Annotated in this window: 47 protein-coding genes (1 of these 47 only partly in view); 26 read left to right on the top strand and 21 right to left on the bottom strand. The window is 63.3% G+C overall.

Annotated elements, in window-relative coordinates; genetic code table 11:
* A protein-coding gene (locus AAIL67_RS11600; RefSeq protein WP_343484072.1) for a siderophore ABC transporter substrate-binding protein crosses the window boundary here: on the top strand, positions 1-461 show its final stretch. Its footprint begins 508 nt before the window's first position; only the last 461 of its 969 coding nucleotides appear in the window; the start codon falls outside the window, past its left edge; the stop codon is at positions 459-461.
* A gap of 112 nt (positions 462-573) precedes the next feature.
* Here AAIL67_RS11600 and AAIL67_RS11595 read toward each other — a convergent pair whose 3' ends face one another.
* From AAIL67_RS11595 to AAIL67_RS11585, 3 genes are all read right to left on the bottom strand, one after another.
* Positions 574-1,005 carry a hypothetical protein gene (locus tag AAIL67_RS11595; protein WP_343484071.1) on the bottom strand — a complete coding sequence of 144 codons (432 nt, stop codon included), beginning with the start codon at positions 1,003-1,005 and terminating at the stop codon, positions 574-576.
* 101 nt (positions 1,006-1,106) lie between these two features.
* Positions 1,107-1,511, bottom strand: a complete 405-nt coding sequence (locus tag AAIL67_RS11590) for a hypothetical protein (RefSeq protein WP_343484070.1) — start codon at positions 1,509-1,511, stop codon at positions 1,107-1,109.
* Between the two features lie 99 nt (positions 1,512-1,610).
* On the bottom strand, positions 1,611-3,032 hold the full coding sequence (locus AAIL67_RS11585) for a heavy metal sensor histidine kinase (RefSeq protein ID WP_343484069.1): 1,422 nt from the start codon (positions 3,030-3,032) through the stop codon (positions 1,611-1,613).
* Positions 3,033-3,091: 59 nt separating this feature from the next.
* On the opposite strand from AAIL67_RS11585, the gene AAIL67_RS11580 reads away from it, so the two are divergent.
* Positions 3,092-3,433 carry a DUF5713 family protein gene (locus AAIL67_RS11580; protein WP_063663633.1) on the top strand — a complete coding sequence of 114 codons (342 nt, stop codon included), beginning with the start codon at positions 3,092-3,094 and terminating at the stop codon, positions 3,431-3,433.
* A gap of 10 nt (positions 3,434-3,443) precedes the next feature.
* Here AAIL67_RS11580 and AAIL67_RS11575 read toward each other — a convergent pair whose 3' ends face one another.
* Positions 3,444-4,133: a heavy metal response regulator transcription factor gene (locus AAIL67_RS11575; RefSeq protein ID WP_003068520.1), complete on the bottom strand. Its 690-nt coding sequence runs from the start codon at positions 4,131-4,133 to the stop codon at positions 3,444-3,446.
* Positions 4,134-4,280: 147 nt separating this feature from the next.
* Between AAIL67_RS11575 and AAIL67_RS11570 the strand changes: the two genes are divergently transcribed.
* The 6 genes from AAIL67_RS11570 (at position 4,281) to AAIL67_RS11545 (ending at position 14,241) form a co-directional block, all read left to right on the top strand.
* Positions 4,281-5,543 carry a TolC family protein gene (locus AAIL67_RS11570; protein ID WP_343484068.1) on the top strand — a complete coding sequence of 421 codons (1,263 nt, stop codon included), beginning with the start codon at positions 4,281-4,283 and terminating at the stop codon, positions 5,541-5,543.
* Positions 5,544-5,558: 15 nt separating this feature from the next.
* The gene (locus AAIL67_RS11565) at positions 5,559-6,887 is read left to right on the top strand and encodes an efflux RND transporter periplasmic adaptor subunit (protein WP_343484067.1); all 1,329 of its coding nucleotides are present in this window, start codon (positions 5,559-5,561) and stop codon (positions 6,885-6,887) included.
* Positions 6,888-7,049: 162 nt separating this feature from the next.
* Positions 7,050-10,172 (top strand): CusA/CzcA family heavy metal efflux RND transporter, encoded by a 3,123-nt coding sequence (locus AAIL67_RS11560; RefSeq protein WP_343484066.1) that lies wholly within the window; start codon positions 7,050-7,052, stop codon positions 10,170-10,172.
* A gap of 228 nt (positions 10,173-10,400) precedes the next feature.
* Positions 10,401-10,574: a hypothetical protein gene (locus tag AAIL67_RS11555; RefSeq protein WP_165570867.1), complete on the top strand. Its 174-nt coding sequence runs from the start codon at positions 10,401-10,403 to the stop codon at positions 10,572-10,574.
* 25 nt (positions 10,575-10,599) lie between these two features.
* Positions 10,600-12,834 (top strand): phospholipase C, phosphocholine-specific, encoded by a 2,235-nt coding sequence (locus AAIL67_RS11550; RefSeq protein WP_343484065.1) that lies wholly within the window; start codon positions 10,600-10,602, stop codon positions 12,832-12,834.
* Positions 12,835-12,909: 75 nt separating this feature from the next.
* The gene (locus AAIL67_RS11545; protein ID WP_082877361.1) at positions 12,910-14,241 is read left to right on the top strand and encodes a D-serine ammonia-lyase; all 1,332 of its coding nucleotides are present in this window, start codon (positions 12,910-12,912) and stop codon (positions 14,239-14,241) included.
* A 13-nt stretch (positions 14,242-14,254) separates the two neighbouring features.
* Here AAIL67_RS11545 and AAIL67_RS11540 read toward each other — a convergent pair whose 3' ends face one another.
* From AAIL67_RS11540 to purU, 6 genes are all read right to left on the bottom strand, one after another.
* Positions 14,255-15,517 carry a PQQ-dependent sugar dehydrogenase gene (locus tag AAIL67_RS11540; protein WP_224649081.1) on the bottom strand — a complete coding sequence of 421 codons (1,263 nt, stop codon included), beginning with the start codon at positions 15,515-15,517 and terminating at the stop codon, positions 14,255-14,257.
* 14 nt (positions 15,518-15,531) lie between these two features.
* Positions 15,532-17,079, bottom strand: coding sequence for an FAD-linked oxidase C-terminal domain-containing protein (locus AAIL67_RS11535; protein WP_224649079.1), 1,548 nt, complete (start codon positions 17,077-17,079; stop codon positions 15,532-15,534).
* Between the two features lie 138 nt (positions 17,080-17,217).
* Positions 17,218-18,339, bottom strand: a complete 1,122-nt coding sequence (locus AAIL67_RS11530) for an ABC transporter substrate-binding protein (protein ID WP_063663646.1) — start codon at positions 18,337-18,339, stop codon at positions 17,218-17,220.
* Between the two features lie 156 nt (positions 18,340-18,495).
* Positions 18,496-20,415 (bottom strand): UvrD-helicase domain-containing protein, encoded by a 1,920-nt coding sequence (locus tag AAIL67_RS11525; protein WP_224649077.1) that lies wholly within the window; start codon positions 20,413-20,415, stop codon positions 18,496-18,498.
* A 112-nt stretch (positions 20,416-20,527) separates the two neighbouring features.
* Positions 20,528-21,430, bottom strand: coding sequence for a LysR substrate-binding domain-containing protein (locus AAIL67_RS11520; protein ID WP_012840040.1), 903 nt, complete (start codon positions 21,428-21,430; stop codon positions 20,528-20,530).
* A gap of 24 nt (positions 21,431-21,454) precedes the next feature.
* The gene (gene purU / locus AAIL67_RS11515; RefSeq protein ID WP_003068559.1) at positions 21,455-22,303 is read right to left on the bottom strand and encodes a formyltetrahydrofolate deformylase; all 849 of its coding nucleotides are present in this window, start codon (positions 22,301-22,303) and stop codon (positions 21,455-21,457) included.
* Between the two features lie 51 nt (positions 22,304-22,354).
* Between purU and AAIL67_RS11510 the strand changes: the two genes are divergently transcribed.
* Entirely contained in the window at positions 22,355-25,057 is a 2,703-nt protein-coding gene (locus AAIL67_RS11510; protein WP_253232621.1) for an EAL domain-containing protein, read from the top strand.
* Between the two features lie 25 nt (positions 25,058-25,082).
* Here AAIL67_RS11510 and AAIL67_RS11505 read toward each other — a convergent pair whose 3' ends face one another.
* Positions 25,083-25,988: a ChaN family lipoprotein gene (locus AAIL67_RS11505; RefSeq protein WP_224649074.1), complete on the bottom strand. Its 906-nt coding sequence runs from the start codon at positions 25,986-25,988 to the stop codon at positions 25,083-25,085.
* A 147-nt stretch (positions 25,989-26,135) separates the two neighbouring features.
* On the opposite strand from AAIL67_RS11505, the gene AAIL67_RS11500 reads away from it, so the two are divergent.
* Together AAIL67_RS11500 and AAIL67_RS11495 are read left to right on the top strand one after the other, a co-directional pair.
* A complete protein-coding gene (locus tag AAIL67_RS11500; RefSeq protein WP_224649072.1) occupies positions 26,136-27,236 on the top strand; it encodes an AbrB family transcriptional regulator in 1,101 nt (366 codons plus the stop codon).
* Positions 27,233-27,478, top strand: coding sequence for a hypothetical protein (locus AAIL67_RS11495; RefSeq protein ID WP_224649070.1), 246 nt, complete (start codon positions 27,233-27,235; stop codon positions 27,476-27,478). Before AAIL67_RS11500 ends, AAIL67_RS11495 begins: the two co-directional genes overlap by 4 nt.
* An 84-nt stretch (positions 27,479-27,562) precedes the next feature.
* Here AAIL67_RS11495 and AAIL67_RS11490 read toward each other — a convergent pair whose 3' ends face one another.
* From AAIL67_RS11490 to AAIL67_RS11480, 3 genes are all read right to left on the bottom strand, one after another.
* The gene (locus AAIL67_RS11490) at positions 27,563-27,862 is read right to left on the bottom strand and encodes a DUF3567 domain-containing protein (RefSeq protein WP_003073714.1); all 300 of its coding nucleotides are present in this window, start codon (positions 27,860-27,862) and stop codon (positions 27,563-27,565) included.
* A gap of 283 nt (positions 27,863-28,145) precedes the next feature.
* The gene (locus tag AAIL67_RS11485) at positions 28,146-29,288 is read right to left on the bottom strand and encodes a DUF3108 domain-containing protein (protein ID WP_224649068.1); all 1,143 of its coding nucleotides are present in this window, start codon (positions 29,286-29,288) and stop codon (positions 28,146-28,148) included.
* A gap of 25 nt (positions 29,289-29,313) precedes the next feature.
* Positions 29,314-30,105 (bottom strand): IclR family transcriptional regulator, encoded by a 792-nt coding sequence (locus tag AAIL67_RS11480; RefSeq protein WP_063663654.1) that lies wholly within the window; start codon positions 30,103-30,105, stop codon positions 29,314-29,316.
* 109 nt (positions 30,106-30,214) lie between these two features.
* Here AAIL67_RS11480 and AAIL67_RS11475 point away from each other — a divergent pair, with 109 nt between their 5' ends.
* The 3 genes from AAIL67_RS11475 (at position 30,215) to AAIL67_RS11465 (ending at position 33,417) form a co-directional block, all read left to right on the top strand.
* Positions 30,215-31,285, top strand: coding sequence for a fumarylacetoacetate hydrolase family protein (locus AAIL67_RS11475; protein WP_045838792.1), 1,071 nt, complete (start codon positions 30,215-30,217; stop codon positions 31,283-31,285).
* A gap of 24 nt (positions 31,286-31,309) precedes the next feature.
* On the top strand, positions 31,310-32,344 hold the full coding sequence (locus AAIL67_RS11470) for a TraB/GumN family protein (RefSeq protein ID WP_253232620.1): 1,035 nt from the start codon (positions 31,310-31,312) through the stop codon (positions 32,342-32,344).
* 98 nt (positions 32,345-32,442) lie between these two features.
* A complete protein-coding gene (locus AAIL67_RS11465; RefSeq protein ID WP_003068579.1) occupies positions 32,443-33,417 on the top strand; it encodes a tripartite tricarboxylate transporter substrate binding protein in 975 nt (324 codons plus the stop codon).
* 110 nt (positions 33,418-33,527) lie between these two features.
* On the opposite strand, the gene AAIL67_RS11460 is transcribed toward AAIL67_RS11465, so the two are convergent.
* On the bottom strand, positions 33,528-34,430 hold the full coding sequence (locus AAIL67_RS11460; protein ID WP_034354888.1) for a LysR family transcriptional regulator: 903 nt from the start codon (positions 34,428-34,430) through the stop codon (positions 33,528-33,530).
* A 178-nt stretch (positions 34,431-34,608) separates the two neighbouring features.
* On the opposite strand from AAIL67_RS11460, the gene AAIL67_RS11455 reads away from it, so the two are divergent.
* The 5 genes from AAIL67_RS11455 (at position 34,609) to AAIL67_RS11435 (ending at position 40,149) form a co-directional block, all read left to right on the top strand.
* Positions 34,609-35,328, top strand: a complete 720-nt coding sequence (locus AAIL67_RS11455; RefSeq protein WP_045838791.1) for a pirin family protein — start codon at positions 34,609-34,611, stop codon at positions 35,326-35,328.
* Positions 35,329-35,399: 71 nt separating this feature from the next.
* The gene (locus AAIL67_RS11450; protein WP_224649066.1) at positions 35,400-36,077 is read left to right on the top strand and encodes an isochorismatase family protein; all 678 of its coding nucleotides are present in this window, start codon (positions 35,400-35,402) and stop codon (positions 36,075-36,077) included.
* A 155-nt stretch (positions 36,078-36,232) separates the two neighbouring features.
* Positions 36,233-38,122, top strand: coding sequence for an amidohydrolase (locus AAIL67_RS11445; RefSeq protein WP_224649065.1), 1,890 nt, complete (start codon positions 36,233-36,235; stop codon positions 38,120-38,122).
* Position 38,123: 1 nt separating this feature from the next.
* Positions 38,124-38,534, top strand: coding sequence for a DoxX family protein (locus tag AAIL67_RS11440; RefSeq protein WP_063663663.1), 411 nt, complete (start codon positions 38,124-38,126; stop codon positions 38,532-38,534).
* Positions 38,524-40,149: an MFS transporter gene (locus AAIL67_RS11435; protein ID WP_224649064.1), complete on the top strand. Its 1,626-nt coding sequence runs from the start codon at positions 38,524-38,526 to the stop codon at positions 40,147-40,149. The genes AAIL67_RS11440 and AAIL67_RS11435 overlap by 11 nt, the downstream gene beginning before the upstream one ends.
* 95 nt (positions 40,150-40,244) lie before the next feature.
* On the opposite strand, the gene AAIL67_RS11430 is transcribed toward AAIL67_RS11435, so the two are convergent.
* From AAIL67_RS11430 to AAIL67_RS11410, 5 genes are all read right to left on the bottom strand, one after another.
* Positions 40,245-40,790, bottom strand: coding sequence for a RidA family protein (locus AAIL67_RS11430; protein WP_082877363.1), 546 nt, complete (start codon positions 40,788-40,790; stop codon positions 40,245-40,247).
* 18 nt (positions 40,791-40,808) lie between these two features.
* The gene (locus AAIL67_RS11425; protein ID WP_034354874.1) at positions 40,809-41,306 is read right to left on the bottom strand and encodes a c-type cytochrome; all 498 of its coding nucleotides are present in this window, start codon (positions 41,304-41,306) and stop codon (positions 40,809-40,811) included.
* Between the two features lie 30 nt (positions 41,307-41,336).
* Positions 41,337-42,932 carry a flavin monoamine oxidase family protein gene (locus AAIL67_RS11420; protein ID WP_063663667.1) on the bottom strand — a complete coding sequence of 532 codons (1,596 nt, stop codon included), beginning with the start codon at positions 42,930-42,932 and terminating at the stop codon, positions 41,337-41,339.
* A gap of 304 nt (positions 42,933-43,236) precedes the next feature.
* Positions 43,237-44,796 (bottom strand): sensor domain-containing diguanylate cyclase, encoded by a 1,560-nt coding sequence (locus tag AAIL67_RS11415; protein ID WP_253232619.1) that lies wholly within the window; start codon positions 44,794-44,796, stop codon positions 43,237-43,239.
* A gap of 195 nt (positions 44,797-44,991) precedes the next feature.
* Positions 44,992-47,055: a molybdopterin oxidoreductase family protein gene (locus AAIL67_RS11410; RefSeq protein ID WP_224649061.1), complete on the bottom strand. Its 2,064-nt coding sequence runs from the start codon at positions 47,053-47,055 to the stop codon at positions 44,992-44,994.
* A 159-nt stretch (positions 47,056-47,214) separates the two neighbouring features.
* Here AAIL67_RS11410 and AAIL67_RS11405 point away from each other — a divergent pair, with 159 nt between their 5' ends.
* Positions 47,215-48,375: an ABC transporter substrate-binding protein gene (locus tag AAIL67_RS11405; protein ID WP_063663672.1), complete on the top strand. Its 1,161-nt coding sequence runs from the start codon at positions 47,215-47,217 to the stop codon at positions 48,373-48,375.
* 84 nt (positions 48,376-48,459) lie between these two features.
* On the top strand, positions 48,460-49,671 hold the full coding sequence (locus tag AAIL67_RS11400; RefSeq protein WP_063663674.1) for a M20 aminoacylase family protein: 1,212 nt from the start codon (positions 48,460-48,462) through the stop codon (positions 49,669-49,671).
* Here the strand turns inward: AAIL67_RS11400 and AAIL67_RS11395 are convergent.
* Positions 49,658-50,692: an AraC family transcriptional regulator gene (locus AAIL67_RS11395; protein WP_343484064.1), complete on the bottom strand. Its 1,035-nt coding sequence runs from the start codon at positions 50,690-50,692 to the stop codon at positions 49,658-49,660. The two genes, AAIL67_RS11400 and AAIL67_RS11395, sit on opposite strands and share 14 nt — an antisense overlap.
* A 157-nt stretch (positions 50,693-50,849) precedes the next feature.
* Between AAIL67_RS11395 and AAIL67_RS11390 the strand changes: the two genes are divergently transcribed.
* From AAIL67_RS11390 to AAIL67_RS11370, 5 genes are all read left to right on the top strand, one after another.
* Complete coding sequence (locus tag AAIL67_RS11390; RefSeq protein ID WP_063663677.1) at positions 50,850-51,698, top strand: TauD/TfdA family dioxygenase; 849 nt, start codon at positions 50,850-50,852, stop codon at positions 51,696-51,698.
* 195 nt (positions 51,699-51,893) lie between these two features.
* A complete protein-coding gene (locus tag AAIL67_RS11385; RefSeq protein WP_063663679.1) occupies positions 51,894-52,952 on the top strand; it encodes a 3-keto-5-aminohexanoate cleavage protein in 1,059 nt (352 codons plus the stop codon).
* A 17-nt stretch (positions 52,953-52,969) separates the two neighbouring features.
* Entirely contained in the window at positions 52,970-53,938 is a 969-nt protein-coding gene (locus AAIL67_RS11380; protein WP_063663681.1) for a tripartite tricarboxylate transporter substrate binding protein, read from the top strand.
* A 98-nt stretch (positions 53,939-54,036) separates the two neighbouring features.
* Positions 54,037-55,008 (top strand): quinone oxidoreductase, encoded by a 972-nt coding sequence (locus AAIL67_RS11375; protein WP_003068616.1) that lies wholly within the window; start codon positions 54,037-54,039, stop codon positions 55,006-55,008.
* A 250-nt stretch (positions 55,009-55,258) separates the two neighbouring features.
* On the top strand, positions 55,259-56,464 hold the full coding sequence (locus tag AAIL67_RS11370; protein WP_063663683.1) for a porin: 1,206 nt from the start codon (positions 55,259-55,261) through the stop codon (positions 56,462-56,464).
* Positions 56,465-56,588 lie beyond the last annotated feature (124 nt).

Here is a 56,588-nt window from a genome sequence, read left to right as displayed (position 1 = left end):
TGCAGCAGGTGCGCAGCGACGTGGAAGCCACCCGCGCTGCCGCGGCCAAGGCCGCGCCAGGCCTGCTGGTGCTGGCCGTCAACAAAAACATGAGCGCCCAGACGCCGGGCTCGCGCTTCGGTCTGCTGCATGACGTGCTGGGCATCAAGCCCGCCCTGCCCGCAGATCCGGCGCAGGCGCGGGGCATTGCGCTGAAGATGGACGATATCGCCAGGATTGACCCCGAATGGCTGTTCGTGATCGACCGCAATGCGGGCACGGGCAGCACCAGGGACAAGGATGGCAAGCCGGTCGTTCCTTCCCAGGTGCTGTTCGACAACGACACCATCAGGAACACCCGTGCGGGCCGCAAGCAGCAACTGGTGTTCGTTGATCCGCAGCTCTGGTATTTGCTGGGTAGCAGCGGCCCCCAGGCCATGCGGGCCAATGCGCAGCAGATTCGCGCTGCACTCGATCGCTAGGCTACGCGGGAGGTGGCAAATTTAATAGCTGCTTTCGCCAATGAATAAAGGGTTTTAATGCATAAAAGCATTGAAACCCTTTATTTTCATGCGCAGCAAGCTATCAAAAGTATCAGGCATCGGGTGCGGAAGGCTCGGGCGGCAGCAACTGCTTGCCAATCAGCTGCCAGGCCTTGGCGGCATCGGCCTGGCCGGCGAACAGATGGCAGCTGGCGGCCGTCATGGCGATGCGGCCGTTCTCGGGCTCCAGGTCGAAGGCCAGCTCGCATTGCGCTGCGGCGTTGGCCCACATCAGCAATGCGTTGCGGTTTTCTTCCTTCTGCAAGGCATGGGCCTCGGCCATCCAGGCCTGTGCCAGACGAAAGGCGGCTTCCGGTTCGTTCATATCGGCCTTGTGCGCCAGATAGAACTCCTTGCCGGCTGCCTGCCAGAAGGCGCGGGCCTGCTCGAAGTCCTGCGTGGCAATCTTCTGGGCCTGCTGCACCAGCGCGTTGCCGGCCTGCAGATGGGCCTGATAGGTGGATGCGTCTTGATCTTGGGACATGGCGCTTATTGTCCTCATTGCCTGGCCTCGCGGAGCGCGACCGCGCGCATCTCCCCTGGACGGCCCCGGGGCATTGCCGGCGCCTGCGGGTAGGCTTGCCGCTAGTAGCGGAAGTCCAGCTGATGCGGGCCCTTGCCGATCTCTGCCGTTTGGGTCTTGCTTACGCCCTCCCTGGTGGTGGCGGTGATCTTGTAGCTGCCGGCAGGCAGCTGGATCAGGCAGACCGGGCCGTTGGCCGTGAAGCGGCTGCTGTCCTTGCCGGAGCTGACCTCGACCACCACATTGGCCAGATAGGCGCCGTCCTTTTGCGCAAACAGCAGCGACAGCGGGTAGTCCTTCATCGCGGCGCGCATGAGCGTGGACTCGTCCTCGCCTATGCCGCCGCAGCTGTAGCGCAGCGCGCCGGCCTGCTGCATATCGGGAATCCGGCCTTGAGCCAGAGCGGGCAGGCCGAGAGCTGCACTGGCGGCCAGAACCAGGCAGGCAGCGTTTCTCAAGCAATGCATGGTGTTTCCTTTCAGCGATGCACGGCCGGCCATCTTGCGGCCTGACCGCGCAGCGCCATGTCATCCCTGCTCGGTGCTGCGTGTGGGCCTCATCGGCTTTTACGCCCGGTTGCCGGATGAAACAGGCGCCCGTGCTTGTGCATCCTGGCCCGCAGGCAGACTCAGCCCGATGCTGGTGACAGACAGGCCGGAGCGTGCAAACGCCTGTCCGCCATGCATGCGCGCGATCGCGGCCACGATGGACAGGCCCAGGCCGTGGTTGCGATCGGCCTGGCTGCGGGCTGCGTCCGAGCGGTAGAAGCGGTCAAACAGCCTGGGCAGGTGTTCTGCGGCAATGGCCTGACCCTGGTTCTGCACCGCCAGCGTGACCTGGCCGGCCTGCGGCGTGCTGATCTGTATCTCTATGCAGCTTCCCGGCGTGGCATAGCGGGTGGCATTGCCCAGCAGATTGGACAGCGCCCGGCGCAGCAATCGCGCATCGACCTGGGCCTGCGCATCGCCCTGCACCCGCACCTGCAGATTAGCCTCCTGCAGCGCGGCCTCGTGATACTCCACCACTTCGTCCGCTAGACCAGCCAGGCTGGCCACCTGAATGCGGTGCGCGCTTTCGCCGCGATCAGCGTGAGAGAGAAAAAGCATGTCCGCCACGATGCCGGCCATGCGCTGCAGATCCTCCAGATTGGAAGCCAGGATATCGCGCAGCTCCCCTGCATCGCGGGGCTTGCGCAGAGCCAGCTCGCAGCTGCTGATGAGCGTGGTCAGAGGGGTGTTGAGCTCATGGGCGACATCGGCGTTGAAGGCCTCCATCTGGCGGTAGGCCACGGCCAGCCGCTCCAGCAGCGCGTTGAACTGGGCAATCAGCGGACGCAGCTCCTGGGGCTGGTTGCTGTCGTCAAGCCTGGTCTGCCAGTCGTGCGTGAGATCCTTGGCGCCCAGTTGCCGGGTCTGCTCCACCAGCGAATGCAAAGGCGCCAGCCCGCAGCGCACCAGCCAGGCGCTGAACAGCGACACCAGCAGAGCACCGCTGACGGCAGCAAGGCCCAGAATCCAGGCCAGCTGGCGCAGCAGGGCATCGTCGGGGCGGCGGTCCAGCATCAGCAGCACCTGTACGAGCTGCTGCTCCTGCGGATCCACATGGGCTGGCAGCACGACGCTGAAGCTGCGCCGTGCGCTGTGAACATCGTCGAGGGGCTGGTGCAGTTTCTCGAACAGCAGCGCGCCGCTGGCATAGCTGACGCGGATCGACATATCCTCGTGGCCCGTGAGAAAGTCGGACAACATGTGCTGCATGCTGGACGCGGAGCGGTTGGCACGCGCCTGTTGCAGAAGATGCGTCACCGTGACCTGCTTTTGCTCCAGGCTTTCCTGCTGGCGCTGGGCCAGTGCCAGCCAGCTGCCCCAGTACACGGCCACGCAGACCAGGCCCAGGCCCAGCATGGTCTGCAGGGCCAGCGAGCGCGACAGCCGGCGGCTCAGGTTCGGGATCTGAGGAGTGCTTGGAGAGACGTGATCAGCGGTCATGAGTGGCTGCTATGCTGGAAGATTCATTGTTTGCGGTTTGCTGGAAAAAGGAACGGACCATGAGTCTTGGTAACGCCATCATGAACAACTACGCCTTCTTGCTGGAGATGTACGAGGACAGCTATTTCCCTGAAGAACTGGTTCGCAAGGGCGAGGATATTCTGAGAGAACTCTGCCTGCAGATAGAGCAGCAAAAGCCGCAGAATCTGGAGCAGCTGTATCGATTGACCCACGCTGCGACCGAGCGTTTCAACGATCTGCAGCAGGAGTTCGAAGAGCAGGGCAGCGAGATGGAGACGGCGGCACGTGAATGCATTGCGGCTGACTTCGAGGCCATTGCCAAGGCTTATGGTTTTGAAGAGGCGGATGTGGAGGAACTGATCGCTCTACGCGAATGGTAAGCACCGGCTATCAGGCATCAAGGCGAAGCTCCAGCACATAGCCCATGCCGCGCACCGTGTGCAGCAGGGGCAACTCGAACGGCGCGTCGAGCTTGAGGCGCAGGCGGCGCACGGCGACCTCGACGACATTGGTTTCGCTGTCGAAGTTCATGTCCCAGACCTGGGAGGCCAGCTCGGTGCGCGACAGCACTTCGCCCTGGCGCCGCAGCAGCAGACTCAGCAGATTGAACTCCTTGGCCGTCAGGTCCAGTCGCTGGCCGGCACGCGTGGCGCGGTGACGCAGCAGATCCAGCTCCAGATCGGCCATGCGCAGCACAGTGGCTTCGGGCGTGGCCTGGGCCTGCAGGCCGCGGCGCAGCAGTGCATGAATGCGGGCCACCAGTTCTGAAAATGCAAAAGGCTTGACCAGATAGTCATCGGCGCCGGCCTGCAGTCCTTTGACGCGGTCCTCCACCTGGGCGCGGGCCGTGAGCATGAGCACTGGCGTCTGGCGGGACTGGCGCAGAGCCGCCAGCACGGCCAGGCCGTCTATGCCGGGCAGCATGCCGTCCAGAATGATGAGGTCGTAGGGCTGCTCGGTGGCCAGATGCAGGCCGTCAATGCCGTTGTGCGCGGCATCGACCACAAAGCCTTCCTCGCCCAGGCCTTTTTGCAGGTATTCGGCGAGTTTGGTTTCGTCCTCGATGACTAGAAGCTTCATGCGCAGATTGTCGAGCAAGTCGGTCGTTTGCGAAGATGACAAATTTGTCATCTTGAGGTCAGAACCCTGTGGGGGCCGCGAGGCTAGATTTGCTCCGCTTGCACAAGACTGCCAATGGAAGGGCAGGCATGCCGGCGGAGCATCACCATGACATTCATCACCAAGGCGGCCGCTGTGTTGCTGGGCAGCGGTTTGGGCCTTTTCGTGCCTTGTGCCTGGGCGCAACAAACTGCGCCCGCAACAGCAGCGGCAGCCGCCCCCATCAGCCTGCAGGCCGCACTGGCGCTGGCCATGGAGCACAACCCCGGTCTGCGAGCGGCAGCGCAGGCCCTGGCGGCCAGCGAGGGGGCGCTGATCCAGAGTCGCGCCAGACCCAACCCCGAGCTGGCCTATTCGCAGGAAGACACGCGCCGCGAAACCAGGTCCATGACTCTGCAATGGAACCAGTCCATAGAGATCGGCGGCAAGCGCGAGGCTCGCATGAAGGCGGCCGGGCATGGTCGCGAACTGGTCAGGACCGAGCTGGAGGCCGCGCAGGCCGGTCTGCGTGCCGATGTGCGCACGGCATTTGCCAATGTGCTGGCCGGCCAGCAACGCGTGCAACTGCACCAGAGGACGCTGGAGATTGCCGCCAGTGCCCGCGATGCCGCGGCCAAGCGCGTGCTGGCAGGCAAGGTGGCTCCTCTGGAGGAAACCAAGGCCCGCGTGGCCGAGAGCAGTGCCGAGCTGGCGCTGGCGCAAGCGCGCTCCGGTCTGCGTGTGGCACGTCAGCAGCTGGCGGCGCTGTGGGGAGCGCAGCCAGCGGCATTTGGCAGCGCGGTGGGGGAGCTGGCGCAACTGCCTGTGCTGCCCGATGAGGGCCTGATGCTGGAAAAGCTGGAGCATTCACCGCAGATGCTGCGCGCGCAGCAGGCCGTTTTTCAAGCCAGGTCCGTCGCCGAGCTCGAGCGTGCCAAGCGCCTGCCTGACCCCAGCGTGAGTCTGGGCATGAAGCGTGCGCAGGAAGTGGGACGCAATCAGCTGGTGGTGGGTATCTCGGTGCCGCTGCCGATTCTGGACAGCAACCGCGGCAATCAGCTGCAGGCGCTGCGTCTGGCCGACAAGGCCGAGGATGAGCTGCTGGCCACGCGCCAGCAAATGTACGCACAGCTGCAGCAGCAACGCGAGCAGCTGCAGACCAGCCGGGCCCAGGCCGAGCAACTGGCGCAGCAGGTCCTGCCGGCGGCCGAGTCCGCTTACGAAGTCGCAGCCAAGGGCTTTGCCCTGGGCAAGTTCAGCTATCTGGAAGTGCTGGATGCCCAGCGCACGCTGGCCGAGGCACGCAGCCTCTATCTGGAGCAACTGGTGGCAACCCATCAGGCGGCTGCGGACATCACCCGCCAACTGGGCGATGTGCCCGGTCTTGAGTAAGAACAAGCACGTATCATGAATTCCACATCCCCTAAGCCCCGCCGCACGGCGATTGCCATCGCCATCATTCTGGCGCTCGGTGCGGCCGCTGCTGCAGCCATTGTCTACGGTACGCAGCCGGCGGCTGTAAGCGCCGAAGGCCACGGTCACGGTGCTGCAGAGAAGAGTCATGCCCATGAAGAAAAGAGCGGGCATGAGCATGACGAAAAAGAGGGGCATGACCATGGCAGCGAGCCTGGGCATGAACAGGCAGCAAGCACCGGAAAACCCGCAGCCAAGCCTGAATCCGCTCATGCCGATGATGAGGATGAAGGTCTGCTCAAACTCGATGCCGCGCGTGCCAGGGCTGCGGGCGTGGCGCTGGCCGAGGCTGGCCCTGCATTGATCGCCAGCATGCTGCAGTTGCCGGGCGAGATTCGCTTCAACGAGGACAGGACGGCTCATGTGGTGCCGCGGGTGGCGGGCGTGGCGGAGAGCGTAGCGGCCAATTTGGGGCAGGTGGTAAAGAAGGGCCAGTTGCTGGCCACCCTGACCAGCCCTGCGGTATCCGAGCAGCGCAGCGAGCTGATGGCCGCGCAAAAGCGTCTCGCACTGGCGCGCACCACCTATCAGCGCGAAAAGCAGCTGTGGCAGGAAAAGATCTCTGCCGAGCAGGACTATCTGCAGGCCCAGCAGGCACTGCGCGAGGCCGAGATCGCGTCCGCCAATGCGCAGCAAAAGCTGGCTGCGATCGGTGCCGGCTCAGGCTCTGCCGGGGCGCTGAACCGATTCGAGCTGCGCGCGCCCTTCGATGGGGTGGTGGTGGAAAAGCATCTTTCCGTGGGCGAGGCCGTGCAGGACAGCACGGCCGTGTTCACCATCTCCGATCTACGTTCGGTCTGGGCCGAAATGAAGGTGGCCGCCAGCGACCTGCCCTTTGTGCGCGTGGGCGAAAAGGCCACTGTGCATGCGACGGCCTTTGAATCGAAAGCCACGGGGACGGTGGCCTATGTGGGCGCCTTGATAGGGCAGGAAACCCGCACGGCACCGGCACGCATCACCTTGGACAACCCGGATGGCATCTGGCGTCCGGGCCTCTTCGTGAATGTGGATCTGACGGCATCCAGCCAGAAGGCGGCGGTGACGGTGGCCAGTGTGGCCATCCAGAAGATCGACGGCGACAAGCCCGTGGTGTTTGTTCCGGTGGACGGCGGCTTCAGGGCGCAGGCCCTGAAGCTGGGCAAGACCGATGGCCAGAACACCGAAGTGCTGCAGGGCCTGAGCACGGGCCAGCGCTATGTGAAGGACGGCAGCTTCGTCCTGAAGTCCGAGCTTGGCAAGGCAACGGCCGAGCATGTGCACTGATTAGCCACCCCCTGAGGCGCGGCGCGCCTTCCCGTTGCACGGCGCCCCCAAGGGGGACGACACCCTCGCCTGGGCGGCCCCGCCGCGAGGCGGCTCTTGCTCGGTGTCTCTGGTTTGGATTGCGCCAGTGTGACAGGGCAGATGAAGATATTTGGAGTTTGAATGTTTGAGCGCATCATCCGCTTTGCGATTGCCCAGCGCTGGCTGGTCATGCTGGCCACGCTTGCCCTGGTGGGCCTGGGTATCTACAACTACCAGCGTCTGCCCATCGATGCCGTGCCCGACATCACCAATGTGCAGGTGCAGATCAATACCTCCGCTCCCGGCTATTCGCCGCTGGAGACCGAGCAGCGCGTCACCTTCCCCATAGAGACCGTGATGGCCGGCCTGCCGGGGCTGGAGCAGACCCGCTCGCTGTCGCGCTATGGCCTGTCCCAGGTGACGGTGGTATTCAAGGACGGCACGGACATCTACTTTGCACGCCAGTTGGTTAACGAGCGCATGCAACAGGCGCGCGATGCCCTGCCGGCGGGCGTCGCGCCTGCGCTGGGGCCTATCTCCACGGGGCTGGGCGAGATCTATCTGTGGACCGTGGAGGCCGATGAGGGCGCCACCAGACCCGACGGCTCACCCTATACACCCATGGATCTGCGCGAGATCCAGGACTGGGTCATCAAGCCCCAGCTGCGCAATGTGGCGGGAGTGACCGAGATCAATTCCATCGGCGGCTTCGCCAAGGAATATCTGGTGGCGCCCCAGCCGCAAAAGCTGGCGGCCTATGGCTTCACGCTGGCCGATATCGTCGCAGCGCTGGAGCGCAACAACGCCAATGTGGGTGCCGGCTATATCGAACGCCAGGGCGAGCAGTATCTGATCCGCGCACCGGGACAGGTGGGGGGTATTGCCGATATTCGCGAAGTCATCGTGGGGTCGGCACAAGGCCAGCCGATTCGCGTGCGCGATCTGGCCGATGTGGGCCTGGGTCGCGAGCTGCGTACGGGGGCTGCCACGGACAACGGTCGCGAAGTGGTGCTGGGTACGGTGTTCATGCTGATTGGCGAGAACAGCCGCGCAGTGGCGCGGGCGGTGCATGAGCGCATGCAGGTGATCAACAAAAGCCTGCCGCCCGGCGTGAAGGCCGTGACGGTGTACGACCGCACCAATCTGGTGGACAAGGCCATTGCCACGGTCAAGAAGAACCTGATCGAAGGGGCGGCGCTTGTCGTGGCGATCCTGTTCCTGTTTCTGGGCAATCTGCGGGCAGCGCTGATCACTGCGCTGATCATTCCGCTGTCCATGCTGTTCACCTTCACGGGCATGGTGCAGATGCGCGTCAGCGCCAATCTGATGAGCCTTGGGGCGCTGGACTTCGGCATCATCATTGACGGCGCGGTGGTTATCGTGGAGAACTGCGTGCGCCGTCTGGCCCATGCCCAGGCAGCAGCAGGCCGATCGTTGACCCGCAGCGAACGTTTTGAGGAGGTGTTTGCGGCAGCCAGGGAGGCAAGGCGTCCGTTGTTGTTCGGTCAGCTCATCATCATGGTGGTCTATCTGCCCATTTTTGCGCTCACCGGTGTGGAAGGAAAGATGTTCCACCCCATGGCGCTGACGGTGGTGATCGCGCTGCTGGGTGCCATGCTGCTGTCTATCACCTTCATCCCTGCCGCGATTGCGCTGTTCATGGGCGACAAGGTGGCAGAGAAGGAAAACCGTTTGATGGAGTGGGCGCGCCGTGCCTATGCGCCGGTGCTGGACAAGGTCATGCATGCACCAGCAGTGGTGTTGACGGCGGCCAGCGTCATCGTTGCCCTGAGCCTGCTGCTGGCCACGCGCATGGGCAGCGAGTTTGCACCCAATCTCAATGAGGGCGACTTTGCGATTCAGGCCTTGCGCATACCGGGCACCAGCCTTACGCAGTCGGTGCAGATGCAGATGCAGATCGAGAGCGAGCTCAAAAAGCAGTTCCCTGAAATCGAGCGTGTGTTTGCGCGCACCGGAACGGCCGAGATCGCGTCGGACCCGATGCCGCCCAATATCTCGGACGGCTACATCATGCTCAAGCCGCGTGAGCAATGGCCCGATCCGGCGCGCTCGCGTGACGATCTGCTGGCTGCCGTACAAGAGGCTGTGGAAAGGATTCCGGGCAGCAACTACGAGTTCTCGCAGCCGATTCAGCTGCGCTTCAATGAGCTGATCTCGGGCGTGCGCAGCGATGTGGCCGTCAAGATCTTCGGCGACGACATGGCTCAGCTGGAAAAGTCCGCGCAGGCCGTGGCCGCCATGCTGCAGAAGATTCCTGGCGCCTCCGAGGTCAAGGTCGAGCAGACCACGGGCCTGCCCATGCTCACGGTGCAGATCGACCGCGAAAAAGCCTCGCGCTACGGTTTGAACATGGGCGATGTGCAAGATGCCATCAGCACGGCATTCGGCGGGCGTGAAGCCGGCACGGTGTTCGAGGGAGATCGACGTTTTGCCATCCAGGTTCGCCTGCCCGAGGCCATGCGCAGCGATGTGGACAGCATAGGCCGCCTGCCGATTGCGCTGCCGCGCGGCGGCGACGGGCGTCTGGGCTTTGTGCCGCTGTCATCGGTGGCGACGGTGGAGCTGGCACCGGGGCCCAACCAGGTCAGCCGCGAGGATGGCAAGCGCCGTATCGTTGTCAGCGCCAATGTGCGCGGGCGAGACATCGGCTCCTTTGTGGCACAGGCTCAGCAGGAACTCGAAGGTGTTGCGTTGCCTGCAGGGTACTGGACACGCTGGGGCGGAACCTTCGAGAACCTGGAGTCGGCCCGCCAGCGCCTGATGGTCGTGGTGCCCGTGGCGCTGGCGCTGGTGTTCACGCTGCTGTTTGCCATGTTCGGCAACGTGCGCGACGGTCTCATCGTCTTCACTGGTATTCCGTTTGCGTTGACGGGCGGGATTGCGGCGCTGTGGCTGCGCGGAATTCCGCTGTCCATTTCGGCGGCCATCGGCTTTATCGCACTCTGCGGCGTGGCCGTGCTCAACGGCCTGGTGATGATTGCCTATATCCGTTCGCTGCGCGAGCAGGGCATGGGCGTTGAACAGGCCGTCACCGAAGGGGCGCTCACGCGTCTGCGTCCCGTGTTGATGACGGCCCTGGTGGCATCGCTGGGCTTTGTGCCCATGGCGATTGCCACGGGAACGGGGGCCGAGGTGCAAAGGCCGCTGGCCACGGTGGTGATTGGAGGCATTCTTTCGTCCACGGTGCTGACGCTGTTGGTGCTGCCGCTGCTGTACAGACTTGGTTATCAGAAGCGCCAGTAGCCGTGCAAGCGCCAGCGTTCTGACTGGCATTTTGATGTTCTCTGCACAGGGCCGATGCGAATGCATCGGCCCTTTTTGCATGGCGCTTCGTGCCGGGCAAGGCTTGCGAATCTTGAGCGCTGGCCCGATGCGAAGAAACGTACTGAAACACGGACGTCATCGGGATGACACGAGCTTTTCCTAGATTCTTGCCGGTCGAAACCTGTCGACATCAAAGCGAAAGACTCCATGCAAAACAAGCGTTTGATCAAGGCGCTGGCGCTCGCCTGTCTGACGGCCGCCACGCTGGCCGCCTGTGGTGGCAGCGATGACAGCCCGCCTGCTCCCACAAACCCGACCAATCCCACGACCCCCACGAACCCCACCGAGCCGGCCAAGCCGGAGATGCGCTGTGCTCCCTGAGCGCGGTGACAGACAAGGCTTCACCATGATTTCGCGACGCAACCTTCTGCAGGCCGGCAAGAACGCCGCCTTTTCCGCTGCCGCACTGGCGGCCTTTCCGCCCAGCATCCGCCGTGCGCTGGCCATTCCGGCCAACAATGTCACGGGCACGCTCATGGACGTACAGCATGTGGTGATCCTGATGCAGGAAAACCGCTCCTTCGATCAGTACTTCGGCACCCTCAAGGGGGTGCGCGGCTTTGGCGACCGGATGACGATTCCCGTGCCCAACGGCCGCAAGGTCTGGCAGCAGGAGCGTGCCAACGGTACGGTCATCACGCCCTACCATCTGGACGGAACGGCCAACAACGCGCAACGCGTTTCCGGAACCCCTCATTCCTGGCTGGACAGTCAGCAGGCCTGGGACAACGGCCGCATGTCGCGCTGGCCCGTGGCCAAGACGGACACCTCCATGGGCTATTTCAAGGAGCAGGAGCTCCCCTACCAGTTCGCGCTGGCCAATGCCTTCACGATCTGCGATGCCTACCACTGCGCCATGCACACTGGCACCGACGCCAACCGGTCATTCCACATGACAGGTACCAACGGTGCCATACCGCAGAACGTGGCCTTCGTGAATAACGAGTGGGATGCCATCAACGGCGTGCCCAGCGACGCCAACACCGGCTACACATGGAAGACTTATGCCGAGCGGCTGCAGGAAGCCGGGGTGAGCTGGATCAGCTACCAGAACATGCCCGACGAGTGGGGCGACAACATGCTGGGGGCGTTCCAGAACTTCCGCAGAGCGAATCTGGCCTCCGGCTTTCCGGTCTCCAGCGGCGGTGCGCCCAATGCGCCGTATACCAACACCGGCCAGGCCTTGCCCTATCACGCCTATGATGTGGCCAGCGACAACGCGGCCAACCCGCTGTACAAAGGCGTTGCCAACACCTTGCCTGGCAACAAGCCCGAGGAATACCTGGACGCCTTCAAGCGCGATATTCGCGAAGGCAGGCTGCCCCAGGTGTCCTGGGTCAATGCACCGTCCATCTATTGCGAACACCCCGGCCCATCCAGCCCGGTGCAGGGCGCCTGGTTTCTGCAGGAGGTGCTGGACGCGCTGACGGCCAATCCCGAGGTCTGGAGCAAGACCGTGCTGCTGGTCAACTTCGACGAGAACGACGGCTACTTCGACCATATGCCTTCGCCCTCGGCGCCATCGCAGAACGCCGACAAGACCTATGCAGGCAAGACCACGCTGCCGGAGGCCGATCTGCAGGCCGAGTACTTCACGCATGGCGCGCCGGTCGGCAGCCGCAGCCAGCCCGCCCCCGATGGCCGTGTCTACGGTCCCGGGCCGCGCGTTCCGCTGTATGTGATCTCGCCCTGGAGTCGTGGCGGCTGGGTCAACTCGCAGGTATTCGACCATACGTCGGTGCTGCGTTTTCTGGAGGCACGCTTTGGCGTGAAGGAACCCAATATCAGCCCGTTCCGTCGTGCGGTATGTGGAGATCTTCTGAGTACCTTCAACTTCAAGACGCCGAACAACGAGACCCTGCCCGTGCTGGCTGGACGATCCACACGCGATGTCGCCGACCAGCTGCGTGCCGATCAGCAAAAGTTGCCCGCCGTGCCGGTGCCGCGCGATATGCAACTGCCTTTGCAGGCGGTCGGTACGCGTCCGTCGCGGGCCTTGCCCTACGAGCTGCACACCAGTGCGCGCTGTCAGGCCAACAGCAAGGTGGAGCTGGTGTTTGCCAACACCGGTACACAGGCGGCCGTCTTCCATGTCTATGACCGCTACAAGCTGGATCGCACGCCGCGCCGCTATATGGTGGAAGCGGGCAAGACGCTGGCCGATACCTGGGATGCCGTGCGCGACAATTTCGGCAAGTACGACCTCTGGGTGCTGGGCCCCAACGGTTTTCACCGCCACTTCAAGGGCGACCTGAATCGCCTGGGCAGTACACAGGCTGCCCCCGAGGTGCGTGTCTGCTACGACATCGCCAATGGCAATGTCTACGTGGATCTGATGAACAAGGGCGCTCAGGCTGCGGTGTTCACCATCACACCCATGGCCTACCTGAGCGACGGTCCATGGACGGTTAGCGTTGCCGCTGCCGCCAGCGCCGAGAGGCATTGGGAGCTGAAGGCCAGCGGTCAATGGTATGACTTTGCCGTAACCTGCAACAGCGATCCGGCGTACTACCGGCGCTTTGCCGGCCGCGTGGAAACCGGTCAGCACACGATCAGCGACCCGGCCATGGGCGAGGTATAGCGACCATGCGGCGCCTTTGCTGACCTGTCTGGCATGCTCCATTGGCCCTAATATGGCGGTCTTGTATGACGATGGATGCCTGCCATGACTTTCCCTGCACTGCGCAACCTTGTTGAAGACCTGCGTCATGCCCGGCCCGCGCTATGGGCCGGGCGCAGCGAAGGTGCTCGGTCCACGCACTCTATAGACGCAGCTCAGGTTCAGCAGGCTGTACAGCGTTTTGAACGTTTTGCACCCTTGCTGGCGCAGCTGTTTCCAGAGTTGCAGGTGTCTGGCGGACGTATTGAGTCGGCACTGCTGCACGTGCCGCAGATGCAGCAGGCTTTGCAACTGCCCGAGCAACTGGGTCGGCTCTGGCTCAAGGCCGATCACAGCCTGCCAGTAGCGGGCTCCATCAAGGCACGCGGTGGCGTGCATGAGGTGCTGGAGTATGCGGAGCAGATCGCTTTGCAGCATGGCCTGCTGGCCCATGGCGACTATCTGCAACTGGCCTCCGATGCTGCGCGTGCGGTGTTCGCCCGGTACCAGGTGGCGGTAGGCTCCACGGGCAATCTGGGCCTGTCGATTGGCGTCATGGCTTCGGGCCTTGGCTTCAAGGCAACGGTCCATATGTCTGCCGATGCCAAGGAGTGGAAAAAGCAGCGCCTGCGAGCCCGTGGTGTGCAGGTGGTGGAGCATGCCGGCGACTATGCCCAGGCCGTGGCCGCAGGCCGCGCGCTGGCCGACCAGGATCCGCACTGTCACTTTGTGGATGACGAGCATTCGCTTTCGCTGCTGCTTGGCTATGCGGCGGCGGCTCCGCACTTGGTCGCGCAACTTGCACAGAACGGGATTGCCGTGGATGAAATGCATCCTTTGTTTGTCTATATTCCCTGCGGCGTGGGGGGCGCACCCGGCGGCGTGGCGCTGGGTCTGCAGCAGGCATTCGGGCCGCATGTGCATTGTTTTTTTGCCGAGCCCGTGCAGTCGCCCTGCTTCATGGTGGAGATGCTCGCCGGTGCTGCAGCGCTGCCTGGTCTGGAAGCCCATCCTTCGGTCTATGAGCTGGGCTTGAACAACCAGACCGAGGCCGATGGCCTGGCAGTGCCGCGTGCATCGGAGCTGGCTGCCGACGTGGTGCGTGGTTTTCTCGGCGGAGTTTTCACGGTGGAGGACGAAACCCTGTTTCGCCATCTGTGCCTGTTGAAGGATAGAGAGGGGCTGCAGATCGAGCCATCGGCCGCAGCGGGCTTTAGCGGTCCGCGCGCCCTTTTGGAGAGTGTTGCGGGTCAGGATTATCTGCAGCGCCAGAAGCTGTTGCCGCACATGGCAAACGCCACACATATTGTCTGGACCACGGGCGGCCTGTTTGTCCCCGACGAGGAGTACGCGAGGTTTCTGGCACGTGGACGCGATCTGCTGAACTGAGCACCTTACCTGGTTACCTGGGTCTTGGCGCCGTGCCCGCTTCACTCATCAGCATCAGCAGGCTGCGGTTGAAGTCCTCCACCACCAGCAGGCGGCCCGCATGATCGAGGCCGATGCCCGTGGGGCGCCCGCCGGGGCGCAGACCGGGCCTGGCGTCCCAGTTGCTCAGCCATTGAATGGGTTTGCCAGAGGGCCGGCCCTTGTCGTCGCGCGCAAAGCCCACGAGGCGTTGACCGTCTGCGCGCTGGCCGTGCCAGGCCACCAGCAATTGCCCGCCAAATGCGCTGCCCACAGGCGTGGCCAGCATTTGCAGCGGAGCCACGTGGGCGGGCCAAAGCATATGCGGTGCCTCGGTCTTGCTGCAGTCAAAGCGCTTTTCATAACCCTGTGCGTTCTGGCGTGCGCCTATGCAGTAAGGCCAACCGTAGTCGGCACCCGCGCGCAGCAGGTTGAGCTCCTCCGGCGGTTGCCTGGGGTCGCGGTAGTCGATATTGTTTTCGCCTTGCCAGACGGTACCTGCCGCAGGGCCGTCGGGCATCACGGCCAGCGCCATGGAGTTGCGCAGGCCGCTGGCAAAGGGGTTGAACTCCTTGACGGGCTGCTTGCCGGCCTGCAGCACCATGCGCCAGACGGCAGCGCGCGGCATGGCCGCGCTGCGCTCGGGGCAGGGCACGGCTTGCTTCTGGTCTTCACCCCGGCAGGCATCGGTAGCCGATCCCATATTGACGTAGAGGCTGCCGTCCGGCGCAAACGCCAGCTCCTTGAGCAGGTGCGCACCGTCGGCCGGCAGGCCGCTGGCCAGCAACTCGGGCTGAGGTGTCTGTCCGAGTGAAGGCACTGCAGCGCGCCATATCTTGTCGGCCTCGCCGATATAGATTTTTCCGTCCGGACCGCGCGCCATACCCGAAGGGTAGTTGAGCTTGCTCAGCAACACTCTTGCTTCGACGGCCCTGGCCGTGGTGTTGGCATTGGCGGGAGTCGCCGCGTCTGGCGGCAGGCGCAGTTCGATCAGCTGGCCCACCTGGGGCATCCAGTTGCCCATGTCCAGCACCCAGATACGGCCCGGCTCAATCTCCAATACGCGGCGCGGAAAGCGCAGCCCATGGGCATCGTCGGCTATCAACCCTACGCAGGTGCCCGAGGGACTGGTGATGGCCAGGCGTGGATAGATACCACATTTGCCGGTGGAGGCATAGCCGCGTGCATGCACACCTGGGCTGGCAGCCATGAGCAGCAGCGCAGACAGTCTCAGAATCAACCTGTATTTGCGCTGCATGGCTCTCCTGGCGGTTAAAAGCGCGGCAGATCGGGGTGGGCAATCTGTCCGCCGCGCACCAGCATCTTGCCGTACTCGGCGCAGCGGTTGAGCGTGGGAATCACCTTGCCGGGGTTGAGCAGCGATTGCGGATCAAACGCCGCTTTGAGCGCGAACATCTGGGCGTTCTCGGCCGTTGTGAACTGGGTGCACATGCTGTTGAGCTTTTCCACGCCCACACCATGCTCACCCGTCACCGTGCCGCCCATGGCGACGCTGGTTTCCAGAATGTCGGCGCCGAACAGCTCGCAGCGGTGCAATTCGTCGGGGTTGTTGGCATCGAACAGGATCAAGGGGTGCAGATTGCCGTCTCCTGCATGGAACACGTTGGCGCAGCGCAGCTGGTATTTCTTCTCCATCTCCTGAATCGCCAGCAGGATGTCGGCCAGACGCTTGCGCGGAATGGTGGAGTCCATGCACATGTAATCGGGGCTGATGCGGCCGCTGGCGGGGAAGGCGTTCTTGCGCCCGCTCCAGAAGCGCAGACGTTCTTCCTCGCTTTCGCTGACGGTGATGGCCGTGGCACCAGCGTGGCGCAGAACTTCGCTCATGCGGGCGATCTCTTCCTCGACCTCCTCGGGCGTGCCGTCGCTCTCGCAAAGCAAAATGGCTTCTGCAGTGAGATCGTAGCCGGCGCGCACAAAGTCCTCCACGGCGGCCGTCATGGGCTTGTCCATCATTTCCAGTCCGGCGGGAATGATGCCGGCCGCGATCACCGCAGCCACTGCGTCGCCCGCTTTGCGCACATCGTCGAAGCTGGCCATGATGCAGCGCGCCAGCTGGGGCTTGGGCACGAGTTTGACCGTGACCTCGGTCACCACGGCCAGCATGCCTTCGCTGCCTATCATGACGGCCAGCAGGTCCAGACCGGGGGTGTCGAGTGCATCCGAGCCGAACTCGACGGGCTCACCTTCGATGCTGAAGCCTTTGACCTTGAGCACGTTGTGCACCGTGAGCCCATACTTGAGGCAGTGCACGCCGCCCGAGTTCTCGGCCACATTGCCGCCGATGGTGCAGGCGATCTGGCTGCTGGGGTCGGGCGCATAGTACAGGCCGTAGGGGGCAGCGGCTTCGCTGATGGCGAGGTTGCGCACGCCGCACTGCACCAGGGCTGTACGGCTGTAGGCATCGACCTTGAGGATTTTGTTGAATTTGGCCAGCGACAGCGTCACGCCCATGGGGTGAGGCATGGCGCCGCCCGAAAGCCCCGTCCCCGCGCCACGTGCAATGACGGGTGCTCCTATGGCGTAGCAGGCCTTGAGCACGGCCTGCACCTGAGCATAAGTCTCGGGCAGGCAGACCAGCAGAGGGCGCTGGCGGTAGGCCGTCAGTCCGTCGCACTCATAGGGCGTGGTGTCTTCGCTCTGATAGAGCAGGGCATGCGCCGGCACATGGGGGCGCAGTGCCTCCACCACCTCGGCCTGGCGCCGGGCACGCTCGGACTGCTCGGGCGGGTGGTGCGCGGCGTTGGCCGCTGCGCTGGAGGTGGCGACGAGATCGGTAAAAGTGCTGGCGAACGTCATGCCTGCAAATGTAGGGGATGCGCCCGCGCATTGGTGTGAGCTTTATTGCAAAGCTGCTTGAAATGCTTTGCGACGATGATGATATTTGCTCTTTAAATAATAGCTATTGACGATTGATGAATAAGACTTGGAATTGATTTATTCCCTGAAATGGCCGCTCGCATCAATCATGGTCAACCCCACATAGCTGGAGCCGGTGCGCGGCGGTGTGAAGCGCAGATGCATGGCGCCGTAGCGAATCTCGCCCATGGCGTCGAGGGCGGCCAGCAAGCCCGCTCGATTGCTTGTGGGTGCAGCTTTACGCAGCGCGTCCAGCAGGGTTCGGGTGTTGAGAAAGACTTCCAGGCCCAGATAGGAGGCAGGCGGCATGCCGCCGTGGTCGAGGAGCTGCTGGTAGTCCTTGATGGCCGGAACCGCGCCCTTCCAGGGGCTGGGTACCAGGGTGGTGAAGGCAATGCCGCGTGTATAAGGGCCCAGCCCTTGCACCACCGCACGGTTGGCCTGGGCGGCCAGGTTGTAGAAAGGCGCCGTGACATGAGCCTGTCTGGCCATGGTGATCAGACCTATAGTGGCAGGGGTGCCCGCCAGCACGATGACGCCTTGGAGATCGGGCAGGGCGGCTAGCTGTCTGGCCAGGTCCGGGGTGTTGCTGCCCGATGCCTCCACGGCCAGAGTTGCCGCGGCCTTGAGATCATTGGCTGCAAAGGCGTTCAGGGCGATCTGCAGGCTGTTTTTGCCGAAGCCGTCGTTCTGGTGAACGATGGCGATCCGCCGCAGACCTATGGTCTGCATCTGCTGCAGCATGGCCGCGACTTCTGCCTGGGTGCTGGCGCGCAGCGGATAGATGAAACGGCCCGGCTGCTGGCGCATGCTGCCGGCTCCGGCAATCACGCCCACCAGGGCCGTCTGGCCTTGCTGTACCTCGGGTTGCATGGCTGTGCAACTGGCCGTTCCCCAGCAGTTGAGCAGGGCCAGGGCTCCTTCCTGGATCAGTTGGCGTGCATTGCTGGCGGCGCGCTGTGGCTCGTAGCCATCGTCCAGCACCTTGAGTGTCAAAGCTTTGCCGCCCAGGCCTCCCTGCTTGTTGAATGCCTCCACCTGCGCCTGCATGATGCTCATCCCTTCCTTGCCGGCCTCGGCCTGCGAGCCTGACAGTGGCAAGCTGGCGCCTATGGTGAGCTTGTTCTCCTGCGCATGCAGGGTCAGGCTGGTTGTGATGCTGGCGGCCAGTAGCCAGGCGCAGCGCGATGGGGTTTGCATGGGTCTCCTCCTCGTTGTTGTGAGCCCATGGTGGGAGGATTGCAACAAGGGGGGGAGAGGGCAACTGTGGCCATGTCGGCTGGGGGCGACGTTATGGTGTTTTGACCCGCTTGTGAGATACGGGCTTGATCTGCATCGCCCCATGGCCTTGCGTCGTCATCTGCTCTCCAGTATCCACAGGCGCTTGCTGGCGCGGGTCATGGCGACGTAGAGCATGTTGCGCTGTGGGTCGCTCGCATTGGGCGAGAAGTGTCTGGAATTGACAAAGGGCACGGCCACATACTCGTATTCATGGCCTTTGCTGCGTTCTACCGTGAGCAGTTGCAAGCTGGGTTTTTCATGGCGCTGATGCTGCGCGATGCTCGACTGGACCATGAGGCTGAGGCGACCCAGGAATTCATCGACGGAAAGCCCGGCGCAGATGCGCGACAGCGCTTGCAGGCTGGCCAGGCACTGGCGCAGTTCGTCCTGGCTGATGGGGGCCTGGGCGAAGAACTGTCGCAACAGAGGGTGCTGAAGCAACTGCCCCGCATCGGCGCACTGGTCGGTGGTCAAGGCCAGCAACCGGGCACAGGGGGAGTCTGGTGCGATGTAGGCGGCGAGGAAGCGGCGCATGGCGGCTTGCTGTCCCATGAGTTCGGCGGCAATGCGCAGCGTGTCGGACTCCGGCGGGGCGTCGCCCAGTGCAGTCATGTCGAACAGGCCGTTGGCCAGCAGATCCCGGTCGGGCGGGCTGGCATGGCGCACATAGCGCATCAGACCTTCGGCAGCGCTGCTCAGAATGCCTTGCGAGAGCAGCGCACCGCCGCTGCAGCCCTGCATGGCCCACAGCATGGCCAGCACCAGGGCGATTTCGCGGCGCTGGTAGAAGCGCTGCATGCCTTTGCAGGCATAGTGCACGCCCTCGTGGGCGAACAGCCATTCGAGCAGTACCGAATCTTCGGGCGAATGCAGGATGACACGCAGCACGGCCGGCGGGTCCTGCGGTTTGCGGGGCTGGCGGGCCACTGCGGCATGAATATCCAGCAATTGCCGGGCGCAGTCCTCGTCATCGCCACGGCGATGTTCGAACCAGGCCGAGGCATTGCGGTAATGGGCGTCGAATTCCACGCCGAAGAGCTGGTTCAGTTCCTGGCAGATGACGGGGCCGAAGCGATAGGTCGTGTTGAGCGTGGCCTGGCCGGTGCCCGCAGGCAGCTCCTGCAGGATGCGCTGGGCGCTGTCGCCAAAGATGGAGGAGGCGCCCGGCAGTATGTGCTGGTTGAAGTCACCGACACCGATAAAGCGCCCATTACCGCGCGCCAGATGGCGCAGCACCAGCAGTGCGGCTTCGTCAAGGTCCTGCAGTTCGTCGAACAGCACGGCTTCGAAGCGACCCTGCAGCAGCGGGAAGCCGGCATCGAAGTCCAGTGCTGCCAGCTGGCAGGCCAGCGCGTAGGTGCAGTCGCCGGGCGCATAGAACAGCGGCTCCTGGGTGGGGCCCGCGCGTAGCCGCTCATAGCTGCGCAGCAGCCGGTACAGGCCGTAGTCCAGGGCGTTGTCGCGGCAATATGCCAGCGCGCCGAGGCCGCTGTCGTCGATATCGAGTTCCAGCATGCACTGTTTGGCCTGGGCCTCGAAAGCGAGGAAGGCACTGATGTCCAGAGGCCGTGCGAAGTAGTCTGTCAGTTCGGGTATGCCGAGCTCGGCATGCCGTTCGGCCTCTTGCGACAGCGCTTCTTGCGCCTGCTGGATGAGCAGGTTCTTTTCCAGGCCGGAGGAGAGCATGGGGACCGGGTCCCCCTGCTCTTCGAGTATCCGGGCGCAAAACTGCTCCAGAGTGAGCAGATGCAGGCCTTCGAGACGCACGGTGGAGAGGCGGTCCAGGCGCGCCTGAATGGCCTTGATGCCGGCCTCCGAGTAGGCCAGCATCAGCACGTTGCGCGCGCCCTGGGTGCGGATCAGGTCGGCAGCCTTGATGGCCAGCGTAGTCGTCTTGCCCGTTCCAGCCAGGGCGCGGATGAGCAGCGAAGACGCTTCGCTGTTGAGTGCCTGGTTCTGGTCAAGGCCGGGGTAAAGCCTGGGCTGCAGGTTCATGCCGTGAGTGCTCCATCTTCGTTATCCATCGAGCAGCCCGTGTAACGAGCTGCTCGCCGGGCCAGGGACGGCGAGCAAGAGCTGCGCCGCAGCGAAGCCGCTGGGTTGCAGCTCAGCCCATGGCCTTGCGCAGCCACTCTGCGAAGGCCGCACATTCCCAGCGGTCCATGATGCCGGTCTTCCAGCACAGATAGTGTGCGTGGGGACTGGGAGCATCGACATCGAAGAGGCGCACCAGCGTACCGTTTTCCAGCCAGGGCGCACCGAGCTTGTGGCGCACCAGGGCAATCCCCATGCTGGCCGATGCGGCGTCGCACATCAGACCGATGTCGTTGAACTGCGAGCCTTCGTTGGGCTCGGCCATGTCGAGGCCGGTCGCGGCGAACCAGGTGCGCCAGGGCTCCAGAGGGCTGCGTAGCAGCGGCATGCCTTCCAGGTCGTCCGGGCGCTCGAACGGGCCATGTTCGCGGATGAAGCTGGGCGAGGCCAGCGGCGTGACAGTGTCGCGGGCTAGTTCGATGTGCTCCACATCGGCATAGTGGCCGGCGCCGAAGCGCACCATCAGGTCGGCATCCTCGCCGATCACATCCAGCAGCGGAATCGACACCTGCAGCGCAATGTCTATCTCGGGATAGGCCTCGGTGAACTGGCGCAGGCGCGGGATCAGGATCACGCGCGCAAAGGTGGGGGTGACGGCCAGCTTCAGGCGTCTGCGCCCAGGCGAGGCTGACGCTCCTGGAAAGCGTTGCAAGGCGCCAAGGCCTTCACGCACATGGGCCAGATAGGAGCTGCCGTCCGTGGTCAGCGAGAAATCCGTTCGGCCGAACAGGCGAGCCCCCAGAATCTGCTCCAGCTGCTTGACCCTGTGGCTGACGGCACTGGGCGTGACGCACAGCTCCTCCGCCGTCAAGGTGACCGAGCGCAGCCGCGCCAGAGCCTCGAAGGTGAGCAGGCACTGTATCGGCGGAATCCGCCTGGCCGTAATGCTGTTCAAGGCGCCGGGGCTGCGGGTCATACAATCAATCCCAAGCCCAGGGATTTAGCGGAACACAACGGTCTTGTGACCGTTGAGAATGACGCGGCGCTCGCTATGCCACTTCACGGCGCGGGCCAGCACCTGGCTCTCGGTGTCGCGGCCGCGGGCCGTCAGGTCTTCCACGGTGTCGGTGTGGTCGGCGCGTGCCACGTCCTGCTCGATGATCGGGCCTTCGTCGAGGTCGGCCGTCACATAGTGGGCGGTGGCGCCGATCAGCTTCACGCCGCGGTCATGCGCCTGGTAGTAGGGCTTGGCGCCCTTGAAGCTGGGCAGGAAGCTGTGGTGGATATTGATGGCGCGGCCGGACAGCTTTTTGCACAGGTCGTTGGACAGCACCTGCATGTAGCGCGCCAGCACCACCAGCTCGGCGCCTTCTTCCTCGATGATCTCGTACTGGCGCTCTTCGGCCTGGGCCTTGGTCGCGGCAGTCACGGGAATGTGATGGAAGGGGATGTTGTAGCTGGCCGCCAGCTGATAGAACTCGCGGTGGTTGCTGATGATGGCCTTGATCTCGATGGGCAGCAGGCCCGACTTCCAGCGGAACAGCAGGTCGTTGAGGCAGTGGCCTTCCTTGCTGACCATGATGACGGTCTTGATGCGCTCGGCCTTGGAGTGCAAACTCCACTGCATTTGATATTGATCAGCTAATTCGGCAACGGATGCCTTTAAAGAGGCGGCGTCTTTGCCATCGCAGGCAAACTGCACGCGCATGAAGAACAGACCGGTTACCGGGTCGTTGTACTGCGCTGCTTCTTCAATATTGCCGCCTTGTTCAAGCAAGAATCCGGAAACGGCATGCACCAGGCCCAGTCGGTCTGGGCAGGATAAAGTCAAAATATAGGCTTGGGTCATAGCTCGGCAATTGTCGCAGCAAGGCGAGGACCCTGCGGACAAAGGAAATTCATGAAAAGCGAGGAGAGGCATTCTCCGCTCACACCCTGGGTGATTGTCACCCTCTATTTGTGCGTGGGGATGCTTTGGTTGGGGGCGCAGGCGGGCGTGCTCGGCTATTTTGATGTATCGCTGAATCGACAGTCGCTGCGTTGGCAGATAGGCCTGTTCATTGTTTGGTTGCTGGCGACGGCGCTGGTTGCACTTTGGTTCATGCAGCGCAAGACGCGCGCCGACCAGCGTGGCCGGGAGACGGCGCAGGAGCTGGAGTTGGTGGTGCGTCACGCACCGGCCGGCATGGCTCGCGTGCATGTGGGCGGTGCAGAGATTGTCTGGGCCAATGCAAAGCTGGCGGGTTGGCTGGGCCGCAGCGTGGAGTCGCTGCGCGGTCAGGATTTTCGCGTTCTGGTGCCGGTGAATGACCAGGACGAAGTTGCTCTGCAGCTGCAGCGCCTGCTGGACGGCAGCACCGATTACTTCCAGGTGCTGCGCCAATGCGTGAATGAAGGCACCGGCAAGGTCACGCCCGTGCTGTGCACCACCAGCCGCGTGGCGGCTTCGGGTGTGGACGGGCCGGTGGCCCTGGTCTGCGTGCTGCAGGACCTCAGCGAGATGGTGAGTGCGCGCAACGCCATGATGCGCAGCGAGACCATGCTGCGCCTGGCGCTGGAGGGCAGTGGCAATGGCGTGTGGGAGTGGGACGCGCTCGAGCAGCGGCTGAACTTCTCCACGGGCATGAGCGCCTTGCTGCGCTACCAGGGCCAGGATCTGGCCCGCGAGTTCGATTTCTATCAGCGCCTGCATCCCGAAGATGCCACAGGCGCGCGCGCCCAGGCCGAGCAGGCGCTGGAGCAGGGCAGCATGCTGGTGCTGACGGCACGTCTGCTGTGCTTTGATGGTCTGTATCGCTGGTTTCGCGCACGCGGCCAGGCCTACAAGGATGAGAGCGGACGCCTGATACGGATCTCGGGCCTGCTCTCCGACCAGACTGCGAGTCGCGAGGCCGATGAGCGCAGCCGCCTGGCCTCCACGGTGGTGGACAACACCATCGAGGGCGTGGTGGTGACCGATGCACACAGCCGCATTCTCTCGGTCAACCACGCGTTCACGAAGCTGCTGGGCTTCAGCGAAGCGGAAATGCTGGGCAAGACGCCGCGCATGTTCAAGTCCGGCCGACATGACAAGGCTTTCTACGACGCCATGTGGGCCAGCATGCATGCCACAGGGCACTGGCAGGGCGAAATCTGGAATCGACGCAAGAATGGAGAGGTCTTTCCCGAGCGCATGTCGCTGAGCGCGGTCAAGGATGCCAACGATAAGGTGACGCATTACGTCTGCATGTTCACCGACATCTCGGCCGAGAAGGCGCGCGAGCAGCAATTGGAGTTTCTTGCCCATCGCGACACCTTGACCGGTCTGCCCAACCGCTCTCAATTCACGCGCATGCTGGGCGAGGCGGTGGAGTTGAGTCAGAGCACCAACCGTCGCATGGCCGTGCTGCTGTTCAATATCGACCGCTTCAAGGACGTGAACGACAGCTATGGCCACTCCATCGGCGACGAGGTGCTCAGGCATGTGTCTGTGCAGATGCAGGGTGCTTTGCGGCACGGCGACATCATTGGCCGCCTGGCGGGCGATGAAATCTGCGTGGTGGCGCAATCCATTTGCGGTCGCGACAGCGCGGTGGACGTGGCCGAGCGCCTGATGGCAGCAGCCGGCCAGCCCTGGACCACGCCGGATGGCCTCTCGGTGGTGGTCAGCGTCAGCGCAGGCATCTGTCTGTATCCCGACCATGCATTGACAGCCGACGATCTGCTGCAGGGGGCCCATGCAGCGGTGTATGGAGCCAAGGCCAGAGGCTCCAATGCCTGGTGCTTCTTCCATGAGAACATGACCCAGGCCGCCCGCGAGCGCCTGGCGCTGGAGGCGCGCCTGCGCCGTGCGCTGGAGCTGGGCCATATGCGTCTGTATTACCAGCCACAGATTGAGCTGGCGACGGGGCGCCTGATGGGGGCTGAAGCGCTGTTGCGCTGGCTGGATCCAGAGGAAGGCCTGATCTCGCCGGCCCGTTTCATTCCTGTGGCGGAAAACTCGGGCGTTATCGGCCCGCTGGGTCTGTGGGTGCTGGGTGAGGCCTGTCGTCAGGGCCAGCAATGGCGGGCTGCCGGTCTGCCCGATCTGACGATTGCGGTCAATGTCTCGCTGCACCAGTTTTTGCTGACCGATATTGCCGGCGCTACGGCCGATGCGCTCAACAAGTCGGGTTTTCCGGCCAGCTTGCTGGAGCTGGAAATCACCGAAAGCGCACTGGCCGAAAAGCCCGAAGAGGCGCTGGCCGTGCTCAGCCGCCTGCGCGAGCTAGGCCTGCGCCTGGCCATCGATGACTTTGGTACCGGTTATTCATCGCTGGCCCATCTCAAGCGTTTCCCGCTCGATCTGCTCAAGATCGACCAGGGCTTTATCCGCGACATTCCGCACAGCGCGGACGATATGACCATCAGCAGCTCGGTCATTGCCCTGGGTCATGCCATGGGTCTGAAGGTCCTGGCCGAAGGCGTGGAAACCCAGGAGCAGCTGACGTTCTTGCAGCAAAAAGGCTGCGACTACTTTCAGGGCTATTTCTGCAGCCGGCCCTTGCCGGCCGAAGACTTCACGCGCCTGCTGGAAAAGACGCGTGAGGGGCAGCCGCTGGTGGCTGTTGCGATCGCGGGCTGAGGATCACCAGCGCTGCAGCAGCCCGTCAAGGCTTGGGTGCAGGTCTGCTCTTCCACTGTTCGCGCAGTTGGCTGCACTGGTCTTCGGAGGCGTTGCCCTCCAGCATCAGCTGCTTGTCTGCCTTCATGGTGATAGCGGTCTGCGCTTTGTCTGATTGGGCTATCGCCACCTTTTGCTTGAAATCGCCAGGCAGCCAGGTCGGCACGCCGATATCGCTGCGGACATGGCCGCGGCCCGCCACCAGCAGCACGCTTTTTCCGGGCTGACCCAGTTCGCGTACGGCTGTTTCAGTCACCCTGGCCATGGATTCGTCGCGGGCCAGCTGAATTCGGGCCATGGGCGCGAACTGCGATTCGGGCAGCAGGCCGCAGTGGCCGTCCTTGATGGCGTCGAGCTGCAGCTGCCAGCCTGCGGCCGGCAGGTGTGCGTCGTAACGGGACTCGCCCATCGCCTGCTTCATCCGGGGGCGCGGCAGATTGCCGCCGAGCACGGGCACGCCGGCTTTCACGGCAGCCATCACCACCGGACCATAGTCCTGCCAGGGCCAGCCGCCCGGGCCGCCGCCCTGGGCCCATTGCAGCGCGGTCTTCACCTCCTCGTCGCTGGCCGATGCCGGCAGACTCCGGGTGCTGCCGCCTGCGGGCGCCATCTCGACCACCAGGGCCGCGAGCCTGCCTTGCGCTGCCAGGTGGCGCACGGTAGCGGCTTCCCATTGGTGATGGGCGATCTGGTCATGCTGCTCGCCGAGCAGGATGATCGGTGTTCCGGCCCATTGGCCCAGTGTCTGCAGCCACTCGGCATCGCTGGTCCGCTGGGCGCTTTGATGGGCGCAGCCGCCCAGCAGCAGGGCGCCGGCAACAGCCGTCATGGCCAAAGGATTGAAACGATTGAAGCGCTGGCGCGGCTGCGCCGCAGAAATGAAAGTCCACATATGAGCTGATTGCGTTCGTCTGAGACGGGGCATGGCTTCGTAGCTGTAGATTTCGTACCGGCTTTGCCCACCGAGTTTTGCCGCGATACTGCGGGGCATTGCCCCTGTCGCGCGCCCATTGTCGTGCCTTGCCGGATTCCCGTGCACATGTCCGTATTGCTTCCCCCCGTGTTTCTGGCCCGTGTGGCCGCCACCCTGCTGCTGGCCTGGCTGGCCGCCCAGCTCTGTCTGATATTGCATACGCCGCTGCCGTGGATGCTGGGGCCGCTGATTTCCGTCTCCCTGCTATCGATAGGCGGAGCGCCTACCCAAAGCTGGGCCAGGTTGCGCGATCTGGGGCAGTGGACGATAGGCGGCGCGCTGGGCCTGTATTTCACGCCTGCCGTGACCGAGCTGGTGGCCGGCCTGTGGTGGGCGATTGCGCTGGCCATTGCCTGGGCCTTGCTGCTGGGCTGGGGCTTCGGGCGCTGGCTGTATCGCGTGCAGGCGGCCTCCATGCTGGCGCAGCCGGGCATGGATAAAGAGCGCCTGCGCGCCACGACCTATTTCTCGGGGGCGATAGGTGCGGCCTCGGAGATGACGCTGCTGGCCGAGCGCGAGCAGGCGCGCACAGATCTGGTGGCGGCGGCGCACAGCCTGCGGCTGGTGATAGTGACGGTGAGCATTCCCTTTGCACTGCAATGGTCGGGACTGCAGGGCGACCCGGGCCTGACGCTGCCCAGCGTGCGCACCGTGCAATGGCCGGGCTTTGCCTGGCTGGTGCTGGCCACCGGCGCCGGGGCATTGCTGATGCTCAGGCTCAGGCGTGCCAATCCCTGGTTTCTGGGTGCGCTGGCCGTATCCATGGGCTTGACCATGGCAGGCCTGGAGCTGTCTGCCGTGCCGCAATGGCTGATGAACGCCGCCCAGCTGGTGATCGGCGTCAGCCTGGGGGTGCGCTTTCGACGTGATTTCCTGCACACGGCGCCGCGCTGGCTGGGCATGGTGGCGCTGGGTACCGTGGGGTTGATGGCAGTCTGCGCCGGTTTTGCCTGGCTGCTGCACTGGGCCACCGGCCTGCCCTGGGTGACCTTGCTGCTGGGCACATCGCCGGGTGGCATTACCGAGATGGCCATCACCGCCAAGGTCCTGCAACTGGGCGTGCCCGTGGTCACGGCCTTTCAGGTCTGCCGGCTGATTGCCGTGCTGCTGCTGGTAGCGCCTCTGTACCGCTGGCTGAACAGGGTGCTGCCGGGGGAGCGGTCATGATCCGCAGCAGGCGAAATCCCTGGAAGTCGATCCTGATCATCAGCGCTTGCGCCGGCTTTGTGATGGCCGGGCTTCTGATGTGGATGGCCTGGGAGCACAACCCCCAGTGCGAGATTCACTGCGCAGAGCAAGGCATTGACTGGGGCTACTGGCTGGCGCTGGGTGCGGCAGGGGGGCTGCTGGGCTTTTTGGGCTGCATGCTGCCCGCCGGCGTGTTGATGCTGTTGTGCAGAAAGTCATAGCGGCTCGCGCTTTTCCGGTAAGCACTAGAGTGTGTTTTCAGGCATCAAAAAAGCCACTCTTTCGAGTGGCTTTTTGCAAGGTGTTCAGTGAATGATTACCGGCTGCTGGGCCAGGCCCGTGTAGGTGTCGAGAATTTCCTCCACCTCCTCCTCGGTGGGGGCGTCCTGCTGCCAGGCAAGGATCTGCTTCTGGAACATTTCGGCCCAGGAACCATCCAGATACACCTCTTTGCCCGAGCGCTTGTCCACGATCTCGAAGCCGTGGCGGGGCAGTTGATGGGCTTGCTCGGTCTCGGCCTTGGCTTTGCCTGCCGGAGCGTCTGCTTCCATATCGGGACGCAGATGGAGCACCGCAAAGGATTCAGAGTCGTAAAGCATTTGCATGGTGTTCCTCCTTTCACTTCCGTTATGAGCATGCCTGCCATGGATATGGCGACAGGGTGCCGCATTTCAAGGTGGAAATGCCTGCTCTTGGCACTTGGGCACAGTATTCCATGGATTTGGCATGGTTGTGGGCAACCGGCTTTCCCGATCTGTAGTAAGCAAGTCCTTGAACGGCGCGACAGCGTTCAGCCCGAGCCGATGCAGGTTGCAGGCCTTGGCTGGGAGGTGAGTGAGCGCTTTGGCGCGGTGGTCCCGGGGTTTACGCCAGGGTGCGGCATGGAGGTTATTGCGGCGCGGGCAGATATTTCTTGAGCTGCAGATCGACAAAGTCGTCCTGTCCCTGGGTGAGCTTGATGCGCACGGGCAGGTATTGCATGGACGGTGCCAGCCAGACCGAACCGCGCTGGTCGCTGCTGCTTTTGCCGGGCAGCTTGTCCAGGCGCAGTGCCATGACGCTGCCAAATGGCAGCTCCAGTGCCTCGCTGGCACCCACGCGGAACTGCCAGCGCACGGCTGAGCGTGCGCTGCTGGTGGTCAGCTCTATCAGAGTGCCTGGCGGATATTTCTCGGGGGCGGCAGCCATCAGGGCCGAGAGCTGCAGAAACACGCTGAGGCGGTCCTGCACGCCATCGCCAATGGCCGCATCGGTCTGGCCGCCGCTGTAGTGCGCCTTGCCGCTAGCCACGTCAAAGGCAGCGGACTGGGTTTTGCGCCCTTTGTCGCTGAAGTTGAGCGGCTGCAGGCCCTTGGGCGTAATCAGCCCCTCGCTGGTCTGGGCGCGCTCGCCCAGCAAGAACATGCTGATCGACTGCCTGGCCTGGTAGTACTGTCCGTCATGCTGCCATTGCAGCTGGGCGCCGGCCGAGTATTGAAAGCCCTTGACCTGACCCGAGGCATTGAACTCCAGCGTGGCGGAGTTGGGCAGGGTCACGGGCAGCACAGAGCTAGGCGGCAGCGGCGCGCTGCCTGCGGGCGTGACCTGGATGGGGCGGGCCGTGTCGGCACCATTGGCTTCGGGAGGCTCGGCCATGGGCTCGGGAGCCGGCTCTGCTGCAGCAGCGGGCAGCCCTGTATTGGTGGGTGCTTCTGTTTCAGGAGCTTCTTGCGTTTGTGGTTCCTGGACTGGAGGCGGATTTGGCGCAGGTTCCTGTTCGTCCGGTACGGGAGCAGGAGTCGGCGCTGGCGCCCGCGGTGCCGCCTGGGGTTTGGGCGCCGGAACTGGGGCCGGTTTGGGCGCTGCGGGTGCAGGCGGCGGAGGGGGCGCCTGCAGCATGCGCGTCTCCATCACGATCTGGTCGTCCGCTGCTTTGTCCGGCGGGCTTAGTTCGGGCAGGCCCCAGAGCAACAGCCCATGGGCTGCCAGCACCAAGCCGGTGATGGGCAGCAGTGTCTTGCGTGCCTGGCTTGTCTGAGGGGAGCGGCCCATGAGCGTGATTCTGAGATTGCAGGTTTCAGTGGTTGGGATCGGCGCGCCAGCCCAGATCGCTGGAAAGCTGGCGGGCGGCCGCCTGCAGTGGCGCATCTATGGCTCCACCATAGTCCGGGTCGAAAGTCGCCAGCGAGCCCAGGGTCATCAGCCCCAGCACAATATGGCCGGATGCATCGAAGACCGGCACGCAAAAAGCCACGATGCCCGGCAGCACGGTGTCGACCACGCGGGCCGTGCCGCGCTCGCGCACCTCGGCCAGCATGGCCGCCACGGCTTCCTCGGTCTGGGGCAGGTCCTGGCGCCGGGCTTTGCGTGCGCGCTCGATTTCGGGCTCCAGCAATGCGGCCGTCGCCTCGCGCGGCAGCCAGGCGCCGAAGCAGCGCCCTGTGGCCGATGCCAGCATGGGCATGACGTCGCCCAGGCGCAGGTTGGCAGTGACGGACTGCGCCGATTCTTCCCAATGCACGATGGTCGGGCCATGGTTGCCCCAGACGGCGATGGCCAGCGTGTGATTGAGGGACTCAAGCAGTGCCGGAATGCGCTCGCGCGCCAGACGCACCGGGTCGAGACGGGCCAGCGAGGCCAGGCCGATCTTGAGCGCCGCAGGGCCCAGGTCGTAGCGCGAATTGCGTTCGTCCTGCGTCACCAGTCCGATGCGCTGAAAGCTCACCAGATAGCGGTGTGCCTTGGCGGCACTCATGCCGGCGGCGGCGGCGACATCCTTGAGCATCAGCGGGCCACTGGCCTGTGCCAGCGCCTCGACGAGGGAGAAACCCACTTCGACCGACTGAATCCCTGCGCGTTCCTTTTCCATTGCAATAGAATCGTGTTTTGTTTAGTTAAATCAATTTAACCAATCGTAATTTTGGCTAGCGTTGTCAGGCATTGTGCCAGCACCGCTGCCGTGAGCAGAGGGACAGAGAATGAAACTGGCAACCTACAAGGATGGCTCGCGCGACGGGCAACTGGTCGTGGTCTCGCGTGACCTGAGCCAGGCCTGCTATGCCACCGGTATTGCCAGCCGCATGCAGCAGGTGCTGGACGACTGGAGCTATATGGCCCCCCAGCTGCAGGATCTGTCGCACGAACTCAATCACGGCAAGGCCCGCCACGCGTTTCCCTTCGATCCCCAGCGCTGCATGGCACCGCTGCCACGAGCTTATCAGTGGGCCGATGGCTCGGCCTATATCAACCATGTGGAGTTGGTGCGCAAGGCGCGCAATGCCGAGGTGCCGGCCAACTTCTACACCGACCCGTTGATGTACCAGGGCGGCAGCGATGATTTCATCGGCCCCTGCGACGATGTGATCGTGCCCAGCGCGGCCATGGGCATAGACTTCGAGGCAGAGATTGCCGTCGTCACCGGCGATGTGCCCATGGGCACGGATGCCAAGGATGCGCTGGACGGCGTTCGTCTCGTCATGCTGGCCAATGACGTGAGCCTGCGCAATCTGATACCTGGCGAACTGGCCAAGGGTTTCGGCTTTTTCCAGAGCAAGCCCGCCACGGCCTTCAGCCCTGTGGCCGTGACACTTGACGAGCTGGGCGATGCCTGGAAGGGCGGCCGTCTGCATCTGACGCTGCAGAGCACCTGGAACGGCCGCAAGGTCGGCATGTGCGATGCGGGCGAGGAGATGACTTTTCACTTCGGCCAGCTGATCGCCCATATCGCCAAGACCCGCAATGTACGTGCCGGCTCCATCGTGGGGAGCGGCACGGTGAGCAACAAGGGCGTGGAGACCGGCAGCGGCAAGAACAAGCGCGTGGAATGGCCCAAGGGCTATAGCTGCATCGCCGAAAAGCGCTGCATAGAGACCATTCAGGACGGCGCACCCAAGACCGAGTTCATGCAGTTCGGCGACACCATCCGCATCGAGATGAAGGGCAAGGACGGCCAGAGCATCTTCGGCGCCATCGACCAGAACATTGCGCCGCCCGGCGGCAGCAAGGATGACTTGCCCGAAGCTCAGCCTCTGGATAGCTCTGAAGACTAAGCCCTCGTTGCTGCCGCCATGCCCATGTCAAGTCTGAATCTCTCGCGCTGGATTTCGCCTCTGAAGGCCGTGCCGGCCATAGCGTTCGCTTTGTTGACGGGCCCGTCCATGGCGGCAGAGCCTGCCGCCGAACCTGCAGTCAGTTGCCCGCCGCCGTTCAGTCCGCCAACGCCGGCCGAAGTGCAGGCCATGGCCCCCCAGATGCAGGACAGAGGCCTGCTCTGGCGCGTGCAGGACGGCGAGCGCACCAGCTGGCTTTACGGCACTTTGCATGTGGGCAAGCGGGAGTGGATCTTGCCCGGCCGCACCATCTTGCGTGCCATGGTTGCGACGGATTTGCTGGCGCTGGAGCTGGATGTGCTGAATCCGCAGGTCATGCAGCAGTTGATCGACGGCTTCCAGGCCCGTGTCGACGCCCCTGCGCTACCCGCAGATCTGGACGCCCGGCTGGCGCAGCAGCGCAAGCGAGCCTGTGCCGAGCATCTGAGCACGCAACGTCCGGACGCCCAACTGCTGGGACTGGTCAGCCAGCTGGGCCGCAAGCATGGGCTGATGGTCGAATTTGGCGCCGATCTGCAGCTGGCGAGCCTGGCCGGTGCCGTGCGCAAGCCTGTGCTGGGGCTGGAGTCGGCGCAGACCCAGCTCGAGGAGCTGCTTTCCGACGATCCCTTGGAGGTACAGGAAAGCGTGCGCGACGGGCTGGAGCAGCTCGAAGATCCCAAGTCCCCGGAAATCCTGCAACAGTTGGCGAACATCTGGGCAAGCGGCAACGAAAAACAGCTGGAGAACTATGCCGACTGGTGCGACTGCATCAAGACCGAGCGTGACCGGCTCAAGTACGCGCGCCTCATGGATGGACGCAATCCGGGTATGGCAGACGGCATTGTGCGTCAGCTCCAGCAGGGCAAGACCGTGTTTGCCGCCGTGGGAGCGCTGCACATGGTCGGGCCCAAGGGCCTGCCCGAGCTGCTGCGTCAGAAAGGCTATCAGGTCGAGCGCGTGAGCTTCAAACTGCCACCCATACAGAAATCGGAGTCAAAACCGATTCAAACCGAATAGAGACAAGCGCAGGCAGCTATCAATTAATAGAAAAGGCCGCCTGGCGGGGTCTAAAAATCATTCCACAACCCCCTACATCACCCTCAAGGAGACAAACGATGGATCGTCGTCAATTCCTGGCTGCCGTGGCAGCCAGCTCGGCTGCTGCCGCATCCCCCTTTGCCATGGCGCAGGACTGGCCCGCCAACCCTGTGCGCTGGGTCGTTCCCTACCCACCCGGAGGCGGCACCGATGTGCTGGCCCGCACGGTGGCCGAATCCATGCGCAAGACGCTGAACCAGACCATCGTGGTGGACAACCGTCCCGGTGCCTCGACGAATATCGGCGGCCAGCTCGTTGCCGCGGCCAAGCCCGATGGCTACACCATCATGTCGGCCGACAACGCCATCCTGGCGTTCAACGAGCACCTGTTCAGCAAGCTGCCCTTCAGCCCCGACAAGGATTTCACCTATGTGGGCGGCATCAGCCGCTTCCCCATGGCGCTGGTGGTCAACCCTGCGTTCGAAGCCAAGGATTTCAAGGAATTCCTGGCCTATGCCAAGGCCAACCCCGGCAAGCTCAACTACGCCTCGCCCGGCAATGGCTCGCCCCACCATCTGGCCATGGAGCTGTTCAAGAACCGCACCGGCACCAGTCTGACCCATATCCCCTACAAGGGCGCCGCGCCCGCGCTGGCCGATGTGATGGGCGGCCAGGTGCCTTGCATGTTCCTGGATCTGGCATCGGGCCTGCCCGTGATCCAGTCCGGCAAGGTGCGGGCCCTGGCCATAGGCACGGCCAAGCGCGTGCCCAATCTGCCCAATGTGCCCACGCTGGCCGAACTGGGTCTCAAGGATTCCGAGGTCTATGCCTTCCAGGGCATTCTGGGTCCCAAGGGCTTGCCGCCAGCCATCGTGCAGCGCCTCAATGCAGACCTGCAAAAAGCCCTCAAGGACCCCGACGTGGTCAAGCGCATGGCCGACTTCGGCATGGAAGCCCTGCCTGGCACGCCCGAGCAGTTCCACCAGCTGGCGCGCACCGAAGCCAAGCGCTGGGGTGAGGTCATCAAGGCGGCCGGCGTGAAGCTGGACTGATCGCCTCCTTCCTGAGCTTCGCGAGGTTCTGGGCATGGCTTGAGCCGTTGCCGCAGACCTCGTCGGCTTGCATCGTAGCGGCCCTGCCACCTTGAGTTGCAGGGCCGTTTTCAGTAGGGAAGTATGCCGGGCAGCAGTGGGCGGCTCAGGCGCTCGCGCCACCATTGCTGGGCCCGGCCGGGGGCATCGCTGCGCCAGGCCAGCCAGAAGGTTTCGGGCGGTCGCGGTTCTTCCACCGCCAGTTCTACCAGTACCCCGGTCTCCAGCTCCACACGCACGCATGCGCGCGGCACAAAGCCGTGGCCCAGGCCGGCGGCCTGGCAGGCTATCTTGGCCTGCATATCGGGCACGGTGATGCGCCGCTGACCGGTGAGCAGGCCCACGGTGCGGTCGGTCAGCGAACGGGCGCCGTCGCCCACCACCACGGCGGTGTGCTCCAGCAGGTCGGCGCGCGCCAGCGGACGGCCAAGACGCGCCAGCGGGTGGCTGGCAGTCACGCAGAACACGAAATCGAGCTGGCCCACGGCCACGGCCTTGTGGCCACCACCGGCCGGACCCTCGCCCGCCGCCACGATCAGGTCGGCCCGGCCTTCGCGCAAGGCTTCCCAGGTGCCCGTCAGGGTCTCGCTGCCGATGCGCAGCCGCGTGCCGCTGTTCAGCGCCTCGAATGCCTGGATGTCGGCGCCGAAGGCGCTCGTGGGGATCAGCGAGTCGTGCACCAGGCGGACCTCGGTCTCGAATCCTGTGGCGATCTGGCGCAGTCGCGACTCGAGCTGACGCGCAGCTGCCAGCAGCCATCGCCCTTCCTTGAGCAATTCCTCGCCCGCGGGCGTGAGACTGACACGCGGGCCGTTGCGCACAAACAGGTTCAGACCCAGCTGTTCCTCGAGCTTGGACACGGCATAGGAGATGGTCGAAGGTACTTTGTGCAGGCGCTCCGCCGCACCTGCAAACGAGCCGTGGCGCGCAATGGTGTCCACCAGTTCTATGGCTTCCAGAGAGAGTTTCAGCATGCTTTGAGTGCGTAAAAAACAATCATCGAAATTATCGATGATTCAGAGGATTTTCTTTCAGCATAGGCGCCGATAAGGCCGCCGATACTTCATGCATCGCCACACGGAACGCAGAGAAACAAGGCAGATGGGCCTGCTGCAGCAAGTGTGAATGCCATCGATTGTTAAGGAGATATCAATGCTTGAAGTTCGCCAATCCAACCACCGCGGCCGTGCCAACCATGGCTGGCTGCAATCGCGCCACACCTTCTCCTTCGGTCATTACCGCGATGCCAATCAGCAAGGCTTTTCGGATCTGCTGGTTATCAATGACGACCATGTGTCCCCTGGTCAGGGCTTCGGTACCCACGGCCACCGCGACATGGAAATCTTCTCCTATGTGCTCGACGGCGCCCTGGAGCACAAGGACTCCATGGGCACGGGCTCGGTGATCCGTCCCGGCGACGTGCAGATGATGAGCGCCGGCACCGGCGTGGAGCACAGCGAATTCAACCACTCGGCCCAGGACCCGGTGCACTTTCTGCAGATCTGGATCGTGCCCGCCGAACGCGGCGCCGCTCCACGCTATCAGCAGGTCCATGTGGACGATGCCGACAAGCGCGGCCGCCTGCGCCTGATCATTGCCCCCGAAGGCCGGGACGGCACGTTGGCCGTGCGCCAGGACGCCCGGGTCTATGCCGGCCTGTTCGATGGCGCTGAATCCGCCGAACTCGATGTGGGCACCGACCGCCATGTTTATGTGCATGTGGCCCGCGGCAGCCTCAGCGTGAACGGAGAGCGCCTGTCCGAAGGCGACGGAGCCCGCATCCGCAACGCCGGGGCTCTGCGCTTCGATCAGGGCGAGCAGGCCGAGGTGCTGGTCTTTGATCTGCGTCCCCGTGAACTGCCTAGCTTGTAAGTGCCGGTTTCCATTCGGCTTTCCTGTTTTTCCCGCAGCCTCTCTCTCACCTTTTACCCAGGAGTTTCACCATGACCAACGCCAATGCCTCCATCGCCCGTCCTGTCGCCGTCGCCAAGCCCGGTGCCAAGCTGCTCAACCCCCATGACCACACGCTGATCATGATCGACTTCCAGTCGCAGATGGCTTTTGCCACGCACTCCATCGATCCCGTGCAACTGCGCTCCAACGCGGCCCTGGTTGCTTCGGCCGCAGCCGGCTTCGGTGCCTCCACCATCCTGACCACCGTGGCCGAAAAAAGCTTCTCCGGCCCCATGTTCGAGGAAGTGACCGCGCCTTTCCCCGGCCAGGCCCTGCTGGACCGCACCTCCATGAACACCTGGGAAGACCAGGCCGTGATCAACAAGGTCAACGAGATCGGCAAGCCCCGCATCGTGCTGGCCGGCCTGTGGACCAGCGTGTGCATCGTCGGCCCTGCCCTGTCGGCCCTGGACCAGGGCTTTGAAGTCTATGTGATCGCCGATGCCTGTGGCGACATCTCCACCGAAGCGCACAACCGTGCCATGGACCGCATGGTGCAGGCCGGAGCCCAGCCCATCACGTCGTTGCAATACCTGCTGGAAATGCAGCGCGACTGGGCCCGCACCGAAACCTATGACATGACCACGGGCATCGCCAAGAAGCTGGGCGGCGGCTACGGCATCGGCATCACCTACGCCAAGACCATGTTCGGCGCCCACGAAGGCTAAAAAAAGCGACAGGGGCCTGCTGCGCGGCCGTATCCTGCGCCTGTGGCCCTTGCCGTACGGAAGTACGGCTGCGGTCCTCGGCCCCAGTCTTCTTTTTTGCGCTCTCGCCGGACTTTCCTCCCTTTTTTGCGTTGCTGACTTCCCCTAGGCACACCATGACCCAGCCCACCACCCCCGACCTGATCCTGTTCAACGGCCGCTTCACCACCCTGGACCGCAGCAAGCCCACGGCCACGGCAGTGGCCGTGAGCCAGGGCCGCTTCAGCGCCGTCGGCAGCGACCGCGAGGTCCTGCCCCTGGCCGGCCCGCAGACCAGGCGCATCGATCTGGGCGGGCGCAGTGCGCTGCCCGGGCTCATCGACAACCACCTGCACCTGATCCGCGGCGGTCTGAACTTCAACATGGAGCTGCGCTGGGACGGCGTGAAGAGCCTGGCCGATGCCATGGCCATGCTCAAGGCCCAGGTGGACGTGACCCCTGCGCCCCAGTGGGTGCGTGTGGTGGGCGGCTTCAGCGAGCACCAGTTCGTGGAAAAGCGCCTGCCCACGCTGGCCGAGCTCAATGCCGTGGCACCCGACACCCCGGTCTTCATTCTGCACCTGTATGACCGTGCCCTGCTCAACGCCGCTGCCCTGCGCGCCGTGGGCTACACCAAGGACACGCCCGAGCCCCCCGGTGGCCAGATCCTGCGCGACAGCGCCGGCAACCCCACGGGCCTGCTGCTGGCTAAGCCCAATGCGTCCATCCTCTATGCCACGCTGGCCAAGGGCCCCAAGCTGCCGCGCGACTACCAGCTCAACTCGACACGCCACTTCATGCGCGAACTCAACCGGCTGGGCGTGACCGGGGCCATCGACGCTGGCGGCGGCATGCAGAACTATCCCGACGATTACGACGTGATCCAGGAGTTGGCCGATGCCGACCAGCTCACCATCCGCCTGGCCTACAACCTGTTCACGCAAAAGCCCAAGGAAGAGAAGGATGACTTTCTGCGCTGGACCGCCACCTCGCAGTACAAGCAGGGCACGGACTACTTTCGCCACAACGGAGCAGGCGAGATGCTGGTGTTCTCGGCCGCCGACTTCGAGGACTTCCGTCAGCCCCAGCCCGAGCTGGCGCCAGGCATGGAGGGTGAGCTCGAAGAGGTGGTGCGCATCCTCGCCCAGAACCGCTGGCCCTGGCGCATGCACGCCACCTACGACGAGACCATCGATCGCGCGCTCGATGTGTTCGAGAAGGTCAATGAAGACATTCCCCTGGCCGGTCTGAACTGGTTCTTCGACCACGCCGAAACCATCTCCGAGAAGTCCATCGACCGCATCGCGGCCCTGGGCGGCGGCGTGGCCGTGCAGCACCGCATGGCCTACCAGGGAGAGTATTTCGTCGAGCGCTACGGCGCGGCTGCGGCCGAAGCCACACCGCCTGTCAAGCGCATGCTGGAAAAAGGCGTGAACGTGTCTGCCGGCACCGACGCCACCCGCGTCGCCAGCTACAACCCCTGGGTCTCGCTCTCCTGGCTCGTCACGGGCAAGACCGTGGGCGGCCTGCAGCTCACGCCTCAGCGCAATTGCCTCACCCGCGACCAGGCCTTGCGCATGTGGACCGAAAACGTCACCTGGTTCAGCAACGAACAGGGCAAGAAGGGCCGCATCCAGGTGGGCCAGTTGGCCGACCTCATCGTTCCTGATCGCGATTTCTTCGCCTGCCCCGAGTCCGACATCGCCGACACCTCGGCCCTGCTCACCGTGGTGGGCGGCAAGGTGGTCTACGGCGCTGGTGCCTTCGCCGACCTCGATGAGTCGGACCCGCCCCTGGCCATGCCCGACTGGTCGCCCGTGCGCACCTTCAAGGGCTATGGCGCCTGGGGTGTGCAGGAAGGCGCGCCGCTGCAGGCCGTGATGCGCAACGCGGCAGCAAACTGCGGCTGCGCCAACAGCTGCAACATGCACGGCCATTCCCACGCCACGGCCTGGAGCAGCAAGCTGCCCGTGGCCGATCTCAAGGGCTTCTGGGGCGCCCTGGGCTGCGCCTGCTGGGCGGTGTGACATGGGCAACGCGCTGCACGCCGCCGCCACCGCACCCTGGGTGCAGTCGCTGGCCCTGCTGTGCCTGTGTGCCGCCTTCCTGCAGGGCGGCGTGGACAAGGTCCGCGACTTCCGCGGCGCGGTCGCCGAGATGCGCCAGTTCGGCCTGGCGCCGGCCGCGCCCATCGCGGTGGCCACCATCGCGCTGCAGCTCGGTGCCTCGGCGCTGATCGTGTCGGGCTGGTACCGCTGGGCAGGCGCCCTGGCGCTGGCGGCCTTCACCGTCATCGCGGCCTTTCTGGCCGACCGTTTCTGGGCTGCGCCGCAGGCTGAACGCCAGCGCACAGCGAACGCATTTTTTGAACATTGGGGCCTGGTCGGCGGCATGTTGCTCGTCGCCTGGCACGATCTAGGAGACTCCCATGCCGGATAACCAAAAAACCGCCTCGGGCAGCTTCGCGCCCCTGGCCATTCCCGTCTTTGCAGTGCTGTGGGCCGCCACGGTGCTGGGCAATATCGGCAGCTTCATGCGCGATGTGGCCAGCGCCTGGATGGTGACCGAGCTCTCGTCCAGCCCCACGGCCGTGGCCCTGATCCAGACGGCGGCCACGCTGCCAGTCTTTCTGCTGGCCATCCCGGCCGGCGTGCTGTCCGACATCCTGGACCGCCGTCGTTTCCTCATCGGCGTGCAGGTGTTGCTGGGCGCCGTCAGCGGCACGTTGCTGGTGCTTGCCCAGACCAACACCCTCACGGTGGAATACCTGGTGGCTCTGACCTTTGTGGGTGGCATTGGCGCCGCCCTCATGGGACCGACCTGGCAGTCCATCGTGCCCGAGCTGGTGCCGCGCAGCGAACTCAAGAGCGCCGTGGCCCTGAACTCCCTGGGCATCAACATCGCCCGTGCCATCGGCCCGGCCGCCGGCGGCCTGCTGCTGGCCAGCTTCGGCGCCGCGGCGGCCTACGGCCTTGATGTGCTGAGCTATGTGTTCGTGATCGCCGCCCTCATCTGGTGGAAGCGACCCAAGGCCGAGGCCTCGGCGCTCAACGAGCAGTTCTTCGGCGCCTTCCGGGCCGGTGTGCGCTATGCCCGTGCCAGCCGCGAGCTGCATGTGGTGTTGCTGCGCGCCGCTGTGTTTTTCCTGTTCGCCAGCTCGGTCTGGGCCCTGCTGCCCCTGGTGGCGCGGCGCATGCTGGGCGGCACGGCCGGCTTTTATGGCGTGATGCTGGGCGCTGTGGGCGCCGGAGCCATCCTGGGCGCCGTGCTGCTGCCCAAGCTACGCAAGCGTCTCGATACCGACGGTCTGGTGTTGCTGGCTTCTGTGGTTACGGCCTCGGTCATGGGCATGCTGACCCTTGCGCCGCCCCAGTGGGCTGCCGTGGCGCTGATGCTGGTGCTGGGCCTGGGCTGGATTGTTGCGCTGACCACGCTCAACGGCGTGGCCCAGGCGGTGCTGCCCAACTGGGTGCGCGGCCGGGGTCTTGCCATCTACCTGATGGTATTCAACGGTGCCATGGCCCTGGGCAGCCTGGGCTGGGGCCTGATTGCCGGGCAGTTGGGCCTGCCGGTCACGCTGCTGATCGGGGCCCTGGGTCTGGTGCTGGTGTCCCTGGTCTTTCACCGCGTCAAGCTGCCAGCTGGTGAGGCGGATCTGCAACCGTCCAACCACTGGCCCGAGCCCCTGCTGGCAGAACCCGTGGCTCATGATCGTGGCCCGGTCATGATTCAGATCGAATACCGCATTGCCCACGAAGATTTGGCCGCTTTTTTCCAGGCCATGCAGCAAGTGGCCCAGGAGCGCCGTCGCGATGGGGCTTATGCCTGGGGCGTGGCCGAACACACCGGCGAGCCCGGTCGAGTGATTGAGTGGTTCCTGGTTGAATCCTGGGCTGAGCACTTGCGCCAGCATGGTCGTGTGTCCAAGGCCGATGCCGATCTGCAGGCCGCCGCTTTGCGCTACCACCAGGGGCCGGACAGGCCCGTGGTTCACCATTTCCTGGCCCTGGATGCGCGCAGCGCCCAGCAGGGAACGGGTTCTCCCGCCCACTGAGCGGCGCTGGAATCGGCATTCATCGCTGACGGGGCAGGCGATGAATGCGACCCAGTTTATTTTCCCAGGGGCTGGAGCAGAGGTCGGTGCATCACTTACTTGGCGGGCTTGGCGGCACGCACTGCCACGACCTCGATTTCCACATACCAGGCCGGGTTGGCCAGGGCTGCAATCTGGAAGGCCGAGCGTGCGGGCAGGTTGGGCTGGGCAGTCGTGCCAAAGAACTGGGTGTAGCCACGCATGAAGCCGGCAAAGTCCATCTTGTTGCCCTTGGCGGGGTCGGCCACCAGGAAGACCTGCATCTTCACCACATCGCTCATGCCGAGATTCATGCTCTTGAGCTGCTCTTCCAAGCCCTTGAGGATGGCCACGGTCTGGCCTTCAGTGTCGCCGCCATAGGCAGCAGGATCAGTGGCGGGCTTGGATTTGTCCACCACGGGCGGCACCTTGCCCGAGAGGTAGACGGTGCGGGCATCGGTGGGAATTTCCACGGCTGCGGCGATGGGGAAGGTCGAGCCCGGTGTCTTGTAACGCAGGATATCGCCACCGCCGGAGGTGGTGGCTGCGCAGCCGGTGAGCAGGACTGCAGCGCCCAGCAGGGCGGCAGTGGTGGCGGTCTTGAAGATGGATGGAACGTTCATGTGATCTCCTGAATGGATTTATGGGGTGACGCGAAAGGGTTTGACGTCGGCGGCAGACAGCTTGTCCGGGTACTGATTGCCGAAGTTGCTGCGCACATAGTTCACGACGTCGGCAATCTGCTCGTCGGACAGCTTGCTGGCAAAGGACGGCATGCCGTGCAGGCCGTTCATGACGACCGAGGCCGGGTAGGCGGCGGCTGCCAGCTTGGGGTTGGAGGCCAGCGCGGGGTAGAAGCCGGCGCCCTTGGCGCCTTCGCCCTTGACCATGTGGCATCCCTGGCAGATGGCCTGGTACAGGGTCTCTCCGCCGCTCTGGCTGAAGCGTGGACGGACCGCAGAGAAGTTCTGCATCAGCGCCTGGGTATCGGCGGGCGAGATGGAAAGAACGGCGGCAGACTGCAGCGTTTGCAGGTTTTTCACATCCTGGGTTTTCATGCCCTGTGATTGGGCCAGGACGGCGCCGGAGAGACCCAGGGCCAGGGCGAAAGCGGAGCAAAGACGGTGCAATGTGTGCATGGTGAAGTTCCTTGTTGCAGACATGGGCGATCAGAGGCTGGAGGCCTTGGCGTGCAGACGCTGGATGGCGTCCAGCGAAGACAGCACGGCACCTTCCTGCCAGGCGGGGATGTACGAGACATGCTCGCCCGCGAGCACCAGGCGACCGTCGATCTGGGCCAGATCCTTGTAGTGCTGCTCGCGCAGCGCATCGGTCCAGTTGCCGAAGCAGCCGTTGATCCAGGGCATGCGATGCCAGGCTACCGACACACCGTTGAGGAACTCCTGCTTGTACTGCGGATGAATCTGCGCGCCGTACTCCAGCGCCAGACGAATGCGCTCGGCCGGCTTGAGCGAGGAGAAGCGGTAGCTGTTGGAGTTCTCGAAGGCATAGGCGCCCAGCAGCACGGCGGGGCCGTTGCCCATATAGCCGGTGGAGGGGTAGGAGATCTGCTGAATCGGCAGATCGGTGTAGCTGATGCCGCCGTAGATGCGCTCGTCCTCTTCCCAGAAGCGGCGCTTGAACTCCAGACCGACCTTCATGGAGCTGCCATAGGGCACGGCAGCAATCGCGTTTTGCATGGCGCTGCTGGCCTGCACTTCGATCTGGCTCAGGATGGACAGCGGAATCGTGCACACGCACCAGTCGGCGCGGGCCTGCAGTGTGGCGCCGGGCTTGAGGGCGTCCACATAGTCCACGGTCACGCCCTTGTCGTTCTGGGCGATCTTGGTGACCTTGGCGTTGTAGCGTATGGCCGAGCCCAGATCGCGCGCCATGGCCTGGGCCAGCATGTCCATGCCGCCTTCGGGCTGGAAGATGGCGCTGTGGAATTCGTAGATATTACCAACGCCCATCTGGCGCCACAAATTGGATTCGAGCAGCTCGTGCAGGCCCATGGGCGTCGACGGTTTGGCCTGCGCCATCAGGCCGCCGCCGGGGTCGATGTCGTAGCCACGGAAATCGCTGACCGCATTGCTGGCGCGGTAGCGGTACTCCTTGTCCAGCACGCCCCAGGCCTTGAGGCTCTCCAGCAGGCGTTCCTTGTCTTCCCGGCTGACGCTCTGGTCCAGCGCGCCCTGATTGGTAGCCTTGGACAGCAGCTCGGCCACATGACCGTAGACATCGGTCTGCACATGGCGAAAGCGCTGGGGCTTGCCAGCCAGGGCCTTGCTGTTGTGCAGATAGGCGTTGTAGTTGACCTGGTTGAAGGCCTCGAGCTTGATGCCGAAGCGCTTGTAGTAGTCCAGCATCGCATGGTGGTGGTAGGGCACGCGCCAGGGGCCGGGGTTGAAGTAGTTGCCCTTGGCAAAGCCCACTTTCTGGCGTGTACCGTCGAGTTCGATGAACTCATCGCCGCCGCGCAGCGTCCAGCAGCGGCCGCCGGCGCGACTCTGGTATTCAAGCAACTGCACCTTGTAGCCTGCCGCGCGCAACTCGTGGGCTGCCACCATGCCTGCCAGGCCCGCGCCCAGCACCAGAACCGACGCGCCAGGTCTGGCGTTGCCGAGCTTGACCGGACCGCTGTAATGCGACTCGGCGGCGTAGCCCAGTGAACTCATGGCTTGGTACATGGCACTGCCGCCCGCGACCTTTCCGATCATCGAGAGCAGTTGTCTGCGACTGACATGCTTGCTTGGCTCTGGCATCTGAAATTCCTTTGCTGTTGTGTATTCCGCTGTCCATCCGGGGTTGCGGGGCAAGGGTTTTCAGCAAGAGCTGTGCCAGGTCAGAGGGCTCAAGGCATTAGTTCAATGAAATCAGTTACTTGTTATGGAATTCAGATCAATTTGCGCTCAATCCTTTTAACGCTTATGGTGCATGCTCACTAATTTGAAGCGTCAATGGCCAAATTGGTGCAACGGAGTCACACAATAAGCTGCAAAAAAAGCGTATCGGCTGTGACAGCGGATACGCCTTGAGTGTGGGAGCGGAACTACGGTGCTGCCGGGCTCAGAGCTCGCTGGGAGGCTCGCTGGCCTTACTGACCATGACACGATTGCGTCCACCCCGCTTGGCGGCATAGAGCATGGCATCGGCCTGCTGGAAGACGGCCTTGATATCGGGATCGCTGTCGGGCCAGTGGGCCACGCCCAGCGAGATGGTGATATGGCCCACGGGCGGTATCTCCATTTTCTCGACCAGCTGACGCAGGCGCTCGGCGGCATGGGCGGCGGCCTCCAGCCCTGTGCCGGGCAGCAGCAGCAGAAACTCCTCGCCACCCACGCGGCAGGGCAGGTCATCGACACGCGAGACCTCGCGCATGGTGCGTGCGAGCTGTCTGAGTACCTCGTCGCCTGTATCGTGGCCAAAACCGTCGTTGATATGCTTGAAGTGGTCGATGTCGATGGCAATCACCGAGAACGGCAGCGCTTGCGTCTGAAAGGCGCTGATGGCTGCCTCCAGATGGCGGCGATTGCCCAGCCCGGTCAACGGATCGGTGTTCACGTCCTCGCGCAGCTTGGTGATATTGCGTTGCAGCAGGCCCAGGCCCTTGAGCATGGCTTTCTTGAGTTCGTAGGACTCGAAGTACCAGGACTTGACGGCCTGGATGTTCTGCGCCGTCTCGGGCTTGTCCATATCGTGAGCGCCATTGGCGAGCTGGCGCAGCGGGCTGGCAATGCGGCGCGCGCTCCACCAGATGACCACCAGCATCAGCAGGGCGATGGGCAGGGTCTTGTAGAGCACGGAGCGCATCAGCTTGTTGAGCGGGGCCAGCGTGGCCGCCTTGGGGCGCTGGGCCACAATGCCCCATCCCGAGGCATGGATGACGGCATAGCCGGCCAGCATTTCCACTCCCTTGCTGTTGACGACTGGCGCCGTACCCGACTCGCCTCGGATCACGGCGTTGATGACATCGTTGTTGATCACCTGATCGCCGATACGGCGGTTGTCGGGGTGATAGATGATGTGCTTGTTCTGGTCCACCACATAGACATAGGTGCCATCCTGGTAGAAGTGCGAGCCCAGCAGGGTGTCGAGGATGCTGTCTTCCTTGAGGTAGATGCTGCCGCCTACCGCTCCCAGGAATTCGCCCTGAGGGTCGAAAATGGGCTGAGAGACAAAGACGATGTAGTTGCCGGCCGTGGACATATAGGGCTGGCTGATGACGGGCCCGCGAGTGCTCAATGTCTGTGTCACTCCGGCGCTTTGCAGCGTCTTGCCCTTGATCTGCAGGGTTTCGGGCGATGTCGCCAGCACATAGCCTGTGGGGTCGATGATGGTGACGGAGTTGAAGCTCTTGGTTTGCAGGCGCAGACGTGTGGCCTCCTTGGCCAGATAGTCCACGTCATCCATGTGCGCGCCCATCAGATTGGCGCTGTATTCCAGCTGCTGCAGGGCGGACTGCAGAAAATCATCCGTGCTCTGCGCCAGCTTGGTCGCATAGGCATGGTGACCTTCGAGCGTGTTGTCTATCAGCTGCTGGCGCTGCACAAGATAGCCGGCATAGAAGGTGTTGAGAAACGGGATCAGCGCGCTGCAGATGGTCAGGGCCAGTATCAGTCGACGCAAATCAAGCCGGTTAGGCGCAAGCCGGCGGTGCCAGGGGAGAGATTTCTTCACAGATGATGTCGCGAGAGCAGGGCGGCTCTGCGCTGTACCTGTGTGCTCTGACAGGCTCAGACCCCGGCCGCATATTCATTGAGTGTCTGCATTATGGTTGCTCGCGCCGTGGCCCTGCTCATGGTCAACCACAATGCAGCCGCGTCAGGCTGACAACTCCTTGAACTTTTCCACCTGTACCGCGCAGTCGTAGAAGCAGGGCGCCCGGCCAATATCGGTGAGCTGCTGATGCGTCAGCTCGTTCACATTCGTTCCGTTGGCTCCCTGCTTGCGCCACCAGATGCCCAGGCCCACCACCACGCCGGCGCGAGCGCGGCCGTTGACGGCGGCGTGGCAGACATGCTCGCCGCGCTGGTTGAAGACGCGTAACCGGTCACCGTCGGCAATGCCGCGCGCAGCTGCGTCATCGGGGTGCATCTCCAGCAGCGGGCGCTCTTCCATGCGGGACAGACTGGCTACATTAGCAAAGCTGCTGTTGAGGAAGTTGCGTGCCGGCGGCGAGATCATGGCCAGCGGGTAGGCGGCCGTGGGCGGCTCGTAATTGGGCAGGTAGTCGGGCAGGGTGTTGATGCCCAGCCGCGCCAGGGCTGGGTTGTCGAATTCGCATTTGCCCGAAGGCGTGGCAAAGCCACCTTCGGCAAATGGCGCATCGGGCAGCGGAATATGGGCAAAGCCCCGTTGCAGAAGGTCTTCGAAATCAATCGCAGTATGTGTAACTGCTGCGCGGCATAGAGCTTCGTCGGACTCCGAGAAACATGCCGCAGCAAAAGCGGGGTCCAGCCAGGCCATATGCATGGCCAGATCGCGAAAGATCTGCGCGTTGCTGCGTGCCTGGCCCTGGGGCTCGATCGCGGGGCGATTCAGCAGCACATCGGTATGGCCGTAGCTGCCGTGGACGTCCCAATGCTCTAGCTGCGTGGTGGCGGGCAGCACATAATCGGCATGGTCTGCGGTGTCGGTCAAGAAATGCTCAAGCACCACGGTGAACAGATCTTCGCGCGCAAAGCCCGCAGCCACCTTGGCCGACTCTGGCGCCACCGCCACGGGATTGCTGTTATAGACCACGACGGCTTCCACCTTGGGGCCGAAGCCGGTATCGCCCTCATGCAGCAGCACATCGCCAATCTGGCTCATGTTCAGCGTGCGTGGGCGACGCTCGCCCAGCAGCTGGGGCATTTGCAGATCTGCGCGCTTGAACGGCGAGACCCCCGAGGCGGACAGCAGCAGCCCGCCAGCGCGGTGGCGCCAGGCGCCGACAAGAGCCGGCAGACAGGCCACGGCGCGCACGGCATTGCCGCCGCCGCGCGCCCGCTGCATACCGTAATTGAGGCGAATGGCCGCTGGTCTGGTCGTGCCGTAATCACGTGCCAGGGACTGAATCTGTTCCACGCTCAGGCCACAGACACTGGCCGCGCGTTCGGGTGGCCATTGCAATGCTCTGGCCCTGAGTGCCTCCCAGCCGAGGGTGTGTTGGGCGATGTAGTCGTGGTCCAGCCAGTCGTGCACGATCAGCTCGTGCATCAGCGCCAATGCCAGTGCCGCATCAGTGCCGGGCAGCAGTTGCAGGTGTTCCTGGCATTTGTCGGCGGTCTCGCTCTTGCGCGGGTCTATGCAGATCAGCTTGGCGCCCTGGCGCTTGGCTTCCTGTGCATAGCGCCAGAAATGAAGATTGCTGGCAATGCTGTTGCTGCCCCAGATCAGGATCAGCTTGCTTTCGGCAAAGAACTCCACACGCATGCCCAGCTTGCCGCCATAGGTAGCGGTCAGCGCCTCGCTGCCGGCACTGGCGCAGATGGTGCGATCCAGCAGGCTGGAGCCCAACTGGTGAAAAAAACGTCGGTCCATGCTCTCGCTCTGCACCAGTCCCATGGTGCCGGCATAGCTGTAGGGCAGTATGGCTTCGGGCGCGCGTCGGGCAATCCCGTGCAGGCGCTGGGCAATATCGCTCAGGGCTTCTTCCCAGCTCACGGGGGTGAACTGGCCGCTGCCTTTGGGGCCGCTGCGCTTGAGCGGCTGCAGTACTCGCCCGGCGTGGTAGGTGCGCTCGGTGTACTTGCTGACCTTGGCGCAGAGCACGCCGCCCGTGTGAGCGTGCTCTGCATTGCCTTGCACCTTGGTGGCCGTGCCATCGATCACCGTGGTGACCAGAGCACAGGTGTCCGGGCAGTCATGCGGGCAGGCGCCGCGTACTTGAACGATATGAGGCATGTCGTGGGCTCGAAAAATCTGGACCGGTTTGCGGCTGAAGACCGTTTTGTGGGCCTATTATGCGGCGCGCATCCATGTCAAGAAACCTGAGATGCAAGACCCCAGAAACGGGCCGATCCAGCCCGTAGCAATGAGTAGCCCGTAGAGAGATCGAGAGCAATGCAGTACAAGCGAGTGGAGTGGAATCGTCGTCAATTCATGACTGCTGGCGCAGCTGTGGCAGCCGGGAGCTGGATCGGCGCAAGTCATGCCCAGGATTCGAGCGGGCCCATTGTGCTTGGGCAGTCCTGTGCGCTGAGCGGTCCTTCAGCGCAGCTGGGTATGCAGTTTGTGCAGGGCGCCAAGCTGTATTTCGATCAGCTCAATGCCCAGGGCGGCATCGGCCGCCGCCAGGTGGAGCTGCGCACGCTGGACGATGGCTATGAGCCAGAGCGCTGCGTGGCCAATACCCAGAAATTCATTGCCGATGATGTGATGGCCTTGTTTGGCTATCTGGGCACGCCCACCAGCATGGCGTCACTGCCTTTGCTGCAGAAGGCCAAGCTGCCGCTGATTGCTCCACTGACGGGGGGCGCCGGCCTGCGCGATCCCAAGCTGGCCCAGACGGTCTTCAATCTGCGCGCCTCCTATGCCGATGAAACTGCGCTCATGGTCAGACAGCTGGTTTCTTTGGGCCTCAAGAAGATCGCGGTGTTTCATCAGAACGACGCCTATGGTCAGTCAGGTCTCGAAGGAGTGATGCAGGCGCTGCAAGGCCATGGCCTCAAACCCGTGGGGGCCGCGACGGTGGAGCGCAACTCCCAGGATGTGGCCAAGGCCGTCAAGACTCTGGTGCCGCTGGGTGCCGATGTCATCGTGCAGGTCGGCACCTATGCGGCCAGCGCTGCCTTTGTGCGAGCGGCACGCCAGGCAGGCTATGGCGGTCAGTTCTACAACGTGTCGTTCGTGGGAACTTCTGCACTGGCGCAGGCCCTTGGCAAGGAGGCCGAGGGCGTGGTCGTCACCCAGGTCGTGCCCTCGCCCTTCAAGACCTCGAATCCACTGGCGCGTGAGTTTCAGGCCGCGCTGCAGAAAGGAGGCGCTTCGCTGCAGCCCGATTACTCCAGCATGGAAGGCTATCTGGCTGCCCGTGTCGTGAGCGAAGCGCTGAAATCTGCCTCTGCCGCAGGTCGCCTGCAGCGCGATGGCCTGGTGACGGCACTGGAGGCGATGAATGGCCAGCAGGTTGCGGGCTTTCCCATCGCTTTCCGTGCGCAGGCGGGCAAGCCGCGTTTTGTGGAGCTGTCCATGCTCACGGGCGACGGAAAGGTCCGGGTGTGAGGCTTTGAGGCGTGCAGGGCGCAAGCTCTCCCGCTTTGGGTCATCATGGCATCTTTGCCATTGATGACCCCAAGGAGAGAGCGCATGGCCCTACTGCCCGAACTTCAAGCAAGCGCCCCTGACATTGCCGCGCTGCGTCGCGATATCCACGCCCACCCCGAGCTGTGTTTCGAGGAAATACGGACCTCGGATCTGGTCGCGGCGAAGCTGGAGCAATGGGGCATAGCAATCCATCGCGGTCTGGGCAAGACCGGTGTGGTGGGCATCATCCACGGTCGTGACGACGGCAGTAGCGGCCGAGCCATCGGCCTGCGCGCCGATATGGATGCCCTGCCCATGCAGGAGTTCAACACCTTTGACCATGCCAGCCGCCATGCGGGCAAGATGCATGCCTGCGGTCACGACGGCCACACGGCCATGTTGCTGGCGGCGGCGCAATACCTGGCCGCACATCGCGACAGCTTCGAGGGCACGGTCTACACCATCTTCCAGCCTGCCGAGGAAGGCGGTGGCGGTGCCCGCGAGATGGTCAACGACGGACTGTTCGAGCAGTTCCCCATGCAGGCTGTGTTTGGCATGCACAACTGGCCGGGCATGAAGGCTGGCACCATGGCCGTGGGTGCGGGGCCCGCCATGGCATCCAGCAACGAATTCAGGATCGTGGTGCGCGGCAAGGGCGGCCACGCGGCCATGCCGCATATGGTGGTGGACCCGGTACCCGTGGCGGCACAGCTCATCATGGCTTTCCAGACCATCGTCAGCCGTAACGTCAAGCCCATTGAGGCGGGCGTGGTGTCGGTCACCATGGTTCATGCCGGCGAGGCTACCAACGTCGTGCCGGACAGTGTGGAGCTGCAGGGCACGGTGCGTACCTTCACGCTGGAGGTGCTGGACCTCATCGAGCAGCGCATGCAGCAGATCAGCGAGGCCGTCTGTGCGGCGCATGGCACGCAATGCACGTTCGAGTTCGTGCGCAACTACCCGCCCACCATCAACACCGCCCCCGAGGCCGAGTTTGCCCAGGCCGTGATGCGCGAGATTCTGGGCGATGCCGGTGTGGTGCCGCAAGAGCCATCCATGGGGGCCGAGGACTTCGCCTTCATGCTGCTGGAAAAGCCCGGTGCCTACTGCTTTATCGCCAACGGCGATGGTGATCATCGCGCCCTCGGGCATGGCGGTGGCCCCTGTACCTTGCACAACCCCAGCTACGACTTCAACGATGCGCTGATTCCGCTGGGTGCGACCTTCTGGGTCAAGCTGGCCCAGCGCTGGCTGGACCAGCCTACGCGCGGCTGAAGGCTGGCGCCCGCCGTTGCGCGTTGGGTGGAAGATTTCTTTCACGCCAGACCTCGGGCGGGCAGCCAAAGAGCGTGCTGAACCAGCGTGTGAAGGCGCTGTGGCTGTTGTAGCCCAGCATGGAGGCGATCTGGCCCACAGGGTAGTCAGGGTTGCGCATATAGCGCTGGGCAAGATCCGAGCGAACCTCCTGCAGCAGGTCGGTAAAGCTCAGGCCCTCACCGTCAAGCTCGCGCTGCAGGGTCCGTACGCTGCGCCCCAGACCTTGGGCCACGCAGATGCAGGTGGCATTGCCCGAGGGCAGCATGAGATAGATGGCCTTGCGCACCTGCTGGCCGATGGAGGCCTGACGGCCCTGCTGCGTGGTGTCCACCATGGTCTTGGCATAGCGCACCAGAACCGGGTCGGCCAAGGGGTTGGGAGCATCCAGGTCCTCGGTGCGAAACACAATGCCGTTGAAGTCCGCATCAAACTCCACGCGGCAACGAAACATCTGCTTGTGCAGGCTGGTGTCGCCGGGCGCGGGGTGGCTGAAGCAGACCCGCAGCGGGCGCCATTGCTCATGCAGCAGCAGGTTGCAGGTGCGAAACAGCACGCCGATTGCCAGCTCCATGGATTGCGGCAACGCATCCGGCAGGGTGAACTCTTCGCGCAGAACCACGACGCCATTGGCGTCGTCCATATGAATCACCAGCGACTCATTGAGCATGTGCGCATGCTCGATCAGCGTGCTCAGCACCTTGCGCAATGTGGGCTGGTGCAGCAACAAAAGGCTGACCACACCGAAGTTTGAAACCTGCCGCGATTGCGCCATGCGCAGCCCGAAGTTTTCGCAACCCGTGATGCTTGCAGCTTCTTCCAGCAGGCGCCCGGCCGTCAGCGCATCGATCAGCTGATCCTGCTCGCGCACCACGGCTGGGCGCAGGCCGGCACGACGCAATGCCGCATCAGGGTCTCCTCCCAGTTCGCTGAATAGTTCCGAGAAATTCGTCAGAGATGCCGCGCGCACAAAAGTGACCATGACTACTCCACGCAAAAAGTCGGAGAAATTCTGGCATGAGATGCATAGCGTGCGGCATGAAATGCACAACCTATGTGACACAGGTTTTCTACAGTGGACTTACCGGGCGGCAGAGACTAGCAACAAGCCTGGGTTCAAAAAAGTGTAGGAGACAGTGATGCAGATAAACCCTCTGACCTGTGCCATAGGCGCGGAGTTGGTCGATGTGCAACTGGCGGATGCGCTGCGCGATGATGGGCTTTTCGCAGAGATCAAGACGGCCTTGCTCAAGCACAAGGTGCTGTTCTTGCGCCGCCAGAGTATCAGTCGCGCCGAGCATGTCGGTTTTGCCCGGCGTTTTGGCGAGCTGGAGGACCATCCGGTGGTCGGCAGCGACCCCGAGCATCCCGGCCTGGTGCAGATCTACAAGACGCCGGACAAGCCTGTGGATCGCTATGAGAACTCCTGGCATTGCGATGCCACCTGGCGCGAGATACCTCCCATGGGTTGTGTGCTGCGCTGCGTCGAATGCCCGCCAGTCGGCGGCGACACCATGTGGGCCAATATGGCGCTGGCCTACGAGAGGCTGCCGGAGCAGGTCAAGGCAGTGATAGATCCTCTGCGTGCCCGGCACAGCATCGAGTGCACTTTTGGCGCTGCGATGCCTATCGAGAAACGCCTGGCGCTCAAGGCCCAGTACCCGGATGCAGAGCATCCGGTGGTACGCACCCACCCCGAAACGGGCGAAAAAGTGCTATTCGTCAGCGGTTTCGCTACGCATTTCACCAACTTCCACACGCCCGCCAATGTTCGTGTGGGACAGGACTTCACCCAGGGCGCATCCAGCCTGCTGCAGTACTTGATCAACCAGGCCGCGATTCCTGAATACCAGGTGCGCTGGCGCTGGGAGCCAGACAGCGTGGCGATCTGGGACAACCGCGCAACCCAGCACTACGCGGTGATGGACTACCCGCCCTGCCATCGAAAGATGGAGCGAGCCGGGATCATCGGTACGCCCACGTATTGAACAGGTCCCGGGCCACGCAGCCCGAGACGCAGAGCAAGCAACATCGGATGGGCCGCGCGGCGGCTCGGGGTACGGTGCATTCTTTTTAGGACTTACGCAAACAAGAATGCACCAGCGGCATTCCCATAGGGCAACGTCTTGCCTGAGCCTGATTTGCGTAAGTCGTACTTTTTTCATAACAACGGAGACAACAGCATGAACTTTCTCGACGGCCATCTCTTTCCCGAAAACCAGCAGCCACTGATCATCACCGCTGCTCCTTATGCACCTTCCTGGCTGCCTGGAGACTTCCCTGGCGAAATTGCGGTGACGATGGAAGAGCAGATCCAGAAAGCGGTGGACTGCTACAACGCCGGCGCCCAGGTGCTGCACCTGCATGTGCGCGAGCTCGACGGCCGCGGCAGCAAGCGCTTGTCCAAGTTCAACGAGTTGATCGCCGGTGTGCGTGCCCGCGTCCCGGACATGATCATCCAGGTGGGCGGGTCGATCAGCTTTGCACCCGAAACCGATGGTGCGGCCGCCAAATGGCTGTCTGACGATACCCGTCACATGCTGGCCGAGCTGGACCCCAAACCCGATCAGGTGACGGTGACCATCAACACCTCGCAGATGAATGTGCTTGAGCAATTCGACATTCGCGACATCAAGGGCACGTCCATGGAAGACCCGGCCGTGTTCAATGCATACAAGGAGATGACGGTGCCGGCACAGCCAGGCTGGGCCGAGGAGCATATTCGCCGCCTGTCCGAGGCCGGCATCCAAAGTGCTTTCCAGTGCTACAACATCAATAGCTTTGAATCGGTGGAACGCCTGATCCGCCGCGGCATCTACAAGGGGCCGCTGGTGATGAATTGGGTGGCGATTGGTGGCGGCATGGATGCTCCCAATATCTATAGCCTGGCTCACTTTGTGCGCGCCGTGCCTGATGGTGCAGTGCTGACGGTGGAAAGCTCGGTGCTGAACGTGCTGCCCATCAATGCCATGGGCATCGCCATGGGCCTGCATGTGCGCTGCGGCACCGAAGACAATCTGTGGAACCAGACCCGTACCGAAAAAATGGGCACCGTGGCGCAGATCGAGCAGCTAGTGCGCTTGGCCAAGGAGTTCAGCCGTCCCATCGCCACGCCCCAGCAGGCGCGTGAGATCTGCAAGATTGGCGTGTTCTACGACAGTGTGGAGGAAACGCTGGAGAAGAACGGCTTTGCTCCCAACCGTAATGGCGGCCAGCAGGGCTACCTGCGCAAGATTGCCTGACTTCGAAGGAGCGCACCATGCGACGCAGTTTCGTTCTCTTATCGATGGCCCTGGCGGCCACTTTGCCGGCAGGCAGTGCTCTGGCCTTCACTGACAAGCCTGTCAAGCTGATTGTTCCTGCGCCCCCGGGGGGCACGATTGATGTGTTTGCGCGCATCATCAGCGATCAACTGGCCAATGAGCTCAAGCAGCCGGTGATTGTGGAAAACCGTCCCGGCGCTGGTGGTGCCATGGCGGTCAAGTACATGCTTTCCCAGCCTGCGGATGGCAACACCTTGCTGGTGACGGTGACCAATATCCTGACCGAGGTGCCGCATGTGCTCAAAGGCGGCTTTGATGCCATGAAGGACGTGAAGCCGGTCTCGCAGATGGCGCGCTCCGTCATGGTGTTCATTGCCTCGCCGCAGTTCCCGGCCAAGGATGCCAAGGAGGCTCTTGCCTATATCAAGGCCCATCCGGGTCAGCTGTCCTTTGCTTCCTATAGCCAGGGAACCGCCTCCCAGTATGCGGGCGTGATCCTGAATCAGAAGGCGGGGCTGGACATGCAGCATGTGCCGTTTCCAGGCTCGGCACCGGCACTGGCACAAATCATGGGCAATCAGATTCCGCTGATGTTCGACGGCTCCGTGACCACCAAGCCGCTGGTTCCCAGCGGCAAGGTCAAGCTGCTGGCCGTTGCTTACAAGAGCCGCTTGTCCGATTTTCCCAATGTGCCGACGATGGCCGAGGTCGGTTATCCGGAGCTTGATTTCAGCAACTGGGCCGGTGTGTTTGCTTCGGCAAAGACGCCGCAGCCGTTGCTGGAGAAGATCAATGCCACGCTGCAAAAGGTCAACGCCAGCCAGGCGGTGCAGGCACGTTATGCGGCCACAGGCTTTGAGCCGATTCGCCAGGAGCGCACTCTGGAGCAACTGTCTACCGATCTGCAGGCCGAATACCAGCGCAATGGCGAGATCGTCAGGAATTTCGGCATCAAGCTGAACTGAATCGGCTCGTCAATCGGTCCGGGCATGTCTGCGACTGAGGATGCCCGGACTTTTGCTTTGCAGCGCTTGCTGCACCTCAATAGATACAGGAGCATTTCATGACTCAGGCCATTCGCTTTTACGAGACTGGCGGTCCAGAAGTCCTGCGACTGGAAAACGTTGCCGTGGGAGACCCCGGCCCAGGCCAGGCGCGCGTGCGGCACAGCTATATCGCGCTCAACTTCATCGATGTGTACTTCCGCTCCGGGCGTTATCCGCTGGCCTTGCCCAACGGGCTGGGCTCGGATGCCGTCGGTGTGGTCGAGGCCGTCGGAACGGGTGTGACGGATATCCGGGTGGGTGACCGCGTTGGCTATCTGATCGGTCCGCAAGGCGCTTATGCACAGGCGCGTGTGATGCCTGCAGAAGTGCTGATTCCGTTGCCCGACGGAATTTCAGACCGTACGGCAGCCACACTCATGATGAAAGGCATGACGGCCCAGTATCTGTTCCGTCAGGTCTATCCGCTGCAGGGCGGTGAAACCATTCTCTATCACGCAGCTGCCGGAGGCGTAGGCCTGATTGCCTGTCAGTGGGCCCGCGCCATGGGGGTCAACATGATTGGTACGGTCAGCACGGATGAGAAGGCCGAACTGGCCAGGGCGAACGGATGCGCGCACACCATTGTGACTTCGCGTGAAAACATCGTCGAGCGAGTGAAGGAAATCACGGCAGGCAAGGGCGTTCCCGTGGTTTACGACTCGGTAGGCAAGGACACACTGATGGACTCGCTCGATTGCCTGCAGCCACGTGGCTCGCTGGTCAGCAACGGAACCTCTTCCGGCTCCGTGGTGGTGGACTCATCGCTGCTGGCCGCCAAAGGCTCGATCTGGATGACCCGGCCGGCCATGATGCATTACATCCAGCCCCGCTCACATATGCTGGAGATGGCTGCAGAGCTGTTCGAGCACGTGCTGGCGGGGCGCATCGTGAGCGAGCCGCAGCAGGAGTTTGCCTTGGCCGAGGCAGCACAAGCCCATCGCGCATTGGAAGCGCGCAAGACTGTGGGGGCCACGGTACTCGTGCCATGAGCTGCTGGGCGCAAATATTGGGCGGGTAACGCCATTGCGAAAATCCGTGCCGGTGCCTTTTCCAAGGCGCCGGCTTTTTTCTGTCTGACATTGGCCATGCGGCAGGGCGACATTCCTAGGGATTTCACCTTGGGAGCATGGCACCAAATAAGCAATGAATGGCATCAACTGCACAAGAGCTGCAGCCTTCCTTTTCTAGAGTGATTTCGCGGATCAAGACCGCGAACTCATAACGAAAAGGAGACACGACATGCCACGTATTTCACGCTATATCTGGAGTCTATTTGCATTGTCCGCCAGCAGCCTGGCCAGCGCTCAGTCATCTGTGACGCTGTTCGGTGTCATGGATGCGGGCGTCAGCCGCTACATGGTGCGCAGCAATTCCTGGGATGGCTCCGGCCGCACGGCCAGCCAAGGTATCTGGGCGCTGTCACCCTCGGGTAATCTGGCCAGCCGTCTGGGTGTTCGTGCCGTTGAAGATCTGGGGGCCGGAATGTCTGCCAGCATGTGGCTGGAAGCGCCTGTGACCAACGACACGGGTGGCGGTGCGCTGAACTTTGGGCGACGCTCCACCGTCAGCCTGGCGGGCAATTGGGGCGAGCTGCGCCTTGGGCGTGATCACACGCCGTCGTTTCTGAATGACTGGGCCTTTGATCCCTATTCCGTCAACGGCGTGGGCGTCAATTTGCTGGCGGTGGTCAGCAGCAACCTGGCCATCAACCGTGCGCTGAGTACGCAGACCAGCGGCACGCTGCCCGAGCGCTTGCTGGGAAACGGTTTGTCGGCAGGCACGGACAATTATCTGCGCGCCAACAACTCCATCGGCTACCACCTGCCTACAGGGCTGGGCGGAATTTATGGTCAGCTGATGTATGCTTTCCCGGAAAATGATGCCAGGCGCGGCCGCTATGCCGGTGGGCGCATTGGCTGGGCCAGCGGCCCCACCGATATTGCGCTGGGCTATGGCGAAAGCATGCTGGGCACTTTCAACGGCCGCAAGGAAACCATCAAGTCCCTGAACCTGGGAGGTTCGTACAACTTCGGTCCGGTCCGTGTGTTGGGCGAGTGGTCGCAGGTGCGCAATGCGCGCAGCGATGTGCGGGCCACAGACCGCTATGACGGGTTTCTGGCTGGTGTGCAAATCCCTGTCGGACTGCATCAGCTCAGGGCGTCGGTGGCCAGGGTGCAATTCAAAAATGGGCAGGGAACCGGCGACGCATCGGTGAACAAGCTGGCCTTGGGTTATGTGCATAACCTCTCCAAACGCACGGCGCTCTACACCACGGTGTCACGTATCAGCGTGAGCAATGGACACAACAATCCTGCGGTGATGGGTGTGACGCCCCTGGCCGTGAGCAGCCCGGTCATCATGCCGCAGCCGGCCTACAGCAACAGCCCCGGCATGCAGCCACGCAGCGCGCTGGGCTTTGATCTGGGTCTGCGCATGATGTTCTGAAGGCTGTCCGTTGTTGCCGCCGCAAGGCGAATCACGAAGAGACGGATTGAAGGGCTGGCGTGCCCCAAAGGGCTGCTCGCATGCAGGCGTCGCAGTACTTTGTGAAATAAAAAGAACGATCGTT

The sequence above is a fragment of the Comamonas sp. A7-5 genome, from assembly GCF_039581385.1.
GTDB lineage: Bacteria > Pseudomonadota > Gammaproteobacteria > Burkholderiales > Burkholderiaceae_C > Comamonas > Comamonas thiooxydans.
This window is presented reverse-complemented; position numbering and strand designations above follow the sequence as displayed.

What these genes read in the sequence shown, in the direction of transcription:
- purU (WP_003068559.1), bottom strand. Translation starts at nt 22,303, where the DNA reads ATGACCCAAGCCTATATTTTGACTTTATCCTGCCCAGACCGACTGGGC.
- AAIL67_RS11510 (WP_253232621.1), top strand. Translation starts at nt 22,355, where the DNA reads ATGAAAAGCGAGGAGAGGCATTCTCCGCTCACACCCTGGGTGATTGTC.
- AAIL67_RS11405 (WP_063663672.1), top strand. Translation starts at nt 47,215, where the DNA reads ATGCAGTACAAGCGAGTGGAGTGGAATCGTCGTCAATTCATGACTGCT.
- AAIL67_RS11445 (WP_224649065.1), top strand. Translation starts at nt 36,233, where the DNA reads ATGACCCAGCCCACCACCCCCGACCTGATCCTGTTCAACGGCCGCTTC.
- AAIL67_RS11470 (WP_253232620.1), top strand. Translation starts at nt 31,310, where the DNA reads ATGTCAAGTCTGAATCTCTCGCGCTGGATTTCGCCTCTGAAGGCCGTG.
- AAIL67_RS11465 (WP_003068579.1), top strand. Translation starts at nt 32,443, where the DNA reads ATGGATCGTCGTCAATTCCTGGCTGCCGTGGCAGCCAGCTCGGCTGCT.
- AAIL67_RS11475 (WP_045838792.1), top strand. Translation starts at nt 30,215, where the DNA reads ATGAAACTGGCAACCTACAAGGATGGCTCGCGCGACGGGCAACTGGTC.
- AAIL67_RS11435 (WP_224649064.1), top strand. Translation starts at nt 38,524, where the DNA reads ATGCCGGATAACCAAAAAACCGCCTCGGGCAGCTTCGCGCCCCTGGCC.
- AAIL67_RS11595 (WP_343484071.1), bottom strand. Translation starts at nt 1,005, where the DNA reads ATGTCCCAAGATCAAGACGCATCCACCTATCAGGCCCATCTGCAGGCC.
- AAIL67_RS11565 (WP_343484067.1), top strand. Translation starts at nt 5,559, where the DNA reads ATGAATTCCACATCCCCTAAGCCCCGCCGCACGGCGATTGCCATCGCC.
- AAIL67_RS11495 (WP_224649070.1), top strand. Translation starts at nt 27,233, where the DNA reads ATGATCCGCAGCAGGCGAAATCCCTGGAAGTCGATCCTGATCATCAGC.
- AAIL67_RS11550 (WP_343484065.1), top strand. Translation starts at nt 10,600, where the DNA reads ATGATTTCGCGACGCAACCTTCTGCAGGCCGGCAAGAACGCCGCCTTT.
- AAIL67_RS11480 (WP_063663654.1), bottom strand. Translation starts at nt 30,105, where the DNA reads ATGGAAAAGGAACGCGCAGGGATTCAGTCGGTCGAAGTGGGTTTCTCC.
- AAIL67_RS11490 (WP_003073714.1), bottom strand. Translation starts at nt 27,862, where the DNA reads ATGCAAATGCTTTACGACTCTGAATCCTTTGCGGTGCTCCATCTGCGT.
- AAIL67_RS11555 (WP_165570867.1), top strand. Translation starts at nt 10,401, where the DNA reads ATGCAAAACAAGCGTTTGATCAAGGCGCTGGCGCTCGCCTGTCTGACG.
- AAIL67_RS11425 (WP_034354874.1), bottom strand. Translation starts at nt 41,306, where the DNA reads ATGCACACATTGCACCGTCTTTGCTCCGCTTTCGCCCTGGCCCTGGGT.
- AAIL67_RS11395 (WP_343484064.1), bottom strand. Translation starts at nt 50,692, where the DNA reads ATGGTCACTTTTGTGCGCGCGGCATCTCTGACGAATTTCTCGGAACTA.
- AAIL67_RS11540 (WP_224649081.1), bottom strand. Translation starts at nt 15,517, where the DNA reads ATGCAGCGCAAATACAGGTTGATTCTGAGACTGTCTGCGCTGCTGCTC.
- AAIL67_RS11370 (WP_063663683.1), top strand. Translation starts at nt 55,259, where the DNA reads ATGCCACGTATTTCACGCTATATCTGGAGTCTATTTGCATTGTCCGCC.
- AAIL67_RS11380 (WP_063663681.1), top strand. Translation starts at nt 52,970, where the DNA reads ATGCGACGCAGTTTCGTTCTCTTATCGATGGCCCTGGCGGCCACTTTG.
- AAIL67_RS11500 (WP_224649072.1), top strand. Translation starts at nt 26,136, where the DNA reads ATGTCCGTATTGCTTCCCCCCGTGTTTCTGGCCCGTGTGGCCGCCACC.
- AAIL67_RS11585 (WP_343484069.1), bottom strand. Translation starts at nt 3,032, where the DNA reads ATGACCGCTGATCACGTCTCTCCAAGCACTCCTCAGATCCCGAACCTG.
- AAIL67_RS11580 (WP_063663633.1), top strand. Translation starts at nt 3,092, where the DNA reads ATGAGTCTTGGTAACGCCATCATGAACAACTACGCCTTCTTGCTGGAG.
- AAIL67_RS11530 (WP_063663646.1), bottom strand. Translation starts at nt 18,339, where the DNA reads ATGCAAACCCCATCGCGCTGCGCCTGGCTACTGGCCGCCAGCATCACA.
- AAIL67_RS11400 (WP_063663674.1), top strand. Translation starts at nt 48,460, where the DNA reads ATGGCCCTACTGCCCGAACTTCAAGCAAGCGCCCCTGACATTGCCGCG.
- AAIL67_RS11505 (WP_224649074.1), bottom strand. Translation starts at nt 25,988, where the DNA reads ATGTGGACTTTCATTTCTGCGGCGCAGCCGCGCCAGCGCTTCAATCGT.
- AAIL67_RS11560 (WP_343484066.1), top strand. Translation starts at nt 7,050, where the DNA reads ATGTTTGAGCGCATCATCCGCTTTGCGATTGCCCAGCGCTGGCTGGTC.
- AAIL67_RS11520 (WP_012840040.1), bottom strand. Translation starts at nt 21,430, where the DNA reads ATGACCCGCAGCCCCGGCGCCTTGAACAGCATTACGGCCAGGCGGATT.
- AAIL67_RS11525 (WP_224649077.1), bottom strand. Translation starts at nt 20,415, where the DNA reads ATGAACCTGCAGCCCAGGCTTTACCCCGGCCTTGACCAGAACCAGGCA.
- AAIL67_RS11485 (WP_224649068.1), bottom strand. Translation starts at nt 29,288, where the DNA reads ATGGGCCGCTCCCCTCAGACAAGCCAGGCACGCAAGACACTGCTGCCC.
- AAIL67_RS11455 (WP_045838791.1), top strand. Translation starts at nt 34,609, where the DNA reads ATGCTTGAAGTTCGCCAATCCAACCACCGCGGCCGTGCCAACCATGGC.
- AAIL67_RS11535 (WP_224649079.1), bottom strand. Translation starts at nt 17,079, where the DNA reads ATGACGTTCGCCAGCACTTTTACCGATCTCGTCGCCACCTCCAGCGCA.
- AAIL67_RS11430 (WP_082877363.1), bottom strand. Translation starts at nt 40,790, where the DNA reads ATGAACGTTCCATCCATCTTCAAGACCGCCACCACTGCCGCCCTGCTG.
- AAIL67_RS11545 (WP_082877361.1), top strand. Translation starts at nt 12,910, where the DNA reads ATGCCTGCCATGACTTTCCCTGCACTGCGCAACCTTGTTGAAGACCTG.
- AAIL67_RS11575 (WP_003068520.1), bottom strand. Translation starts at nt 4,133, where the DNA reads ATGAAGCTTCTAGTCATCGAGGACGAAACCAAACTCGCCGAATACCTG.
- AAIL67_RS11570 (WP_343484068.1), top strand. Translation starts at nt 4,281, where the DNA reads ATGACATTCATCACCAAGGCGGCCGCTGTGTTGCTGGGCAGCGGTTTG.
- AAIL67_RS11590 (WP_343484070.1), bottom strand. Translation starts at nt 1,511, where the DNA reads ATGCATTGCTTGAGAAACGCTGCCTGCCTGGTTCTGGCCGCCAGTGCA.
- AAIL67_RS11385 (WP_063663679.1), top strand. Translation starts at nt 51,894, where the DNA reads ATGAACTTTCTCGACGGCCATCTCTTTCCCGAAAACCAGCAGCCACTG.
- AAIL67_RS11440 (WP_063663663.1), top strand. Translation starts at nt 38,124, where the DNA reads ATGGGCAACGCGCTGCACGCCGCCGCCACCGCACCCTGGGTGCAGTCG.
- AAIL67_RS11375 (WP_003068616.1), top strand. Translation starts at nt 54,037, where the DNA reads ATGACTCAGGCCATTCGCTTTTACGAGACTGGCGGTCCAGAAGTCCTG.
- AAIL67_RS11460 (WP_034354888.1), bottom strand. Translation starts at nt 34,430, where the DNA reads ATGCTGAAACTCTCTCTGGAAGCCATAGAACTGGTGGACACCATTGCG.
- AAIL67_RS11450 (WP_224649066.1), top strand. Translation starts at nt 35,400, where the DNA reads ATGACCAACGCCAATGCCTCCATCGCCCGTCCTGTCGCCGTCGCCAAG.
- AAIL67_RS11420 (WP_063663667.1), bottom strand. Translation starts at nt 42,932, where the DNA reads ATGCCAGAGCCAAGCAAGCATGTCAGTCGCAGACAACTGCTCTCGATG.
- AAIL67_RS11390 (WP_063663677.1), top strand. Translation starts at nt 50,850, where the DNA reads ATGCAGATAAACCCTCTGACCTGTGCCATAGGCGCGGAGTTGGTCGAT.
- AAIL67_RS11410 (WP_224649061.1), bottom strand. Translation starts at nt 47,055, where the DNA reads ATGCCTCATATCGTTCAAGTACGCGGCGCCTGCCCGCATGACTGCCCG.